49 protein-coding genes and 1 tRNA gene (2 of these 50 running past the window's edge) are annotated in these 57,671 nt (G+C 56.1%); 10 read left to right on the top strand and 40 right to left on the bottom strand.

Annotated features, from left to right (window positions below; translation table 11 throughout):
• The 5 genes from DOLE_RS11705 to DOLE_RS11685 form a co-directional block, all read right to left on the bottom strand.
• A protein-coding gene (locus DOLE_RS11705) for a hypothetical protein (RefSeq protein WP_012175693.1) crosses the window boundary here: on the bottom strand, positions 1-492 show its 5' portion. Its footprint begins 66 nt before the window's first position; 492 of the gene's 558 nt are visible here — the first part of the coding sequence; it begins with the start codon at positions 490-492; its stop codon lies beyond the left edge, outside the window.
• 245 nt (positions 493-737) lie between these two features.
• Entirely contained in the window at positions 738-3,068 is a 2,331-nt protein-coding gene (locus DOLE_RS11700) for an FAD-dependent oxidoreductase (RefSeq protein ID WP_012175692.1), read from the bottom strand.
• A 74-nt stretch (positions 3,069-3,142) separates the two neighbouring features.
• Positions 3,143-4,777 carry a glutamate synthase-related protein gene (locus DOLE_RS11695; protein ID WP_012175691.1) on the bottom strand — a complete coding sequence of 545 codons (1,635 nt, stop codon included), beginning with the start codon at positions 4,775-4,777 and terminating at the stop codon, positions 3,143-3,145.
• A complete protein-coding gene (locus DOLE_RS11690) occupies positions 4,741-5,871 on the bottom strand; it encodes a class II glutamine amidotransferase domain-containing protein (RefSeq protein ID WP_012175690.1) in 1,131 nt (376 codons plus the stop codon). Before DOLE_RS11690 ends, DOLE_RS11695 begins: the two co-directional genes overlap by 37 nt.
• A 594-nt stretch (positions 5,872-6,465) precedes the next feature.
• Positions 6,466-7,797, bottom strand: coding sequence for a glutamine synthetase family protein (locus DOLE_RS11685; RefSeq protein WP_012175689.1), 1,332 nt, complete (start codon positions 7,795-7,797; stop codon positions 6,466-6,468).
• Positions 7,798-8,258: 461 nt separating this feature from the next.
• On the opposite strand from DOLE_RS11685, the gene DOLE_RS11680 reads away from it, so the two are divergent.
• A complete protein-coding gene (locus tag DOLE_RS11680) occupies positions 8,259-10,430 on the top strand; it encodes a glutamine synthetase III family protein (protein ID WP_012175688.1) in 2,172 nt (723 codons plus the stop codon).
• A gap of 413 nt (positions 10,431-10,843) precedes the next feature.
• Here DOLE_RS11680 and DOLE_RS11670 read toward each other — a convergent pair whose 3' ends face one another.
• From DOLE_RS11670 to DOLE_RS11650, 5 genes are all read right to left on the bottom strand, one after another.
• Complete coding sequence (locus tag DOLE_RS11670) at positions 10,844-11,062, bottom strand: addiction module protein (RefSeq protein ID WP_041281118.1); 219 nt, start codon at positions 11,060-11,062, stop codon at positions 10,844-10,846.
• 269 nt (positions 11,063-11,331) lie between these two features.
• The gene (locus DOLE_RS11665) at positions 11,332-12,669 is read right to left on the bottom strand and encodes a sodium-dependent transporter (RefSeq protein WP_012175685.1); all 1,338 of its coding nucleotides are present in this window, start codon (positions 12,667-12,669) and stop codon (positions 11,332-11,334) included.
• A gap of 439 nt (positions 12,670-13,108) precedes the next feature.
• Positions 13,109-13,702 carry a hypothetical protein gene (locus DOLE_RS11660; protein WP_012175684.1) on the bottom strand — a complete coding sequence of 198 codons (594 nt, stop codon included), beginning with the start codon at positions 13,700-13,702 and terminating at the stop codon, positions 13,109-13,111.
• A gap of 33 nt (positions 13,703-13,735) precedes the next feature.
• Entirely contained in the window at positions 13,736-14,326 is a 591-nt protein-coding gene (locus DOLE_RS11655) for a hypothetical protein (protein WP_041280531.1), read from the bottom strand.
• 242 nt (positions 14,327-14,568) lie between these two features.
• Complete coding sequence (locus tag DOLE_RS11650; RefSeq protein ID WP_012175682.1) at positions 14,569-16,224, bottom strand: glutamate synthase-related protein; 1,656 nt, start codon at positions 16,222-16,224, stop codon at positions 14,569-14,571.
• A gap of 327 nt (positions 16,225-16,551) precedes the next feature.
• Between DOLE_RS11650 and DOLE_RS11645 the strand changes: the two genes are divergently transcribed.
• Positions 16,552-17,853, top strand: coding sequence for a helix-turn-helix domain-containing protein (locus DOLE_RS11645; protein ID WP_012175681.1), 1,302 nt, complete (start codon positions 16,552-16,554; stop codon positions 17,851-17,853).
• Positions 17,854-18,017: 164 nt separating this feature from the next.
• On the opposite strand, the gene DOLE_RS11640 is transcribed toward DOLE_RS11645, so the two are convergent.
• The 17 genes from DOLE_RS11640 to DOLE_RS11565 form a co-directional block, all read right to left on the bottom strand.
• Complete coding sequence (locus DOLE_RS11640) at positions 18,018-18,728, bottom strand: GAF and ANTAR domain-containing protein (RefSeq protein WP_012175680.1); 711 nt, start codon at positions 18,726-18,728, stop codon at positions 18,018-18,020.
• A gap of 121 nt (positions 18,729-18,849) precedes the next feature.
• The gene (locus DOLE_RS11635) at positions 18,850-19,212 is read right to left on the bottom strand and encodes a hypothetical protein (RefSeq protein ID WP_012175679.1); all 363 of its coding nucleotides are present in this window, start codon (positions 19,210-19,212) and stop codon (positions 18,850-18,852) included.
• A gap of 1 nt (position 19,213) precedes the next feature.
• Positions 19,214-20,326 (bottom strand): NAD(P)/FAD-dependent oxidoreductase, encoded by a 1,113-nt coding sequence (locus DOLE_RS11630; protein WP_012175678.1) that lies wholly within the window; start codon positions 20,324-20,326, stop codon positions 19,214-19,216.
• Positions 20,327-21,166 carry a rhodanese-like domain-containing protein gene (locus DOLE_RS11625; RefSeq protein WP_012175677.1) on the bottom strand — a complete coding sequence of 280 codons (840 nt, stop codon included), beginning with the start codon at positions 21,164-21,166 and terminating at the stop codon, positions 20,327-20,329.
• A 110-nt stretch (positions 21,167-21,276) separates the two neighbouring features.
• Positions 21,277-21,981, bottom strand: a complete 705-nt coding sequence (locus tag DOLE_RS11620) for a hydroxyacylglutathione hydrolase family protein (protein WP_012175676.1) — start codon at positions 21,979-21,981, stop codon at positions 21,277-21,279.
• Positions 21,982-22,035: 54 nt separating this feature from the next.
• Entirely contained in the window at positions 22,036-22,500 is a 465-nt protein-coding gene (locus DOLE_RS11615) for an RrF2 family transcriptional regulator (RefSeq protein WP_012175675.1), read from the bottom strand.
• A 358-nt stretch (positions 22,501-22,858) separates the two neighbouring features.
• Positions 22,859-24,445, bottom strand: a complete 1,587-nt coding sequence (locus DOLE_RS11610; RefSeq protein WP_012175674.1) for a hybrid sensor histidine kinase/response regulator — start codon at positions 24,443-24,445, stop codon at positions 22,859-22,861.
• On the bottom strand, positions 24,435-24,797 hold the full coding sequence (gene divK / locus DOLE_RS11605; protein WP_012175673.1) for a DVU0259 family response regulator domain-containing protein: 363 nt from the start codon (positions 24,795-24,797) through the stop codon (positions 24,435-24,437). The genes DOLE_RS11610 and divK overlap by 11 nt, the downstream gene beginning before the upstream one ends.
• 31 nt (positions 24,798-24,828) lie before the next feature.
• The gene (locus tag DOLE_RS11600) at positions 24,829-25,755 is read right to left on the bottom strand and encodes a universal stress protein (protein ID WP_012175672.1); all 927 of its coding nucleotides are present in this window, start codon (positions 25,753-25,755) and stop codon (positions 24,829-24,831) included.
• A gap of 78 nt (positions 25,756-25,833) precedes the next feature.
• A complete protein-coding gene (gene hmcF / locus DOLE_RS11595) occupies positions 25,834-27,216 on the bottom strand; it encodes a sulfate respiration complex iron-sulfur protein HmcF (protein WP_012175671.1) in 1,383 nt (460 codons plus the stop codon).
• Between the two features lie 55 nt (positions 27,217-27,271).
• On the bottom strand, positions 27,272-27,949 hold the full coding sequence (hmcE, locus tag DOLE_RS11590; RefSeq protein ID WP_012175670.1) for a sulfate respiration complex protein HmcE: 678 nt from the start codon (positions 27,947-27,949) through the stop codon (positions 27,272-27,274).
• 63 nt (positions 27,950-28,012) lie between these two features.
• Positions 28,013-28,147 (bottom strand): sulfate respiration complex protein HmcD, encoded by a 135-nt coding sequence (gene hmcD / locus DOLE_RS18685; RefSeq protein WP_012175669.1) that lies wholly within the window; start codon positions 28,145-28,147, stop codon positions 28,013-28,015.
• Positions 28,148-28,191: 44 nt separating this feature from the next.
• Complete coding sequence (gene hmcC / locus DOLE_RS11585) at positions 28,192-29,400, bottom strand: sulfate respiration complex protein HmcC (protein ID WP_012175668.1); 1,209 nt, start codon at positions 29,398-29,400, stop codon at positions 28,192-28,194.
• Positions 29,400-30,461, bottom strand: coding sequence for a sulfate respiration complex iron-sulfur protein HmcB (hmcB, locus tag DOLE_RS11580; protein ID WP_012175667.1), 1,062 nt, complete (start codon positions 30,459-30,461; stop codon positions 29,400-29,402). Before hmcB ends, hmcC begins: the two co-directional genes overlap by 1 nt.
• A 20-nt stretch (positions 30,462-30,481) precedes the next feature.
• Positions 30,482-32,098, bottom strand: a complete 1,617-nt coding sequence (gene hmcA / locus DOLE_RS11575) for a sulfate respiration complex hexadecaheme cytochrome HmcA (protein ID WP_012175666.1) — start codon at positions 32,096-32,098, stop codon at positions 30,482-30,484.
• Between the two features lie 590 nt (positions 32,099-32,688).
• Positions 32,689-33,777 carry a hypothetical protein gene (locus DOLE_RS11570; RefSeq protein ID WP_012175665.1) on the bottom strand — a complete coding sequence of 363 codons (1,089 nt, stop codon included), beginning with the start codon at positions 33,775-33,777 and terminating at the stop codon, positions 32,689-32,691.
• Positions 33,778-33,811: 34 nt separating this feature from the next.
• Complete coding sequence (locus DOLE_RS11565) at positions 33,812-34,636, bottom strand: enoyl-CoA hydratase-related protein (RefSeq protein WP_012175664.1); 825 nt, start codon at positions 34,634-34,636, stop codon at positions 33,812-33,814.
• Between the two features lie 280 nt (positions 34,637-34,916).
• On the opposite strand from DOLE_RS11565, the gene DOLE_RS11560 reads away from it, so the two are divergent.
• Positions 34,917-36,200, top strand: a complete 1,284-nt coding sequence (locus DOLE_RS11560; RefSeq protein WP_012175663.1) for a 4Fe-4S dicluster domain-containing protein — start codon at positions 34,917-34,919, stop codon at positions 36,198-36,200.
• A 103-nt stretch (positions 36,201-36,303) separates the two neighbouring features.
• Here DOLE_RS11560 and DOLE_RS17510 read toward each other — a convergent pair whose 3' ends face one another.
• The 12 genes from DOLE_RS17510 to DOLE_RS11500 form a co-directional block, all read right to left on the bottom strand.
• On the bottom strand, positions 36,304-38,598 hold the full coding sequence (locus DOLE_RS17510; protein ID WP_012175662.1) for a putative bifunctional diguanylate cyclase/phosphodiesterase: 2,295 nt from the start codon (positions 38,596-38,598) through the stop codon (positions 36,304-36,306).
• Positions 38,599-38,789: 191 nt separating this feature from the next.
• Positions 38,790-39,017 carry a hypothetical protein gene (locus DOLE_RS11550; RefSeq protein ID WP_041280530.1) on the bottom strand — a complete coding sequence of 76 codons (228 nt, stop codon included), beginning with the start codon at positions 39,015-39,017 and terminating at the stop codon, positions 38,790-38,792.
• A gap of 14 nt (positions 39,018-39,031) precedes the next feature.
• Entirely contained in the window at positions 39,032-40,297 is a 1,266-nt protein-coding gene (locus tag DOLE_RS11545; protein ID WP_012175661.1) for a CDP-alcohol phosphatidyltransferase family protein, read from the bottom strand.
• Positions 40,298-40,362: 65 nt separating this feature from the next.
• Positions 40,363-40,809 carry a DUF5661 family protein gene (locus DOLE_RS11540; RefSeq protein WP_012175660.1) on the bottom strand — a complete coding sequence of 149 codons (447 nt, stop codon included), beginning with the start codon at positions 40,807-40,809 and terminating at the stop codon, positions 40,363-40,365.
• 26 nt (positions 40,810-40,835) lie between these two features.
• Positions 40,836-41,978 (bottom strand): cysteine desulfurase family protein, encoded by a 1,143-nt coding sequence (locus DOLE_RS11535; protein WP_012175659.1) that lies wholly within the window; start codon positions 41,976-41,978, stop codon positions 40,836-40,838.
• 124 nt (positions 41,979-42,102) lie between these two features.
• Complete coding sequence (locus DOLE_RS11530) at positions 42,103-42,402, bottom strand: addiction module antidote protein (protein WP_012175658.1); 300 nt, start codon at positions 42,400-42,402, stop codon at positions 42,103-42,105.
• The gene (locus DOLE_RS17980; RefSeq protein WP_012175657.1) at positions 42,399-42,734 is read right to left on the bottom strand and encodes a type II toxin-antitoxin system RelE/ParE family toxin; all 336 of its coding nucleotides are present in this window, start codon (positions 42,732-42,734) and stop codon (positions 42,399-42,401) included. Before DOLE_RS17980 ends, DOLE_RS11530 begins: the two co-directional genes overlap by 4 nt.
• Before the next feature lie 99 nt (positions 42,735-42,833).
• A complete protein-coding gene (locus DOLE_RS11520; protein ID WP_012175656.1) occupies positions 42,834-43,358 on the bottom strand; it encodes a hypothetical protein in 525 nt (174 codons plus the stop codon).
• A gap of 89 nt (positions 43,359-43,447) precedes the next feature.
• Positions 43,448-46,588, bottom strand: coding sequence for a type I restriction endonuclease subunit R (locus DOLE_RS11515; RefSeq protein WP_012175655.1), 3,141 nt, complete (start codon positions 46,586-46,588; stop codon positions 43,448-43,450).
• Complete coding sequence (locus tag DOLE_RS11510) at positions 46,585-48,699, bottom strand: GmrSD restriction endonuclease domain-containing protein (protein WP_012175654.1); 2,115 nt, start codon at positions 48,697-48,699, stop codon at positions 46,585-46,587. Before DOLE_RS11510 ends, DOLE_RS11515 begins: the two co-directional genes overlap by 4 nt.
• Positions 48,696-49,934, bottom strand: coding sequence for a restriction endonuclease subunit S (locus DOLE_RS11505; RefSeq protein WP_012175653.1), 1,239 nt, complete (start codon positions 49,932-49,934; stop codon positions 48,696-48,698). The genes DOLE_RS11510 and DOLE_RS11505 overlap by 4 nt, the downstream gene beginning before the upstream one ends.
• The gene (locus DOLE_RS11500; RefSeq protein WP_012175652.1) at positions 49,934-51,520 is read right to left on the bottom strand and encodes a type I restriction-modification system subunit M; all 1,587 of its coding nucleotides are present in this window, start codon (positions 51,518-51,520) and stop codon (positions 49,934-49,936) included. The genes DOLE_RS11505 and DOLE_RS11500 overlap by 1 nt, the downstream gene beginning before the upstream one ends.
• 327 nt (positions 51,521-51,847) lie before the next feature.
• Here DOLE_RS11500 and DOLE_RS11495 point away from each other — a divergent pair, with 327 nt between their 5' ends.
• Entirely contained in the window at positions 51,848-52,204 is a 357-nt protein-coding gene (locus tag DOLE_RS11495) for a response regulator (protein ID WP_012175651.1), read from the top strand.
• A gap of 127 nt (positions 52,205-52,331) precedes the next feature.
• On the opposite strand, the gene DOLE_RS11490 is transcribed toward DOLE_RS11495, so the two are convergent.
• Positions 52,332-52,418 (bottom strand) — tRNA-Leu (locus tag DOLE_RS11490).
• Positions 52,419-52,553: 135 nt separating this feature from the next.
• On the opposite strand from DOLE_RS11490, the gene DOLE_RS11485 reads away from it, so the two are divergent.
• The 6 genes in view from DOLE_RS11485 to rpe are tightly spaced (at most 43 nt apart) and all read left to right on the top strand, a layout consistent with a single transcriptional unit that may run on beyond the window.
• Complete coding sequence (locus DOLE_RS11485) at positions 52,554-53,486, top strand: bifunctional riboflavin kinase/FAD synthetase (RefSeq protein ID WP_041280529.1); 933 nt, start codon at positions 52,554-52,556, stop codon at positions 53,484-53,486.
• Positions 53,487-53,529: 43 nt separating this feature from the next.
• Positions 53,530-54,051 carry a peptide deformylase gene (def, locus tag DOLE_RS11480; protein ID WP_012175649.1) on the top strand — a complete coding sequence of 174 codons (522 nt, stop codon included), beginning with the start codon at positions 53,530-53,532 and terminating at the stop codon, positions 54,049-54,051.
• Positions 54,036-54,977 (top strand): methionyl-tRNA formyltransferase, encoded by a 942-nt coding sequence (gene fmt, locus DOLE_RS11475; protein ID WP_012175648.1) that lies wholly within the window; start codon positions 54,036-54,038, stop codon positions 54,975-54,977. Before def ends, fmt begins: the two co-directional genes overlap by 16 nt.
• Positions 54,970-56,376, top strand: a complete 1,407-nt coding sequence (rsmB, locus tag DOLE_RS11470; RefSeq protein ID WP_012175647.1) for a 16S rRNA (cytosine(967)-C(5))-methyltransferase RsmB — start codon at positions 54,970-54,972, stop codon at positions 56,374-56,376. The genes fmt and rsmB overlap by 8 nt, the downstream gene beginning before the upstream one ends.
• Positions 56,369-57,340, top strand: coding sequence for a PASTA domain-containing protein (locus tag DOLE_RS11465; RefSeq protein ID WP_012175646.1), 972 nt, complete (start codon positions 56,369-56,371; stop codon positions 57,338-57,340). Before rsmB ends, DOLE_RS11465 begins: the two co-directional genes overlap by 8 nt.
• A 42-nt stretch (positions 57,341-57,382) precedes the next feature.
• Positions 57,383-57,671 carry the 5' portion of a ribulose-phosphate 3-epimerase gene (gene rpe, locus DOLE_RS11460; RefSeq protein ID WP_012175645.1) on the top strand. It continues 371 nt past the right edge of the window, so the window shows 289 of its 660 coding nt (coding positions 1-289); its start codon is at positions 57,383-57,385; its stop codon lies off the right edge, out of view.

The raw sequence follows: 57,671 nt of genomic DNA, 5'->3' as shown, positions 1-57,671 counted from the left end.
CTCGGTTTCCAGTTTCTTTATGCGGGTTTTGTATTCGGCGAGTTTTTCATTGAGAGTGTTGTTGAGGGTGATCTCTTTTTTCTTGAACTCCTGAATGAGCCGCTCCTTGAGCTGCTTGTTTTCTTCCAGTCTTGTCTCGGCATCCTTTTTCGCACTTTCCATGATCAGCTCGGCTTCCTTTATTCTCCTTTCTATTTCCCGGTTGCCTTTCAGCTTCAGGGCCATGCGCAGTCCCACCAGCAAAATCAGCATCACGATCAAAAAGACCAGGACAATAACAATGGCGTTCTGGTGGGCCACCAGAAAGGGAAGGACCTTGTCCAGAAAAAGGACAATGACCTTCAATATATCTTCAAAAACCATGGCGATGGACTGGGACAAAGTGGCTCTGGAAAAGTCTTCGGCATAATAGGTCTGATAGACAAAGTGTCCGATATGGGTCCCCAATACCCCTGCAAACAGCCAGAGAAACCTGTCAAAAAGATGGATCATGGCCGCTTCTCCTCCTGTGGGTTGATATTGTCCGGTCATATCAGAAAACAGGGAGAGAGGCAAGGCACGTGTGGATTTCCAGGCGGTTGGGAGACGCAACTGTTTTTCGGGACATGAGCATCGAAATCGGTATCGGACTCGACAGAACCTGAAATCAAAACAGGAACCGGGCACGGGGAACAGTCCCTGCCCGGTCCGGATCAAGTCTTATTTGTATGTCCCGCAAACAGAGATCGGGTCGATAATCAGGCGGACAGCTCGGTGTTGGGCACAAGTCCCCATACGCCGCAGGGACAGGCTCCGGCGCAGAATCCACAGCCGATGCACAGGGTTTCATCCACTTCGTAGGCAAAGCCGCTGTCTGGTTTTTCTGCTCGTGATATGGCGGACTGCGGGCAGGCCGTCACACAGATGCCGCAGTCCCGGCAGTTGCCGCAGGAAGCGCATTGTGCCCCACACTGGTCCATACCGTCAAACCCGGTCAGGCGGGGATCGAAATATTCCAGGCTTACCCGTTTTTTGTCGATAACGGTCCGCATGTCGGGCCGGTGCTCCTCTCCAGACAGCAGGTCGGTAATGGCTGCGGCGGCCTTGCGACCGGCGCCGATGGCGTCGGTGAGCAGGCCGGGCCGGACAATGTCGCCCACGGCAAAGACGGCCGGATCCGAGGTCTGAAAAAAATCGTTGACCTTGACAAATCCCCGCTCGGTTTCCACGGATGCCGGCAGAAAAGAGGTATCCGGCGCGTCACCGATGGAGATCACCACGGTGTCGGCGGGGAGGAGTTCGCCGCTGTCCAGCACCACACCCCGGTCCGTGATTTCCTGAGTAAAGGCGGGCCAGCGGAACAGGGCGCCTGCCGCTTCGGCCTCCTCCCGTTCCTTGCCGAAGGAGGCGGGCTTCTGCACGTCAATCAGGGTGATGGTCTCGGCACCCAGGCGGTGGGCCTCGGTGGCCACGTCGCACCCCACGTTGCCAGCGCCGATGATCACGATCCGTTTTCCGGGCACAATGCCCCCGGACTTTGCCCGGGCAAGAAAATCCAGGGCCGCTATCATGCGCTCCTTTCCCGGCACCGGCAGGGTCCGGGGCTTCCACGCGCCGGTGGCCACCACCACGGCATCGTATTCGGCTTTTACCTGTTCGGTTTTTTTCCGGTCCAGGGCCGTTTCAAGGCGCACGTGGGGAATGACCTTGCGAATCCGGTCCAGCTCGGCGGAGAGCACTTCGCGGGGAATACGGGTCTCTGGAATCACCGCCGCAATCTTGCCGCCCAGGGTGTCGGATGTGTCATATACAACGGCCTCATGGCCGTTTTGCAGCAGCTGCCAGGCAACCGAGATGCCGGCCGGTCCGCCGCCGATAACCGCCACTTTTTTTCCGTTTTTTTCCGGCAGCACCGGCGCTTTGGCATTGATGGAGGCCCTGCCCAGTTGCGTGACATCAATGGGGACCATGGCCTGATTGTTGCGCGTACACCCCTGCATGCAGATGTTGGGACAGAGATAGCCGCACACCGTGGCCGGAAACGGGGTGTACATCAGGGCCATGTCCACGGCTTCGTCCACCCTGCCGTCCCGAATCATGGCCCACCGCTGCTGAACCGGTATACCGGTGGGGCAGGCCCCTTCGCACGGGGCCTTGTACACCCGGTTTTCCCACACCGGCACGAACCGCCGCAGATCGCCTGTGGTCACCAGGGGGATCGGGGAACGGTCAATGGCGGTCAGGTCGCCGATCAGGCCGCCGGCGCCCAGCTCCCGGTCCCAGATATCGCTGTGAAAGGAGGCCATGGACCGTTTTTCCACGCGGCCCCGCTCCTGTGGGGTTCGGGCCGTGAGCAACTGCCAGTCGTTGCGTTCGGAGAGCCGTTCAAAGAGTCCGGGCCGGGCGACGCGGTCTAAAAAGGTTTTCAGGTTTTCCAGAAACCATTGCCACAGGTCGTCGGGAATGGGCACGGACTTGGCGTCGGCGGTGCTGTATCCCTTGTTCGGACCCCGGAACAGCACCTGGCCGCCCACCATGCCTACCAGGGGGTGATAGCCCAGCACGTTGTCCGGTGTCTGCGGATCAATGCCACAGACCACGGCAATACCGCCGGCCATGAATTCCCCAAAATAGTCGCCCACTGACCCCAGGACCCACACCTCGGGGGGCGCGAACCGGGGGTTGTGCTTGGTCATGGTCATGCCCCGGGCCCCGATGTTGCCGGCCACGTATATCTTGCCCTGGGCCATGGCATTGGCAAGGCCGTTGCCGGCATGACCACGAACGAGAATTTCGGCGCCGCCGTTGAGCCAGCCCACGTCGTCGGAGGCCGGGCCCATGATTTCGATCCGGGTGTTGGCCGATCCCATGGCCCCCACCCGCTGGCCCGGCTGGTTCACGATTCGCACATGCACAGCCTCGCTGCCGGCCTTCCAGAGCCGGCCCCCGATGCCGTGCTGGCCGAAGGCATCCACCTCAATATGGCGGCGGCCCTGCTCCACGGCCTGCTGGATCAACTCCTCCAGCACCCGGGACTCTAAGCGGGTGCCCTCGTTTTTCCCTGATATCCTGTAGTAGCGGTCACTCATCGATCATACCGTCCGGTGCTTGATTTAAACCCACCGGCTTGCAGCCGGTGGCTGTTTGTTTATGCCGGCCTGAATTATACCACGTACTTGATCCGCAGCCGTTCCGCGGCCGCGATATCGTCGATGCCCAGGGCATCGGCCATGCCGATGGGCAGGGACGTGGAGCGGCCCAGGGGCGCGACAATTTTTTTCAGTTCCGTATCAAAGCTTAAAAACATGTCCACGATCCGCTGGGCAACGTCTTCGGGGTCCAGCCGCCGGTAAAGCCTCGGATCCTGGGAGGTGATGCCTTTGGGACACTGGCCGATGTTGCAGATGTTGCACCGGTCTGTCTCCGACCCCAGGCACCCGGCCGCGGCCTGCATCACGTATTTGCCCGCCTGCACGCCGCTGGCGCCCAGCATGATCAGGGCCGCTGCATTGGCGGCCAGGTTGCCGGACTTGCCCACCCCGCCGCCGGCCAGCAGGGGAATCTCATTCTGCTTGCCCAGTTTGACCAGGTTGAGGTAGCAGTCCCGAATGTTACTGGCAATGGGGTGGCCCATGCTGTTCATGGATACGTTATAGGCCGCGCCGGTGCCGCCGTCTTCGCCGTCAATGGCCAGCCCGGCGGCATAGGGATTGCGGGACAGGTTGTTGAGCACGGCCAGGGCCGTGGAGGTGGCCGATATCTTGGGATAGACCGGTACGCGGAATCCCCAGGCCATGTACATGGACTGGATCATCTTGGCCACGGCCTCCTCAATGGAGTACTTGGTCTGGTGAGTGGGCGGGCTGGGCAGGCTGATACCCTCGGGAACCCCCCGAATGGCGGCGATTAATTTATTGACCTTATACCACATCAACAGGCCCCCGTCCCCCGGCTTGGCGCCCTGGCCGTACTTGATCTCAATGGCGCAGGGGTCCACCTTCATTTCCGGAATGGCGTGGACGATTTCGTCCCATCCAAAGTAGCCGCTGGCAATCTGCAAAATCACATATTGCAGGAAACGGCTGCGCAGGAGCCGGGGCGGGCAGCCGCCCTCACCAGTGCACATGCGTACCGGCATGTTTATCTCTTCGTTGAGGTAGGCCACGCCCATCTGGAGCCCCTCCCACATGTTGGGGGAGAGGGCGCCAAAGGACATGCCGCCGATGATCAGGGGATAGATCTCCCGCACCGGGGGAATCCATCCGTTTTCCCGCAGGTGGGCAAGGTTCTCCTCCGGCGGTAGCACCCGCCCCAGCAGGGTCCGCAGCTCGAATTCGTGACGGCCGGCATCCAGGGCCGGGTCGGTGAGCATGGAGATACGAATGAACTTGATCCGGTCTAAAATACCGCCCGGCGCGTTTCTGCGTCCGCCCCGCTGCCGGGGCGTGCCGCCCTGGTTGACGTGGAACATCAGCTTGTCGGCCTCGTCGCCGCGAACCGGCAGAATGGCGTCATTGGGGCAGACCAGGGTGCACATGGCGCATCCCACGCAGGCGTTGGCGGGCGCGGTCTGCTGCCGAATGCCGTAATACACCTCGAAGCTGCTGGAAGAGGCGTGGCTGATATGAATGTTGGGTTTGACCACCCGTTTTCTGAACACGCCCAGTTCAAGGGTGCGCACCGGGCATACCGACGTGCACCGGCCGCAGAGCGTGCATTTTTCTTTGTCCCACAGGATCTGCCAGGGCAGGTCCTTGAGGCTTAGTGTTGAAGGGCTAATGCTTCCGTTTGCTGACATACGACAACCTCCCCGCGGTCCGGACCCACCACCACGGTGTCCATGTACATGGGCTGAAAATCCTTTGACTTGTCCCGGTTGGGAATCACGGCGTCCAGGCCGCAGATTTCCGATGAAAAGGCATACATACCGGGCCGGCCGCCCACCACGCCGGGCCGGAGCTTCTTTCTGTCCTGCACCATGAAGAGCGAATGGTCTGGCAAGCAACCGATCACGCAGTTGGGGCCGTCGATGATCAGGCGGCGGCAGGTCTGCTTCAGGTGCTTGAGCAGCACATGGTCCGGGTGGGCCGCCAGCACATCGTCCTGAAGCGGAGTGATGATATGTTTGTAGGCGTCGATGCCCAGCCCCAGCTGCTTGAACAGGTAGTGCAGGATGAAAACAAACACCTGGGAGTCCGACTCGAACCCGCTGTATCCGGGAATGTTCCGGGACATGAGAAACTCCCGGATCGGCACAAAGGCGGTGTTTTCGCCGTTGGTCATGGTGGAAAATCCGCCCTGGAAAAAGGGGTGGCAGGCATACAGGTTGATGGCATAGTTAGTGTTCTGCCGGCCCTGGGCCATGATCACCCGTGCCTGGAGTTCTTCCCGGTCAAGCTGCAGATACCGGGCCACGGTCAACGGGTCGCCGATCTCTTTTAACATGATTACGTCCGGCCAGAAGGAGAACACGATCATGTCTTCTTTTTCCGCCCCCATCTCAACCAGTTCCAGCCGGATGCGGGTCAGTTCGGCGTAAATTTTTTCCTCGCTCCATCCTTCCCAGCTGTCCGGGTATTCATAGGCCCGGATCAGGTAGATATCCCTTTTAGGAACACCCGGGGGCTGTTCCTTGGGCACCTTGATGGTGACCTTGTGCTTGGTGAGAAATCCGTGCTCCATCATGTAATGGTCCAGGCGACGGATGCCCTGGTCGGTGAAGATGCCCGAGAGAATGGGAGAGTCCTTTATCTTTTCAAAGGGCCCGCCCAGGTCCCGCAGAAAGATGCCCACCCCGGATCCGTCATGGCCTTCGCGCATGACATCCAGGGCCTCCAGGGCCACCATCGGTGTCATGGGGGTTTCGCTGGTGATTGCGAATAAGCGGCACATAAGACTGCCTTTCTATATTCTTGTACGGTGCGCTGACTTCAGCGGGTTACTATTGACATATGGCGTCAATTGTCGTGTGGCATTATAACGATTTTGAAACCTCAGGCAAGATGTGAATTTTTTGAGCAATCGGGGTTTCAAAAATGTCATTATTTCTATAACCAATTTGTTTTGTTTTGTATTAATATATTTCTGGGCGTCCGGTGGCGGCGCGTAAAGCAAACGGCCTTTTACCAAAAAATGAGTTTTTTCGCCGCATTTATTAGTAATTCTAAATATTGAATAAGAAAGTTCAACTACAGTTAAATTCCAGACAAACCACACCCGTATTTAAGGCAAAACAACACTTCACTGTAAATTTTAAGCAGCCATAAACAGCCTAATGGATTGTATGCGATTTTTGTGCCAAACATCAGGCGGATTGGTATTTTCTCTGGCCGGGACCGGGCGCGATACGCGCGGCGGCGTTTCAATCCGGCTATTTCACGAGTTGATTCGGGCGCGGATGCAAGGCGCAGGATAATTATGCAGCAGAAGGCCTCACAGCCTTCCCGATCCAGCATACACGCCGAAGAATTTCATGAAATATTCGGGCTAGAGCTTTGGCAGGTAGTTCTCCAGCTCAAAAGTGCTGACATGGGTCCGGTAACGGTCCCACTCCACTTTTTTATTGTCGATAAACTCCTTGAAGATATGTTCTCCCAGCACCTTTTTTACCAGCCCGCTCTTTTCGGTTTCCAGAATGGCCGAGTAGAGGTTGCCCGGCAGCTCGGTAATGCCCTTGTTGTGCCGCTCCGCCGGCGTCATTTCAAAGATGTCCTCTTCAATGGGGTCGGGCAGCGGGTACTTGTTTTCGATGCCCTCCATGCCCGCGCCCAGCATCACGGCAAAGGCCAGGTAGGGGTTGCATGACGGGTCGGGTGCCCGGAACTCCATGCGGGTTGCCGCCTCTTTGCCCGGCTTGTACATGGGCACCCGCACCATGGCCGACCGGTTTCTGTTGGCCCAGGAGACGTAGACCGGGGCTTCATAACCGGGAACCAGCCGTTTGTAGGAGTTGACCCACTGGTTGGTAATGGAAACAATTTCCGGCGCATGCTTGAGAATGCCGGCGATATAGTGCTTGGCGATGTCAGAGAGGTTGAATTTGGCATCCTTGCTGTGAAATGCGTTTTTCCCGTCCTTGAAAAGGGACTGGTGGACATGCATGCCGCTGCCGTTTTCACCGAATATGGGCTTGGGCATGAAGGTGGCGTAGACCCCGTTTCTATGGGCGATCTCCTTGACCGTCATGCGGTAGGTCATGGTGATGTCGGCCATATTCAGGGCCTCGGCGTAGCGCAGGTCGATCTCATGCTGGCTGGGGGCCACTTCGTGGTGGCTGTACTCCACCTGGATACCCATGGCCTGAAGCGCGAAGATGGTCTGCCGCCGCAGGTCTCCGCCCATGTCCATGGGCCGGGCGTCAAAGTAACCGGCCTTGTCGAGGATTCCGGTCCCCTGGTCGTTCTTGAAATAAAAATACTCCAGTTCCGGGCCCACGTAAAAGGTGTAGCCCTTTTCCGCCACCTGCCCGAGCAGCCGCTTGAGCACATAACGGGGGTCGCCCTCGTAGGGGGTGCCGTCCGGCTGAAGAATATCACAGAACATGCGGGCCACGGGCCGGTCTCCCTCGCCCCGCCAGGGAACAAACTGGAAGGTGGTGGGGTCGGGCTTTGCGATCATGTCGCTTTCATGAATCCGGCAGAATCCCTGGATGGACGAACCGTCAAACCCCATACCCTCCTCAATCCCCTCTTCCAGTTCATCCGGGGTGATGGCAAAGCTTTTTAACGCGCCCAGCACGTCGGTGAACCAGAACTGGATAAAGCTGACATTTTTTTCCTTGACGATTTTTCTCACATCGTCCGCGGTCTTACAGATCATGATGCATTCCTCCTGCAATGGGTTTTATTCGGGTTTATCACGGGCCCCTGCCGGGCGGGTGTATATCAGGAAATTGACCGTGTGGGGCAGGGCGCAGCGTGCAAAGCAGCAGCTTATACAAATATCTATCAATTACCCGGCGCAAAACGCAACCTTTAATTTTTAGCCGTGAGCGCCGGTACATTTTCAAATCAGTATTGGCGCCGGCTTTTTGTCAGGCCGCCAATTCCCCCGTTTCGTGATAACTTACGATTTTGTATTTTTTCATTAAACACGACTGCAAATTTGTAAGTACTGTGGTTTTCCATTTTAATGGGGAAAAGGGAAAAATATTGACGTTTCAAGTATATATAGTCTTTTTTAGCGCATTGGCATGACAGTTGCTGAATACAAGAGCAAGGTTCGTGGTTTTTATTATCAACCACATTTTAACGGGAAACTAAAATTCTCAGGAGAAAGCAATGAGCGGACGATCAAAGCTGTTAGCGGCAATCAACGGAAACGGCGCGCCCAGGGCCACATTGGATTATAAAGAAAAAAATTCCATTGATCTGTTTGGCGAGAACGTGTTCAGCATGGCTGTCATGAAGAAGCGGCTGCCCAAGGATATCTATAAATCATTGGCCAGGACCGTTGAAAATTTTTGCCTGATGGACGCCTCCATTGCGGATGTTGTGGCAAACGCCATGAAAGACTGGGCCATTCAGAAAGGGGCCAGCCATTACGCCCATGTTTTTTTCCCCCTTACAGGGGCCACGGCCGAAAAACACGACAGCTTTCTGGCGCCGGACCTGGCCGGAAACGCGATAGCCGAATTTTCAGGAAAAACCCTGATCCAGGGCGAACCGGACGCGTCAAGCTTTCCCAGCGGCGGGCTTCGCCAGACATTTGAAGCAAGGGGATATACCGCCTGGGATGTAACAAGCCCCGCTTACATCATGGAAAGCCCCAACGGCGCGACCCTCTGCATCCCAACGGCGTTTGTGTCGTGGACCGGCGAGGCCCTGGACAAAAAGACGCCCATCCTGCGGTCCATGCAGGCCTTGAACAAGCAGGCCCAGAGGATTTTAAGGCTGTTCGGGGACCATTCAGACAAGATCGTCTCCGCGACATGCGGGCCGGAGCAGGAGTATTTTTTGATTGATAAACATTTTCATTCCGCACGGCCGGATATTCAGGCAACGGGCAGGACGCTTTTCGGGGCGCCTTCTCCCAAGGGGCAGCAGTTTGATGATCATTACTTCGGGGCTATTCAGGATCGTGTGCTGGCCTTTATGTTTGAGGTGGAACGGGAGCTCTATAAGCTGGGAATCCCCGTCAAGACAAGACACAATGAAGTCGCTCCCGGACAGTACGAGGTCGCCCCGGTATTTGAAACGGCGAACCTGGCAACAGACCATCAGCAACTCATCATGGTGATGCTCAAGAAAATCGCCAAAAAACACGGCATGGAGTGCCTGCTTCATGAGAAACCCTTTGCCGGGGTTAACGGTTCGGGCAAGCACTGCAACTATTCATTTGGGAACGCAAGCCAGGGCAACCTTCTTGACCCGGGCAAGACCCCCCATGAGAATGCGCAGTTTCTCGTCTTTTGTGCCGCGATCATCAGGGGCGTTCATAAATATGCAAAAGTGTTAAGAGCGGTTGTCGCCTCGGCCGCCAACGACCACCGCCTCGGCGCCAATGAAGCGCCGCCGGCCATTCTTTCGATTTTCCTGGGCGATCAGCTCACCGATGTTTTCGAGCAGATCAAGAAAGGCGGCGCCACCTCGTCAAAAGAACCCGGTACCATGAAAATCGGGGTTGACGCACTGCCGGATCTCCCGAAGGATGCCGGGGACCGCAACAGAACCAGCCCGTTCGCGTTCACGGGCAACCGTTTCGAATTTCGGGCCGTGGGTTCGGACCAGTCCATTTCCGGGCCGATTGTCGCGATGAACACCATATTCGCGGAGTCTATTGATTACATCGCAACTGAACTTGAAAAAGAAACCGGTGGCGATCCGTCAAAGCTGAACGCCGCGGTTCAAAAGGTCCTGAAAAAGATTATCGACAAGCACGGCGCCATTATTTTTAACGGTGACAATTATACGGATGCCTGGCAGAAAGAGGCGGCCAAAAGGGGGCTTCCCAACATGAAGACCACCCCGGAAGCGCTGCCGGTTCTCATTGAAGATGATGTGATCGCGCTTTTCAGTAAGTACGGCGTTCTTTCGGAAAAGGAAATGAAAAGCCGCTATGAGACGTATCTGGAACAGTATAATCTCAAAATAGAGGTCGAAGCGAAAACAGCCATTGAAATGGCCCGTACAATTGTTTATCCCGCCGCGGTTCGGTATCAGACGGAGCTTGCCGAAAGCTGCCTCAAGATGAAAGGGCTGAACATGACCGGGGAGACATCGGTACTCAAGACGGTCACCGGTCTTATAAAGGAATTAAAGGCCGGTGTTGAGGCCCTTGAAGCACTTATCGGGCACAAAAAGAGCGACAACCTTGCCGAGGCAAAGGTGTACTGCAAGAAAGTGCTGCCGGCCATGGCCACCGTCCGGCAGGTGGTGGATAAGCTCGAAGGCGTGGTCGCGGACGACCTCTGGTCCCTTCCCACCTATCAGGAGATGCTGTTTATCCGTTAACCGGAGGCACGGTATCCGTCATAATAGTTTGTAACGCAAAAAGGCCTTCCCGTTTGGGAAGGCCTTTTTTGTTCCGGGGTATTTTAGAAGTTTATTGATGAAAGATATCTGAATATTGCTCATTTATTATTCGAGCCGGTCCGATATCCACTTTGGATCTCGGCGGCAGTCGAGTACGGCTCGGACGCGCGCAACACCATCCTCAATGCGGTAGTACATTGCATAGGGGAACCGCTTAGAAATGAGGCGATGATATCCGTAGTGGATGGCATGAATGCCCCCAGAGATTCTCAATGATTGAATATCAGACCACAATGAATCAAGGAAATAGTCGCCAAGACCGTTGGCCTGTCGTTGATAGAAACGAAACCCGTCTGCCAAATCGGCAGCTGCCTCATCAAGTACTTGAACCCTCATTTAAGAAGATCCCTCACGGCTTTCTTAGCTTCGGTTATATCCAGAAAGCTGGATGCCCCTTCGGAGATGCGTTTTTCCCGGGCGCGTAATACATCTGCGTGCCAGGATGGGGAGGGGATATTCTCTGGTGTGCTGGCAAGGTCGGCCCAAATTACTTCGATCGCTTGCAGCTTATCTTCGATGCTCATTTTTTCCAATGGAATGATAAAGTGCATGAACATTCTCCAATTCTATCTATGCAATATACGATTTGATACAACCACCTTAATTAATAATGCCTTATCCCATAAGTTGCAAATAGTTTTCTGATCCACTCGATTTTTCATGATAAATTCGGCCTGCGTTTGCATGATCTTTTCGGCTACGGCCCGGCAGCTCAGGTGAAGGCGCCCGGTGCGGTCCCTGCCGGCCCTCAACCTGACTACCGTCCAAGGACAAATCGGCTGCCTGACGGGAGGCGGTCAAGCGCTGGCACCCCCACCCCTTATCCGCCCGTACCACGGGCCTGGTTCACAGCGAAGATAAGAACCGCCCACAGCAGCACCAGCACGGGCAGGTATCGGCCAACCAGATAGATTCGCCACTCCCACCAGCGATTTGCGGTGCCCAGAACAGTGCGAATTCGTTTCGGAGGAATAAACCAGCACAACAGCGCCGCACCCGTCAGCCCGGAAAAGATGATTACATCGCCGCCAGCGACACGATCTATCATATCCAACACCGGCTCGCCGGCGATGCGCCACTCCAGTGGTGTGAAGCTGAGCGCTGAGGCTGTACCCAGCACAAGCATTACGCCGGTCACGACGGTGACCGCCGTGGTGTTACGTAACTGAAACTCTTCGGCTACCGCAGCAGTCACCACTTTGAGACCCGCAAGCGAAGACGTAAAGGCAGCGGCGAAGAACAGCCCGAAAAACAGGACCGCCAGCCAGCCGCCGCCCGGCATCTGCGCAAATACGCGCGGTAACGTCTCGAAGGCAAGAGCCGACCCCTGTCCCGGCTCCATACCGAAACTGAACACAAAGGGAAAGATCATCCACCCTGCCAGAAGCGCAATGCTGGTTTCAACCCCGGCTACAGCCAGGCAGGCGCGGGGCAGATGTGTTTTCCGCGGAATGAAACTGCCATAGGTGACCAGATAGCCCTGGCCGATGGCCAGTGTGTAAAACGCCTGGCCGAAAGCAAACCCCCAGAGCTTGCCGCTCCACAACCGCGACCAGTCCACCTGAAAGAAAAAATCTTTCGCCTCTTCCCAACCGGATGTCTGCGAGGCCCGATACACAAGAAACAGCACCACTGCGACCAGGGCCGGCATCAAGAGTTTGGACAGCTTCTCGATAGCAGTCACATCACGCGCCAGCACCACCGCAGCCAGCAGGGTGGTGGCTATAAAGAACCAGAGAGAGTTGAACCCACTGCTGAACTCTTCAAAGACGCGCACCTGACCACGTATCGCGTCCACCGAATAACCCAGAGTCCAACCCGTGATCACCAGGTAATAGCTGGTGATTGCAACAGTCACCAGAACCACGAACCAGCCGTAGATCGTGCCAAATGGGCCCACCTCCCGATAGGTTCCCACCGTACTGCCCTTGGAAAGTCGTCCTGCGGCGACTTCCAGGATCATGATAGGCATCACGACCACCAGCAATGCAATCAGATAGGCGACGACAAAAACGCCGCCACCGTTTTCGCCCATAATGTAGGGAAAGCGCCAGAGGTTGCCCAGCCCCACCGCCGCGGCAGCCATGGAAGCAATAAATGCCGGCTCGGAACTCCAGTGTTTACGGGAACTTTCAACAAATTTATGACGGTGAAACATACATTCACGCTCAATTTTACGCGGCACTGTCGGCCATGAGAAAGCCCTTCCTATATGCTCTTTCTGAGCTCTCGTAGAAAAACGAGCATCCCCCTTTCTTCTCAGCTAACCGAACAGTCCATGAAATTTTTCGACATTTGTAAGTTTTCATTTAAGATACAGCATGTTCGCGGCCAGATCAACTCGTGAAATATCCGGGCCAACAGGCTGGTCATCTGCCGGAGTGGCGCAGCAGCGGAACACCGGTCAGAGTGAAGCAGAGTGGTGTACGCCCGGCATGGGCGTGAGCTGTCAAGGACCTGTGGGTGAACGTGCGCTTCACTCGCCGGGCGCGAAGAAGCAATAAAGTATTAAACACCCGATAAAACCGCTTGCCATATAGGTCTGTAAGTAGCCGTTGGCTAGCCCGGTCGGCTGTGAAAGCGATTGTTATGCTATTTTATTCGGTTAATACGCTATCTACTTTAGTGCCCAAGACTTTGAAATTAATTTTTGGTACGTTTTTGATCTCATGCTTTATTAAACTGGATACCTTTTCAGACAAATTTGCCTTTTTTGCTTTCTTTAATAATTTCGTTACAACGTTATCAGTCGTTTCTGCATCAATAAAATCCTTAAACTCCTCCCGTCGTGATTGCAAATAAAGGCCCGAAGCCCAAGATAGGTGTGAAAAAAGACCATATTTAACTGCTTCATCATTACGGCCTTCCCTCTGTAGAAATAAACGCATTTTATCGTAAATAGTTGAACGATCCATTGGAAGCAATTGAGGATATTTATTGGGTTGTTGATTTGGGTATCCTTTTGTTAACAAATTTTCAAACTCATTCCATGCTTCCTCTGTTCTATTTGCCTCTTGCAGGTATAAAGGGAGTCTAAGAAATGTATCCACACCAGAATTCATATCACTCTTAGCTATAGCCTTATAGGCTTTTCTTAATAAGGAAATAGCCTCATCCATGTTGCCGGATTTTTTAGCAGAAGTATCTTGTTTCAACAGTTTTGATGGATCTTTTTTGAATAGTCCAAACATTGTTAATCCTCACTTATTAAGACCAGATATTTTTCATTCATAGATTTCGGATATAGCTTTTTCAAAACTATCCTGTATATCAACACATGTTTTTAAAGAGTGAAAATATCCCTCAGAGTCAAAAACTGAATTCTCTATATCTTGTACCAAATGAATTATACTTATCGCAAATTCATATTCTGCTGTTAATGCCCAGTTTGATGATACTGATATATCAACTTTTTCTTTAAGTTTGGTCAATTTCAGATGGGATATCTTATTGTCATGCCAATATCGCCAAGTAACTTTTTTGCCTTTATATTCAATTATAGCTTTGGGTTGAGCAAGATGTATAATTTTATGCCTGAAAATTTCCATTAGCATTTCACATTGTTCGTTTGTATAGCTCATAAAGCGTTTCATATAGCGCTTTGATTGCTCGGTAGTTCTGGCTTTTTTTGAAGCATCACCGGCATATAAAGCGCCAAGCATATCTATGGTTGAGAAACATAGTAATATTGATGGAAAGGGTGCATAGGGTTCTTTCAAACAATGTTGTGTGTCTTTTGATAGCGCGTTTAGACGATCTTCTATAAAGTTTCGAGCAAACTGAATTAACTCTTTTTGTTCTTTGAATTTACGCATTACTGGAGCTTTTCCTTAATTCGGGGGCCAGCATAACAAGTTATTGTGTGGTTCTGTATATCCCCGTATTTTTTATAGGTTGGCGCTGGGATTAAAGTCAAGGTTATTTTTCTGGCTGGAGAATGTAACTGCTTTAATATTATGGTTGATCTCACCGTGGCCGTTGGGGACATCAAACAAAAAGGCCTTCCTGAACCAGGAAGGCCTTTTGTTGTGGTGTTGTCTGGGGATCGCCCCCGGGGTTATGCGTTGAGAATCTTTCTGGCGATTTCGTCGTTGTAATCGGACACATGGGGAATGCCGGTTTCCGCGGCGGTTTCCCGGTTGCCGGCAAACAGGTCGTCCCGGCGGATCTGATCCAGGGAGAATCGTCTGGCGCCGGCCATCAGCTGCTGCAGTCCGCAGGAGAGCTTGTCGGCCAGGGTGCAGAAGGCGATGGCGCCGTAGGGAATGTTTTTCATCTCCTTTTTGCCCACCCGTTTTTCCACATCAAAGTAGGCGGCAAATATCTCCTCGGCCTTGTCGCCGATGGAAGAAACGGTCTTGGGCAGCTGGTCCCAGTTGCCCCAGATGGCTTCCCGTTTTTCAGGATGAAGGGCACCCTCGATGTTGGCGCCCAGGAACCCCGGGATCATGATGGCCCGGCCCATGCATACCAGCTTGGTGTAGGGAGCGCCCAGGGCGACGGCCTTGAAGATGTGGTCTTCCAGGGCAAAGCCGCCGGCAAAGGAGAGGTCCACCACGTCGGCACCCCGGGCCGCCAGCATGGCGGCGTATTCGTGGGCCTTGGCGTGAAGGTTGATGGAGGGGACGCCCCAGCTTTGCATCATGTTCCACGGGCTCATGCCGGTGCCGCCGCCGGAGCCGTCAATGGTGAGCAGGTCAAGCTTTGCGTCGGTGGCGAACTTGATGGCCATGGCCAGCTCCTGCATGCCGTAAGAACCGGTTTTCAGGGTCACCCGCTTGAACCCGATGGAGCGCAGGTAGTCCACGCTGCTCATGAAGTCTTCCCGCACCTGGTCCACGTTGCTCATGTTGGTGCCGCCCAGACGGCTGTGCCGGGCAAAGGAGCGAATGGCGCCGTTTTTAAATGCCTTCTGCACTTCCGGAATGGTGGGATCCGGGTCCACCACGTAACCGCGGTCCTTGAGGAAAAGGGCGTATTCCAGGCTGGTTACCTGGATCTCGCCGCCGATGTCCTTGGCGCCCTGGCCCCATTTGAGCTCGATGATGCACTGGTCGCCGTATTTGTCGGCCACGAACTCGGCCACGCCGTTGCGGGTGTCTTCCACGTTAAGCTGAACAATAATGGCGCCGTAGGACTTGTCTTTGTAACGCAGGTAGCCGTCGATGCGGCGCTCCAGTTCCGGCGCTTTTTTGATTTTTCCTTTTTTCGCCTTGCCCTTGCCGATTTCAGACTGCAGGTCCACGCCCACCACGTTTTCACCGATGACCACCGGAATGCCGCACAGGGCGCCGCCAATGGCAAAGGAGTCCCAGTAACGGGCCGCCACGAAGGTGGAGCCCAGGGCGCCGGTCATCAGGGGCATGCGCACTTTTGTTTTAACGGCCTTGCCGAATTCCGACTCAATGCTCACGTTGGGGAAGATGCAGTCGTCCGGGTCGTTGGTCAGGCCCTTGGAAAGGCCGTGGGCGCCGTAGGCGTATCCCTGAATACGCAGGGAGTTATAGGAAACGCCCACATGGGTGGTGTTGTTGCCGCCGGCGGTGACCACGCCGAAGTCCCGGGGATAGAGCAGCTTGCGGCCCACCAGGCTGGAGAGCCATGTTTCACATTTGCCCTGGCAGTCGGCCCGGCAGAGGGTACAGAGGCCGGATTCGGCCGGGTTGCCACGGTTGGCGGTTCCAAGAACATCGTTGCTTTTTGCAAATCTCATGTGTGCCTCCTAAAATGCATAGTGTTGATACAAAAAAAAAGACGCCTCTTCCGAATTCAGGAAGAAAGACGTCTTTGTCGTTTCCTTGGTATAATAAAGGCACGCCGTTGTGCCATGCCCGTTAAGCCATGCTTAACAAAGCAACTGTCACTATAAGATCAGCTTACAGGCGTTGTCAAGAAAAAAGTTTTTCTGTTTTTGCCGGCACGTGGTTTTACACTGGTTTTTCAGGCCGGCTCTCTGCTATGATAAACAGCGGCAAAGGTTCGGCCCATGGATGACACGGCCGGACCTCAGGATTCAACACTTTTCAGGGACATGACGCACATGACACAAGCTTCCGTGACATCCGGCATCCCCGACCTGGACCGGCTTTTGGAGGGGGGGGTATTTATCGGCGACAACGTGGTGTGGTATGACGATGCCGGCATGCTGGCCGGCGTGTTTTGCCTAAATCTGTTAAAGGCCTCCATTGAGGCGAAAAAATCTCTCATTTATGTAAGTTTTGACCGAAGCCCCAAAAATTTGCTGGAACGGTTCGGCGCCCTTGCCAACAGTCGCTATCTCACCATTCTGGACTGTTTTACCTACGGCAAAGGAGAAGCCTCCAGCGTGTTTCTGGAATTTTACCGCCGGAAGCGCAGCAGCACCGGATGCCGCATTGTCTGTGTGGACCAGCCCCAGCAGCCTGAAGTGGTGGCCGGCGCCTTTTACGACCTTCACGGCGCCATGCGGGGGGATGTCCGGTTTGTCTTTGAGAGTCTCACCGGTATGCAGGAAATGTGGGGCGGGGAAGAGAGCGTGATGAAGTTTTATGCCCATGCCTGTCCCCGGCTCTATGAGCTCAACACCATTGCTTACTGGATCGTGGAAAAGGAGGTGCACTCCCGGCGGCTCAAGGCCCTGCTCAACCAGGTGACCCAGGTGGCCGTGGACCTTTCCCTGAAGCGGGGCAAGACCTACCTGTCGGTGCTCAAAGCGGAAAAGAGGGCCATTGACATTCTCAACCAGCCCACGGTCTACTGGAACAGGGGGCTTTCTGTCACCCTGGACCCCGGAAAGATGCGCAGCGGCTCACTGGACCTGGGCCTGCGGATCAAGGAGCTTCGCACTAAAAAAGGCATGTCCCAGGTAGCGCTTGCCAGGGGAATCGGTGTGACGCCCAGCACCATCTCCCAGGTGGAAAACAACCAGATTTTTCCCTCCGTGCCCGCGCTGATCAAGATGTCGGAGATTCTGTCGGTGGATGTGGGCTATTTTTTCCAGACCGGTGCCGGATCCGCGCCGCGGGTGGTGTTTTCGGAATTCGAGGCCATGCCGTCGCCGGTGCCGGGCATGGCCCGGCGCCTGATATCGTGCCGGCGGCTGATGCCCGAAGACATGGAGGCGCAGTGTGTTCCTTATATTATAGAAATTCAGCCGGGCGCGGTGCTGGACGGCCATTTTTTCTCATTAAAGGGAGAGGAGACGGGGTTTCTCATGGAGGGGGAACTGCACATGACCCTTGGCCATGGGGCCCAGCCCCTTCAGACAGGGGACCTGGTTTACCTGGCGGCGGAGGTGCCGAGCCAGTGGGAGAACCGGGGCAAGTTGCCGGCGCGGCTGCTGTGGATCACCGCCACACCTTGACGGCTTCGTAAAAAGCCCAATTTCTGCGTTGCGCTGCATTCCTCGTCACTGCGGCGTACGCTAAGTACGCCTCATTCCTCGGAATTTGCGCGCCTTGAACTTGAACTTTTTACGAAGCCGTCTGGATTTTGACTTTTTACGAGTCCATCACGCCTTAGACGTCTTTATAACTCCTCGGAGAGCAGCACGGCCTCGGCCACGTCCCGCATGGATTTGCGGGTGTCCATGCTGCGCTTGCGAATCCAGCGGTAAGCCTCCTCCATGTTCATTTTTCCCCTGCGCACAATCACCTCCTTGGCCCGCTCGATCAGCTTCCGGCTCTCCAGCTCCTCGCGGATAATCTGGGCATCCACCATCAGCTTGGTGTTGTGGATGGCAACGGCCGCCTGGTTGGCCACGGCGGTGATCAGGTTGACCTCGGTTTCGGGAAAATCATGGGGCGCGGCGGTGAAGCAGTTGAGCACGCCGGTCACCTCTTCGTCGCGGACCTGCATGGGGATGCCCACCATGGAGACCAGGCCCAGCTGCCGGGCCATCTCCTTTTCCTTGAAACGGGGCTCCTGCAGGACATTGGGAATGATGATGGGAACCCTGTGGGTGGCCACGTATCCCACCACCCCCTCGTTCATGCGCAGGCTGCGGTTTTTAAGGTAGACCTGGTCAATGGCCTGGGTGGCCTTGAGCCGGATCACTTTCTCCCCCTCTTCCTCCTCAATAATCCACAGAGAGCAGATCTCAACGCCCGTGACTTTTGCCGTGACCATGACGATGAGTTTGAGAATGTCCTCCAGGTACTGCTCAGAGGTGATGGCCCGGCTGATCTGGGCCAGTGCCTTGATATACTTGTCCGCGTCCTGGATATCTGAATAGGGCATGTGCGTTCTCCGGTCTGGTTGCAGTGCCGCCGGTAACGGGGTGTCTGTCAGAACGGACCATAGTGCACCCCCGCCACGTTGTCAAATGCGAAGCAGGCGGGCCGGCGGTTTTAAACTTTTTTTACTCTGTCGCTTCACCGGCTTTCATGGCCGCCAGTGTGACGGTCAGCCGGTCCCGCATGAACGAAGCCTCGATTTTGGCCTGTTCCAGTTCCATGGTCAGGTCGGTATGCCGCCGGAGCAGGTCCTGGTAGTCGGTGTCGGCGTCCAGGGCCAGCGTGAATATTCGGGTGCGGTCTTCAAGGGTATTGCCCAGCAGCTTTTCGTTTTTGACCTGCTTGATCAGCGCCCTTTCGATTCCGGCCTTTTTGACCTTCAGGCGGTATTCGGTTTCCGTCAGGTTTTTGGAAAGCGTGGCCGCCTGAAGGCGTGCCGCCTTCAGTTTCCCGGTTAGTTCCATGGCGGTTTCGTATAACGGCTGCATGCTATTCCTCCAGTCGTTGGAATTTTGTCATGAATCGCCTGTCAATATAGTCCTTCAGAAGAAAGGGGAGCCGCCCTTCCATGATCAGGCCCCGCTTTTTCAGCACACCGGTGCGGTGGCCCAGGTTGAAAATCAGCAGGTAGTCGCCGCCCGGATCAAAGGGCAAAAGCGGTTTGCCCTCCAGCGATGCCAGCAGATTGGCGTAGAGTACCGGGTTCTGGCGCACCGCGTAGACCCCCACCTTGTCCAGGGGATGTGGTTCGAAATAGATACAGTCGCCGCCGCCGAAAATCTCCGGATGGTCCGGGGACTGGAGAAAGGCGTTGACCCGCAGTCCCCTGTCCGGGCCCACGGACAGGCCGGATGTTTCAAACACCGGTGACGGAATAACCCCCAGGGCCAGAAAAACCAGGTCTGCCTCGATGGTCCTGCCCGATTCCAGGATGACGGCACCGGTTTGAACCGTTTGGACAAAGGCGGTTTCATCGATCACAATGCCCCGGCCGGCCAGGGACCGGCGCACCCGGCGGCGCACCTTTTCAGGGAAACGGGCCATGAATGCCGTGCCCGCGCACATGTGAATGGTGGGCATTTGCTGGCCTGAACCGGCGGCCAGGTAATGAATGTTGCCCACCACTTCCGCCGCCGCCGGCCCGCCGCCGGCCACGACAATGGCCGCCTTTTTCCGGGAGATGATTTCCAGGACGCGCTGTCGGGCCTCCAGGAGTTTTTCAATGGGCTTTACCGTGTAGATGCCGCCGCTGTCTTCGGCAACCAGACTTCGGGGCACATGGCTGCCCAGGTTGCAGGAGAGCACGTCGTAAGACACTTTATCCCCGGAGGCCAGGTGAACGCTACGCCGGTCCGGGTCGATGCGTTCGACCCGGTCACACATAAAGGTACCGCCGTTTTTTTCAGTCACCCCACGGGTGTCGAACCGGATATCCTCAGGCGAATAGGTGCCGCCCAGCATACCCGGGCCCATGCCAGAGTAGTAGTGGTGGGGGGAAGGGCCGATCACGGTGACGCGGTGGCCCCGGTTTACCAGTTCGCCAATCCGGCTTAAGGCCACCATGTGGGCATGACCACCGCCGGCAAGTACCAGGTTGCCCATTTATTTCTCCTGTATCGTGTCCATCAGTTTGCCCAGTTCGTTGATGTGACTGCGCTCTTCATCGGCCAGCCTGGCCAGCGCCTTTTTGCCTTCAGTAGCGTCGACCTTTTCCGATGCCCGGAAATAGAGGTCCAGGGCCTGGGCCTCGATGGAGATGGCCAGGCTGATGATATCCGTGGCCGACTCCATGTCCGGGGAAAACATGGCCATATAATCCTCGGTGCTCATGCCGCCTTCAATCGCATTTCCCACCCGTTCGGTGACAAACCGTTCCCTGGACACCGGCGAGTCGGTGATGGCCGTGTAGGCCCGGTAGATAAGATCCTGGTGCTTGACCTCGATGGCGGCCAGTTTTTCAAACAGGGAGGCGGCCTGGATGTTTTTGACCTGCCGGCCCATTGAAAGGTAGAAGTCCCGCAGGCCGTCCTCAATGGAATAGGCCACGGCCAGCACCTGGTCGATGGGCTCGCTGCCGGAGAAAAGTTCCAGCCCCAGGGACTGGGGGCCCACGGCCGCCTCACCGTTCCATGCCTTGAAACCGCCGGCCATGTTGATGACATTGAAAAATCCTTTTCCGGCCATCATCTGGGCCGCCACCCGGCTGCGGCCCCCGACGGCGCAGTAGACCAGGGCGGGTTTGTTCCTGTCAATTTCGGAAAGACGGGTGTCCAGCTCTCCCATGGGTATCAGCCGGGCCCCGGGAATATGGCCCTTTTCATACTCACCGGGCTGGCGCACATCAATGATCGATATGTCATTCCGGTGCGTGTCGGCAATCAGTTGCCGGGCCTGGTCGGTGTCCATGGATTTAACAGGGGTGAAAAACTGTCTCCACTTCATCTGCCGTCTCTCCTTTCAGTCGTTTCTAAAAGAAAGAAAATCGCTGTGTGGCCGATGGTAACCCGGAGCCCCATTTTTTCAAACACGGATCGTTAAAACAACACAAATCGTTATTTGTGAATCAGTGAGAGAACCGAGATCCATCGCTCCTGCTCGGTGGCATGAGCAAGGCCCCTGGCTTTGAGCAGGTCGATGACAACAGGGTCGTTGAGTCGAAGGGCGGGATTGAGCCTGCGTTCACGGGCCAGAAAGGAGACCACGTGACCGGGGTCGTAAGCGGCCAGGCACCGGGCAATTTCAGGATTGTTCGGTTCGATGGCCGCAAGGTCGGACACGTATTCGTGAACATAATCGTGGCCCGGATAAACGCGGGTGTTGTCCGGCAGGGTAAGGATCCATTGAATGGTTTTTAAAAATGATGCCGGATCTCCGGTAAAACACCGGCCCGGCTTGCCGATAAAAAGGGTGTCGCCGGCGATCAGCACATCATCAAAATGAAACACCACGGAATCTGCTGAATGGCCGGGGGTGTGGTGCACCTCAATGGTGGCGCCTTCCAGCTCCAGGCGGCCCGTCTGAAGCAGTTGGGGAATCTCCACCAGGGCCGCGCCGGTGGCCTGGACCAGGGCGCTGTTGCCCGAGGTGTGGTCCGGATGGGTGTGGGTATTGGTGACAGCGGTAAGTGTGAGCCCGTGGGTGTCAAGAAAGGCCAGCATCTCCTGAACAGCGCCGCCGTCAATGGCAATGGCGTGGCGCGTGCCGGCAATCAGGTATCCCAGGTTATCGTCGCTGTATCGGAATTGGCAAAGGTTCATGGCGGCTCCTTGGACGGAGAGGGTCATGGGTGTCAGGGCTTTGGACGAATCGTTTCAGACGGGCGGTGACGGTGTTGGGCTGTCTTTGCTGCTTTTCAGGATCGTAGTGGAGTTTTCAATCAGATCGCCGATGCGAAATTCGTCCAGGGCGTTGAACATGGCCTTGCTGGTCTCCACCCAGATGTGGCGGGAGAGGCACTCTCCGGCCCGGTTGCACACGCCGCAGACACTCTCCCGTTCAGAACAGTCGGTGATGGATGTGCCGCCCTCCATGACCCGGACGATGTCGCCCACGGAGATATCCTCCGGGGCCTTTGCCAGCTTGTAGCCACCATAGGGGCCCCGGCTGCTCTCCACCAGGCCGGCCCTGCGCATGCGGCGGATCAGCTTTTCAAGGTACTTCAGGGAGATCCCCTGTCTTTTAGAGACTTCGGAGAGCCGGACCGGTTCCTCTTTTCCATAAAGGGCCAGATCCAGGATCAAACGGGTGCCGTAGCGGCTCTTGGTGGTCAGTCGCATAATGATCTTCTTGCTGCTGTTTTTTGATTCTGTTGTCACGTCAGGCAAAGGATGACCATTAGTCGCTTATGGCACGTTTGTCAAGGCAAGTTGGAAGCAAACACGCTTTACACAAAAAACGATTTTGTGATCAGTACGGCAATGAATCCTGTCAACAGCTTGTTTTGTTTTCATCCATAAATGGCCTTTTTCCGCAATCTCTGCGTCAAACTGCGGGCTTCCTTGTGCGGCGTACAGCAGTACGCCTCCGCGTCAACCCTTGTTTTCCTTGACCTTACGAAAAAATTCTCATTTCTGGATTGAAAACCTTTTTCGTGTCCCCATAGCCGATGGATGGACACTTGTTTTATTTTTTGTTCTATTCTGTATGGGAGGCATGGTCCGGTTCGCCGGTATCCGCATCGGCCGGCTGGCGAATCTCCTGGGGCAGGATCCTGGGCAGGCGCACCGTAAAGGTCGACCCGCTGCCGGGTTCCGAGTCCACATCAATGCTGCCGCCGTGCTGGCCGATGATCTGGTCGGCCACGAACATGCCCAGGCCGGTGCCCCGGCTTCCCTTGGAGGAGAAAAAGAGGGTAAACATCTTTTCCCGGGTCTCCTGGTCCATGCCCACGCCGTTATCCTGGATTTCATACACGACATGGTCGTCCCGGTCCGTCACCTTCAGGGTCACCTCATGCTTCCTGTCGTTGCCGCTTTTGTCATCCACACAGGCGTCGATGCAGTTTTCAAGAATGTTGATCAGGGCCGAGCGCAGGGCGCCGGGGTCCACCTCAAAGGCCCCCAGGCCGCTGCTCAGGTTGTGCGTAAAGGTCACGCCGGCGGCCTCCGCCTTGGGCCCGATGATGGAGACCACGTCCCGGGTAAAGTCCCGTACATTGATGCGTGCCCAGTTCAGCTGGCGCTCCTTGGTGTAGTAAAGCACATTGAGCACCATCTTGCGAATCTGGGCCACCATCTCCTTGACCCGGTCGGCGCCGTCGCGCACCCTGTCCATGTCCTGCTTTTCAAGGCCTGAATCCAGCCGGTAGATGGCGCCGTCCAGGGCTGTGAGAAGCCCCTTGATGCTGTGGGAGATTGAGCTCATCAGCAGGCCGATGGATGTCAGCCGGCTCTGCAGTTTGCGAATCTGGGTGATGTCGGTGGCCATCTCCATCACCTGGGTGATCTGGCCCGCGGCGTCATGAATGGGCGCGGTCCAGGTCAGCACATTGATCTTTTCGCCGGATTTGCTGGTGACCACCTCTTCGGTCTGCCGGGGCTGGCCGTCCTCAAAGGTGCCCATCACCGGGCAGTCCCGGCACGGCTCGCTGCGGTGTTTATAGACCTCGTAGCAGATGGAACCGATGGTGTCGCCGAAATCCTCCTTGAAACGTCGGTTGGCGCCGGTGAGACGAAAATGCTTGTCCTGAATCGAGATATAACAGGGGACTTCATCAAACAGCTGTTGAAAGAGCACCTTGGTCTGGTGCAGGGCCTCCAGCTGCTCCACGTAGTGCTGAATCTTGACGCGCGTGGTCCGCCAGTGAGCGGCCCGCGTCAGGGCCACTTCCAGGTGCTCGCTTTCCACCGGAATGTGAATATAGTCGGTGGCCTTGAGCCGAAGGGCGGCCAGGGCGGATTTCCGGTCCGCGGGGTCTCCCATGATGATCACGGCGGTGTTCGGGGAGACCGCCTGGCTCAGGCGAAGCAGGTCGATGCCGCTCATGTCCGGCAGCCTGGCGTTGGCCAGCAGAAAAGAGGGTCCTTGCTCCTTGAGAAGGTTCAGGGCCGCCTGCCCGTTGCCCGCCTTGTGTACATGCAGGCCCAGTCGGGTGAGGTGTATCTCAAGGGCGTCCCGCAGGTCGGCCTCGGGCTCGGCCAGTACCAGCGAACCCACGATGCCGCCGATGGTGCCGTTTATATCAACCGCGGCAACAGACCCGGATGCTGCGTCATTTTGCATCACCAATGGCGTCCCTGACGATTTTGATCAGTTCATCCCGGTCAAAGGGTTTGCTGATACTGGCCACGGCCTTTTGAATGGCATACTGATTGCCGGACAGGCCGCTGATCACAATGACCGGCGTGTTCTTGATCTCCGGGTCCTGGGACATCCTGCGGTAGAAACGGGGCCCCCATTCATCGGGCATTTCCAGGTCCAGGGTGATCAGATCGGGTTTTTCCTTTTTGGCCACATCCAGGGCCTCCCGGCCGTCCGAGGCCGCACAGGTGGCATAACCATTGTCTGCAAAAAACTCGGTCAGGTAACTGGTGATGTTGGGATCATCGTCGACGATCAGAATTTTTTTCGCCATGTGACACCTCTCTTTTCAAGATTTTTACTGCCTATGCGTCCTGTGACACCTTGTCCGGGTGGTTGACACTGATTACCGGGCAGGTGGCGCGCAGCACAACCTGCTCCATGGTGCTGCCCAGTGCGCTGTTTTCCGCGTCCCGTGAGCCGGTGTGATGGGCCATCACGATCAGGTCGGCGAATTTTTCACGGGCGTACTTGACAATTTCCACGTAGGGAACGCCTTCCCACGCGTCGATTTCATAGTTTTTAAAGTCTTTCATCTGGGATACGTACTTGCGCCGGATGGTGTTCAGGCTGTCGCGGAGTCGGTCTTCAATCTCATCCTGTTCCAGCACCTTGCCGGCATGCATGCCGCTGATGTCCAGGGCGTGAAAGAGGTGAAGCCGGCAGTCAAGCTGTCTGGCCGCCGACAGGGCGAAACGGAAGGCGTGTTCCGCCGCCTTTGAAAAATCGGTGCCCAGAACGATGTTGGAGAATCCGCCCCAGAAGGAGGCCGCCGGCCGGGAGACCACCAGTACCGGGCACCGGGCGCTGCGGGCCACGGACTGCAACGTGCTGCCGGCCATGTTTCGGTATGTGTAGCCCTCGTTTTCCCGGTCTTTTGTGTGGCCCCCCAGAATGAGCAGATCGGCGTCGGTTTTACGGGCAAACCGCAGAATCTCGGTATGGGGAATGCCGGCCACCGCTTCCATGGTGCATTCAGGACACTGTTTCAGCTGTTCGGCATAGGTGGTTTTCATCTCCTCCTTCACCCATGCGATATAGTCCTCGTCGGGCACCAGCTGCTCACCGGTCCGCACATCCGTCACATACTGGCCGAATCCCCTGGAGGGAACGCCCAGCACATGCAGCACGGTCAGGTCCGACGGGTACCGGCCGGCCATGTCAAAGGCTACCCGGGCCGCGTGGTCGCATGCCGGGGAAGCGGTTGTCGCAAACAAGATTTTTTTAAACATGAATGTCACCCCTGTATCAAACCGTTTTCTGTGTTGCACTGCCGGTCTGCCGCCTTCCGGTCCGAAGGCTGTCCTGCATTACTCCTCGGCCCGCAGGTGCTCCGGCACGATCACCATGTCCAGCAGCAGTGGCTTTAAAAAACTCCAGCGGATGCCGATCCGGTAGACCTCTTCCATATCCCGGATGGCGTCCCAGCAGTTGTGGCACGGCGAGATCACCAGCTTGGCGCCGGTGGCCAGAATCTGATCCCGCTTGACCTTCAGGCCGATATTGCGCTGCTCCCGGTAGCGGCCCAGGCCGTTCATGCCACCGCCGCCGCCGCAGCAGAAGTTGTGCTCCTTGCAGGGCTTCATCTCCCGGAAATCCTCGGCGATGTAGCTCATGATCTCTCTGGGGATATCGCGCAGGCCCGCGTTTCGGATATAGTTGCAGGAGTCCTGGTAGGTTACCGGTTCCTTGATTTTTTTGGCCGGGTCGATCTTGAGTTTGCCGGTACGCAGGGCCTCGGCCACCCACTCCACGTAGTGAAGGCTTTCCACCGGGGTCTTGCCCGAGGCAAGGCCGGCCCAGTAGGGACCTTCAATTACCGTGGCCCGATAGGCATGGCCGCACTCGGTGACCACCATGCGCTTGGGCTTGAGCCGGTCCATGGCCGCGTACACCGACTCCACCTGCATCTTGCAGGCCTCCCAGTCGCCGGCGAACATGGCCAGGCTGGTCTCTTCCCATCCTCGGCTGGGCACGGTCCAGTTTTCACCGGCAATGTGAAAGAGCATGGCCGCCTCGGCGATGTCCTGGGGGTAGTGCTTGGGCTCCCGGGCGTTGACCGTGTACATGATGTCGGCCCCCTCCTTGTCGATGGGGATTTCCAGGCCCGGGTACTCTTCCTCGCTCTCTTCGGCCATCCATTCGCAGGTTTCGACCCAGTCTTCGGACGTGACATCCATCTGTGCCTGGTAGATGCGGTGCATGCCGGAACCGATCTTGAGTTCCCAGGGAACAAAGCCCTGAGAGAAGAGCAGGCCCCGCAGGTAGCTGAACATGACCCCCATGTCGATGCCGAAGGGGCAGTAAGAGCCGCACCGGTTGCAACAGGTGCATTTGCCCCAGGCCGTGTCCATGCAGTACTGCATGAAGGCGTTGTCCGCCTTGTGAGGGGCCTTGACCAGCCGGCCCAGGGTGGACTGAATCTTGTAGGAGGGGACCTGCTCCGGATCCTTTTTGTTGGCCAGGTAGAAAAAACAGCTGTCGGCGCACATACCGCAGTGGGCGCAGATTTCAAGCCATGTTTTCGTGCGGGATTTAAGGGTCTTGGACAGGGTATCGACCAGCTTCTTGTGGTCCACATCCAGTTCGTTCAGTTCCGCGTAGTACTGCTTGCCCTGCTTGTCCGCCAGGAGCGCGGAGAGAAACTCCTTCTCGTTGACCATTTTGCGGTTGCACAGTGTTCCTTCAGGCATAATCGTCTATCCTTATTGCTCAAACAGTTGCTCTGTTTCGTGTCCAGGGAAGCGCCTACCAGGCGAACCCTTTGCCTTTCATTCCGCCGCGCTTAATGCCGAAATCCATGCCAAGCTGTGCCCGGGACAGGAAAAAGAGCAGGAAGTGGGAAAGCTTGGTAAAGGGAACGGCTATCAGCATGATCTCGCCGCTTAATATATGGGCGATGATCCAGAAATCGTAGTTGCCCGCCTCGTGGTAGGCCAGAAAACCGGTGACAAAGGGAGCCGCCGTGATCCCCAGCAGCACGATGTCTTTCCAGTCGGTGAGAATGCGGACCTCGGGCAGCGCAAGCCGGCGCAGCAGGATAAAGGCCACAGCCGTTATCACGCCGATGGTCAGGAGATCGGCCACCCCGTCCGGAATGGTGGGCAGGGAGAAACCGAACGCATCGTACAGCATGTAATTGTGGGCCTTCAGAAAGACCGGCGTCACCAGCAGGCCGACATGCATGATGAAAAAAAGAACCGTCATCACCGGGTTGGTCCGCCAGCCAAAGGTTTTGTAGGGGATCAGCCAGGAAATGATCGAGCGCAGCGCCCCCTTTATCCCGTATGACGTGTTGACCCGGTAGGTGACGCGGTCCGCCTTCCAGTCAAGTCCGCGGATATAGACCACCAGCCGGACAAGAAGGCCGACGACAAAGATGATGAAGGTGAGCCAGAGCAGGGGGCCTGTGACAAAATCGTACATTACCATATACTCCTTGAATGAGGTTGCGTGCCAATATCGACGCCGCGTTTGACAACGGTTGCGTTACTCCCCGTCGTCCCGTTCCGTTAAAAACCGCCAGAACAGGGTGATGCCGATCAGTCCGAAAACAATAAGAATGTAGGTGATGCTCTCGGTTTTCAGCATGAACTCATGCAGGGTGTGAATCGTGCCTTCCATATGCTTTCCTCTGTTTTAACGGCGTTTTGCCGCCGGTTTCGTTTTTAATGGTGGTGCCCCGTCGCCTTCTGGGCTTCCGGCGCCTCGTGTTCGGCATATTCCGGGTGTTCGTACAGAATCGGCATGTGGCTGGCGATGAACCGGTAGGCCAGCACACCCAGGGTCACGAGAAAGAGAGATACCCCGATCTCGCTCAAGGAGGGGAAGTACCGCTGGTCCGCCGGCAGGTGCCAGTTAAAGGCGATCAGGCTGACATTGAAACGGTTCAGGATAATCCCCAGTACGGCCAAAACCGAGGTCCACCGGATCAGGCGGATGTTTTTCTCACGCGCGCCGATGGCGTACAAAAGAGAGGGCAGGGCCACAAAGCCCAGCATCTCCACCAGGAACCATGCCCCGTAACCGGTGGCCAGGTAGTGCCAGAGATCGCCGCTGGCCACCCCGATGACTTTGATGATAAAATAACCGAACAACACCAGGGAGGCTGCCCTGCCGAAGCCCAGCACCACGCCGTCGGCCTCTTTCAGGTGGGTTTCGTCCATCTTGTGATGAAGATACCGGTGGGACAGCGAACTTTCAAAAATCACCATGGAAAGGCCGGCAATAATACTGGATATGAAAAAGTAGGTGGGCAGGTAGGGCGTGTACCACAGGGGGTGGAGCTTGGACGGCGCGATCAGAAACAGTGCCCCCAGGGAGGACTGGTGAAGGGTGGAAAGCACCACGCCGAAGATGGTCAGCAGCATGGTGAGCTTGACCGCCAGGTTGCGGGCACGGCGAAGGCCCAGCCACTCCAGGGCCGCCGGGGAGAACTCCAGAAACAGGACGGTGAGGTAAAGGGCCACACAGGCGCCCACCTCGAAGAGCAGCGACGTGGTGCCCGGTGAGATGGCAAAAGGGTAGGGCAGGCGCCAGGGCCGGCCCACGTCGTAGTGCAGAGCCACCACCACCAGGGCGTATCCCAGAAAACCGGTGAGTACCGCCGGCCGCACCGCGGAATGGTATTTCTTCATACCGAAGACATAGACGGCGGCGGAGGTGACATAGCCGCCGGCGGCCAGGGCCACACCCACCAGCAGGTCAAAGCCGATCCAGATGCCCCACGGGTTGTTGTGGGAAAGATTGGTCATGGCGCTCAACCCGCCGGTAAACCGGACGATGGTCAGAACCACGCCGATCAGCAGAATGATGCCGGAAATCATGTTGAACGGGGTGAGCAACCGGCCGCGCGCAGCCGAAATATCGTGTGACATCAGGACTCCTCCGTATCTTGACTTTTTTCTTCTGCCGCCGCTTCTTCCAGGGCCTTTTTCACGGCCTGGTCAATGGCGGTCTGTTTCTGTTTTTCAGCGGCTTCCCTGGCCTTGGCCAGCTTGGCCTCGGCCTCGGCCTGGGTTTGGGCCACGGCAGTGGCCACCGCCTCGGCCTGTTCCTCCCGGGCGATCTTGTTCTTGCGCTGGGTGATGGCATAGATGCCCACCAGCAGTACCGGCCACAGACCGGTCACCATGGGAACCACGGACAGGGCGCCCTTGGTGAGCTGGGGCGCCGGCGTGGTGCCCAGGTCCTCGCGCATGCCGATCTGGCCAAAGGGAACCCCGGACAGGTGGAGCCAGCTGGTGCCGCCCATCTCACGCTCGCCGTAGACATGGTCTACGTATCGCCCGGGATAGGCGCGAATGCGTTCGTGGGCGATTTTCAACAGGTCTTCCCGCTTGCCGAAGGTAAGGGCCTCCATGGGGCAGGCCGACACGCAGCCGGGCAGCAGCCCCTGTTTGAGCCGGGGCGCGCACAGGGTACACTTGGTGACCCGGGGCGTAAGGACTTTATCATATTCGTAACACGGGATTTCAAAGGGACAGGCGATCATGCAATAGCGGCATCCCACGCAGACTGAAGCGTCGTAAGTGACCGGCCCCTGGGGAGTCTTTTTGAAGGCCTTGACAAAACAGGCCGATGCGCAGGCCGGTTCCAGGCAGTGGTTGCACTGAATCTTTCGGAACACGGGCCTGGCGGCCCCCGGCGGGGTGTAACGATTGACCACGGTAAACGATTCCGCATCGGTGCGGCGTTTTTCGTCAAGTACGGACAGGTCGTCAAACGGTTTTTCCGGGGCCGGTAACTGGTTGACCTTGTTGCAGGCCGCTTCGCAGGACCGGCACCCCACGCACCGGGTGGCGTCAAAAAGAACACCCACCGAATTCGCGTATCCCTTGAACTCCTTGGGACCGGCGGCGACCGCCTGCCCAACGCCGGTCAGGCCGACGCCGGCGGTTCCCATCCAGGCCAGAAACTTTCTTCGTGACACAGACATATGCATTCCCTCAAATGGTGTTACTTTTTTGCATGACAGTCGGTGCAACCGACCTTTTCAATATTCATTACCTGGTGACACCCGATGCACTGCTGGTGATAGGCGCCCCTCAGGCCGGGCATCAGCGGGCTGGCGGCACGATCCGGCCGGCTGTGGCAGCTGGCGCATTTCGGCGGTTTGGTGCCGGCCGGGCTGTTGTGGTGGCATCCCTGACACAGGGTGGTCTCGTTGCCGTGGAAAAATGCGGCCAGGTTGTTGTCGGTCACGCCCTTTTTCAGTGCCGCATAGATTTTGCGGTGCGGCAGCTTGGCCTCTTTGTACTGGTCGAGTGCCAGGTCCGGGTCCGTCATGGCCGGCACCGTGGCCATGGTGTCAATGGTGACGGTTTCCGGAATGTCTTCTGTGGCCACCTTCTTTATATTGTCAGGCCTTGCCTTGAGCATGGCCTCGGCCATGGCGCGTCTTGCCTTGGCATCCATCTTTGCCAGGTCCATGCCGGCATCCGGTGGTGCGGTGTGGCAGGCGGCGCATTCGGCCTCATCTTTTTTGGCCGTCCGGGGCATGGCGGCATGGCAGCCGATGCAGGCCGTTTCTTCTGCCAGGGTCTTGTGGCAGCCGATACAGCTCTGATCGGCGTCTTCCTTGTGCATGGCGAGCATGAGATTGACATCATCGCCCTTTTCCGGGTCGCCTTTCATCGTGTGGCAGGTGACACAGGCGGTCATCTCCGCGTGGTGGCAGACCCGGCAGGTGTCGTTGGCCGACTCGTGGGCCAGGTGGTTGAAGGCCACCGGCTGCATGAGGTTCTTGTCGTCAACCGGCTTGTCCGGCGAAAAGGGCAGGATCAGGGCCGCGTCCGGCTGGCCCCGTTCATAACGGGGGATATTCTCCACCTTGGCGATCAGGGCCTGCTGCTCGGGATCATGGCACCCGCCACAGTCGATGGGGCCGCTGTTCTTCTTTTTCGTCTTTTCAGCCTGGTGGCAGGTGATACACGCCTGATGGGCCGCGGCCTGCATGGGAATGCGGTTTTCCACCTTCACGTCGCCGTGACAGTAACGGCAGGACCCCTCTTTGCCCTTGACGTATACGAGCTTCTCGGTTTCCTTGTTGTACTCGTGGTGGCACTGTTCGCACTTGTTGTCCCGGGCCTTGGCATGCCGGTAGTGAAGCGAATGGTCAAACCCCATGGGGGCCTGGCCGGGGGTGTATTTCGGGTCTTTCGTGTGGCAGGCGTTGCAGGAAACCGGGCCGCTCTTGTCTCCTCTGGCCAGGGTCTGCTCATGGCAGTCGATGCACTGGCCGTGGTAGATGTTGCGCACGGTGTCGGCATCGCTGTTTTCCAGCCGCTTGAACAGGTAGACCAGTTCATTGTTCGTTGATTCGGGTTTTGCCTCGTGGCAGACCGAACAGTCCTGGCCCTTCTGGGTCACGGCCTTCTGGTGAGCGTCGTGGGCAAAGGGCACCGGTCTTCTTTTAATGGGGCCGAACACCTTCATGCTGTCGATCATCAGCAGGTCGGGCCGTTGTGCCGAATCGCCTCCGGCGGAGGCGAGCGTGTCCCGGGCATGGAGTGTGATGTTGATGGCCAACACCAGGGTGATGAAAATACCGATCGATAAAAGCACCTTTTTCATAAACGATCCCTTGACCTTGCGAAAAAATTCTCATTTCTGGATTGGAAACACCACATGGTGTCATCCATGTTAAATGGATGGACACTTGTTATTGCTTGACGGACAACAAAAAGCCGGCCGGCGCGTTCATGCGCGGCCCTGCATCGGCATCGGCGGGTTTTGAGTGGATGCTGCACGAAGTGCATCAGGTTGTATCCCCCCAAATCGGTTTGGTAATACTGCTACTTTCAAGGTATGGTATTATCCTACCAAAATAGTAGGAAGCATGTGAACAGATTTAATGATCCTTGAGCATGATGTCAAGCATTTTTTTTCCGATTTTCAAATGATTTTTATAAAATTTTGATTTTTAACATAAAAAATAGATAAAAATCGGGAGAAAAGGGGCTTTTGCAAGGGCGGAGAACCGACAAAACGGTCTTGTGGGTATTGTGGTGAACGGGGTTTGGCATATCAAGCCGTGTGCGTCACCACTTTTTTCCAATCCATGAGGTTTGAAGGAGCGAACTCGGATATGTCACGAGTTGATTTGGCCCCGGATGCAAGGCGCGGGACAAAATATTACAGGGGCAGCCCACTGTGCTTGCCCATCAAGGGGCAAACACAGGGTTAGCCCCTACCGTATCCGCGAATGTCCAGCAAAGCGTACCGATAAAACAACCGCCGCCTGAACCGCCGGCAGGGGGCAGAGGACTGTCCTTGCCGTCATCGTCCGTATCGGGAACCGTATCCGTATCGGTATTGTCATCGTCTCCCGCATCATCATCGGCCGTATCATCATCGTCGTCATCCGCCGGCGGGTCCGGGTCCCATCCTGCCAGTGCGGCCCACAGCCACCATGCCGCGTAGGCTTTCTGATTGGCGTTCAGGGCCTGGCTGTGCGCTGAACTGCAGTCATACCAGTCCATACCTTCCGTATGCGTGTTCTGCCACTCGATGGCCCAGTTGCCCTGACGGGTTCCGTCGGGAGCGGTATCGTAATAGTCACAATTGTCGTGAACATACTCGAAATAGGTGCCGTCCGGGTTGTACCGCTCGATATCGGCAAAGTCATAGAGGATTTTATCGTTGTCCATGCAGAAGTCCCGGATCATCCGGTTGGCGGCCTTGTTGTCGGCATCGTCCCAGATATCAACGTGTCCGGTCATGTAGACAAAATTTACATCCGGGTATGCGGCCTCCAGTGCGGCCATGGGCGCCAGGTACTCGCTGTTCAGAGTGCCGGCCCTGTATTTATCGTCCACCTGGCCGCACCACGACCAGATAATGACATTAACGTCAGCATTGCCGGGATTGTCAAGGTAGGCCCGGGTGTTGTCTACCCAGTCGGGATGGTAGCCCACATCCCCACCCATTGCGTAGTCGTGCAGGTCCAGTGCGCCGCCGGCGCCGCCGTTGTTCCACGCAAAGACATTGTCCGGCAGTGTCAGCCCGAGACCGCCGGTGTTGGCAAAAGCAACCAGCCCGGTCATACCGCTGGTCAGCTGGCTGCCGTGGGAGGTGTGGCCGTAGGCGATGTGCAGCGTGCTTTTTGCCTGGTTGATGGCGGATTCCGGTATGGCGGTGATGTCGGTGCAGTTGTGATCAATAATGACCGGAGTGGCATGGGCGGTGGCAAAACAAAGAAGCACCCAGGCAAGCGATAAAACAAAACCGGCCCGCAAAAAGGTTTTTTGCATTGATAAATCCTCCGGTTGTCAGTTTTTCATGCGTTCAGGGCAGGGGATCGCCCAGCAGGTCGGGCAGGTCTTTACTGGCCGACATCTTCCAGTCCGGCGCCCGTTTTTCCAGAAAGGAGATCACCCCTTCCGCGGCATCGGGCTGGCAGCAGACCCACTGGAACAGGGTAAATTCAGAGTCATCCATTTCCGGAATGGAGGCGGTGAGGCCCTGCCACAGCAGGTGCTTGGTAATGGCCACCGACACCGGGGCCGCGTTTTTATAGTCTCTGGCCCGCTCCAGGGTGGCCGGCAGCACGTCCGCGGCCGGCAGGGCCTCTGACGCCAGCCCCAGCCGGGCCATCTCCCTGCCGTTGATTATGCGGCCGGAGAGCATCAGGTCCGCGGCCACGGAGAGGCCCGCGATGCGGGGCACGATCACGTGGGAGGCCAGCTCCGGGGTCAGGCCCCGCCGCACAAAGGCAAACTGGATCTTGGCATCCTCGGCCACGATGCGAATGTCACAGGTCATGGAAAAGGTGATGCCCACGCCGATGGCATGGCCATTGATGGCGGCCAGCACCGGTTTTCGAATCTGGTAGGGCATGACCGCGGGAAAGGCCAGGGCAGCCCTTACGTCTTCCCTGTTTTCCGCGTCAAAGGCCTCGGCCGCGCCGGAAAGGTCGGCGCCGGCGCAGAAAGCCCGTCCCGCGCCGGTGATCACCACGGCCCGCACGGTATCGTCCTTGTCCAGGGCCGCCAGGGCATGGCCCAGGTCCCGGGACATGGCCGGGTTCCATGCGTTCATGGCCTCGGGACGGTTTAAGGTGATGGTGGCGACACTATCGTTAATATCCAGCAGAATGGTCTTGTAAGACATGAAATCTCCTTTGCGTGTTGACATGCCGGGACTATAGCGGTCGGGCAGGGCGACTGTCAAGTTTGATGGCTTCGTAAAAAGTCCAATATCTGCGTTGTGCTGCACCCCTCATCACTGCGGCGTACGCCAAGTACGCCTCATTCTTCGGGCTTTGTGACGCCTTGATCTTGAACTTTTTACTTTGCCATCCCAAATAGACTTTTTACGAGTTCCCCCAGTTTGACAGCCGCCCCTGAACAGGGCACACTGGACAAATTATCCATACACAGGGAGAAAGTTAATGTCCCCAAACGGCAAAATTTTGAAAAATACGGAAGACGTGGAGAAAATACCGAAGTTTTCCAACCGTTTTATTCGAGTTAATGCCGGTATCATCGGCCCCTGCGAACCGAAACCCAAAACAGTGGTGTACAGGAACGTCGGCGCTTACCCGTCCACGCCCAGGGCCTATCTGGACGTGGCAAAACATTACAGCAGTCCCCTGGTCATCGGCCCGCCGGTATGCGATGAGCTGGTCGCCCTGGTCCAGCATATGTTCACCGAGGATGAGGCCCGGCTGGTGCGCCATCTCAAGCCTTATCCCTTTGGCAGGACCGCGGAAAAGGTGGCCAAAAAAGAGAACCGGCCCGAATCCGAGGTGCGTGCCGTTTTAAACCAGCTGGCCGTGGAAAAGCGACTGATCGTGGCCCACGGTCCGGAAGACAAAAAGCTGTATGACATTTTGCCCATCTTACCCGGCACCTTTGAAATGGCCCTGATGCGACCCGCCACGGACACGCTGACCGACTGGCACAAACAGTTTGCCGTGCTTTTCGAGGCGCTGTGGGAGACCGGGTTTTTGACCGATTTTTTAAAGTTCCCCAGCCCGGCGGTGCGCTATCTGCCCGTGATGCGGACTTTGAGCGCCCTGCCCGTGGCCTGGCCTTCGGACCGGCTGGAGGCGGTGCTGGACCGGTATGATATTTTTGCCGTGGGCCTGTGCCAGTGCCGGCTGACGGAAAAGATGGTGGACCGGGAGTGCGGCCGGCCCATGGAGAACTGTTCGGTGTTCGGCAACGCGGCTCGTGTCGTGATCAACGCCGGCATGATGCGGCAGGTGGAAAAGCAGGAGCTTCTCGATATCAAGGCAAAGGCCGAGGCCAGCGGCCTGGTGAGCTGGATGTTCAACGAGGATTCCGGGAAAGGCCCGGCCTGCTCCTGTTCCTGCTGCGGCTGCTGCTGCCACATGATGCGCACGGTCAGTGAGTTCAACATGCCGGGCATGATTGCGCCGGCCCATTTTATTCCGGAATTTGACGTTGCTGCCTGTGATCACTGCGGCAAGTGCGCCAGGGCCTGCCCCATGGGCGCCATCACCGTGGATGTGAAAGGAAAAACCCTTGTTCATCAGGTTCAGCGGTGCGTGGGGTGCGGGCTGTGCGCCCTGGCCTGCGACAGGAAAAAGGCCGTTAAAATGGCCGAAGTGCCGGACTATAAAAAACCGCCGGCCGGCTGGGCCTCGCTGCTGGTAGGTCTGGCCCCCAACCTTGTTCGAAATGCCTGGAACGCCTGGCGGGCCAGATAGCTGCATTGTCCCCTGGCATCTGGGCACAATAGCGGATCGACCTCATATATTTTGTGCATCAAGCGCGCCCAGGGTTTTCTGACGGCCCGCAGGCCGGTATTGATCATGTTGACGATGGTGTCGTATGCTTACTCAACAGATCGGCAAACTGATCAGGCGCAACCGGCTTACTGAAATAAAACCCCTGCATCTCATCGCAGATATGTTCTCGCAGATAGGTGTCCTGAGCCAGCGTCTCCACGCCTTCGGCAATAACATTAAGACTCAGCGCCCTGCCCATGGCGATGACCGCTTCGATAATCTCTCTGTCGTCCGGGTTTTGCTGAAGGTTGCGAATGAACGATCGGTCCACTTTGAGGGTGTCGACTGGAAGGTGTTTTATCTGGGCGAGGGAAGAGTAGCCGGTGCCGAAATCGTCAAGCGCAATCCGTACACCCAGGCTTTTTATCCTGGCCAGCAATTCAATCAGGGGCGCGGGCTTATGCATTACAATGCTCTCAGTGATTTCCAGCTCCAGAAGGTTGGGCGCCATGCCGGAAGCTTCCAACGCGGTCCTGATATCTTCTATGAGTTTATCGTCCATGAGTTGACGAAGCGATAAGTTGACTGCCACGGTGACCGGTGGCAGCCCCTGACGCTGCCAGGCGACATTCTGGGCGCAGGCGGTCTTCATTACCCATCTGCCGATGGGTACGATCAATCCGGTTTCTTCGGCTACCGGAAGGAATTGCGTTGGTGCCACTAAACCCAGTCCGGGGTTCCGCCAGCGCAGCAGGGCTTCAGAACCCGTGATGGCGCCGGTTTTGAAATCCAATTTGGCCTGATAGTCTAAATACAGTTCATTGCGCTCCAGCGCATGACGCAATTCCGCTTCGACGAAAAAACGTTCAAATGCCGGTGAATGTGTGTTTTGAGAATAAAACTGGAAGTTATTCTTGCCTTCTTCTTTGGCAAAGTACATGGCCATGTCCGCTTTTTTCATCAGGGTGCGTTCGTCCTCTCCATCATCCGGGTATACGCTGATGCCGATGCTGGCTGTTACCCGACACTCTTCCCCCAGAAGAACCATCGGTTTAATGGCGGTGTTCAGTATTTTTTGGGCGACGGTTGCCACCTGGCTCAGGTTCGTCACTTCCTCGATCAGTACAACAAATTCGTCTCCCCCCAGACGGCCGACAACACTGTCTTTTTCGTTTAGCCGACCAACAACATCAACTGCCCGCAGCGATTGTCTAAACCTGCTGGCGATCTCTTTCAACAGCTGGTCACCGGCATCGTGCCCCATGGTATCATTAATAATCTTGAATCGGTCCAGATCGATGAATAAAACGGCAAACTGCCGCTGATAACGCTGAGCAAACTTGATTGCCCGACCTAACATCTGACCGAACAGGGTGCGGTTGGGGAGTTCCGTCAGGTTGTCGTGCGTGGCCAGGTATCGAATCTTTTCTTCGGCGAGCCTGCGTTCGGTAATATCCCGGCTTACCCCCAGAATACCAACCGTTTGTTTGTTTTTATCCCGGACAAAGGAAAATTTTGTTTCCGTCCACACGGTAGTCCCGTCTTTTTTCTTGATTTCCAACTGGAGCGTCCGGGATTTGTTGTATTCTGTACCGCCTGATTTTCCCAGCGCCACGGCTTCGGATAGCGTCCTCATGGCCAAATCCAGGGAGGAAGGGGCAAAGGAATCGGACAGCGCCTGTTTCATCACCGCTTCCGGTTCGTATCCCCTCAGAATTTTAACAGAAGGACTGACATAGGTATAATTCAGATCCAAATCCACAACGAAAACGATATCTTCGATGTTGTTCGTCAGCAGCTCAATGGTTGTAAAGGCCCTGGAAATGCTGGCCCTGAGGTTGGTGATGTATCCGCCGACCACGGAAAACCATGGAAGAATAAACGCCAGGACCACAATGTTGAATATGTCCACTCTAACATTGATGTATCCGGGCTGTAATTTATAAAGTACAAAAATAACCGCGGAAAAATTAACCAGGGCAAAAATCGACAGAAAAAGAAATTGCCGGATTCTCAACCTGAAAAGTCCGAACACAAGCACAACCATATAAACAAGAAGGACCGCGCTTCTGGCCTCATAGGCGTAATACACAACCACCATGATCCAGAAGGTGGCTATCACCATCTGGATAAGGGTCAGGCTCTTGTCTTGGAACTTTTTATTTAATCCGGTTCTGAAGATTAAATATAATAGAATATTTACGATAAAGCTGCCTGCAACACCGGCAGACAGGATGTACAACGGCACCTTGGTTAATCCTAAAAAATAACCAACGTAGCAGATAGCGCTCCATATAACATATGCGCCAAAGGCCATGAGAAAGCGTTTGATTCTTAAAGTCTGGTCGTGATCGTCTTTAGGAAAGATGCTGAACATGGATGATATCCTTAACGTATTGCCGAAATTTCCGGGCTGATAGCCGCTCCTGTTTTAGTTAAGACCCTTCGTTTTTTTTGCACACGATTTGGACGCCGACCCCTGTTCTTATAAAGAATATAGAATATTTGAGGCATAATATATATTGACCGGGGAGGTGTCAAAGGTAATTGATCAAAGGATTTTATACCTCACCGCCGCCACGCAAAACGCCAGCCCACTTTTTTCAGGTGTTTTCTGATTTTTCTGATACCGGTAAACGAAAAGGCAATGGGCTGGGCCTTGATGACGCCCACAACATCATAGGCCGGCATGGTTAAGAGGCGGTTTAAAATCATCGTGCTGCCGAGGTGACCGGCGGAGTAAAGCACGATTACCCGCAGGGGGTCCTGGCTGTCGGCTTTGTTTATATCGTTCAAGGTCCGGGCGTCCCTTATTCCGATGCGGCACTTTTGGTCATGACCTGTTTTATCCGTCTGTACGATGGGGCAAATCCGTAAGCCAGGGCGATCACCAGCAGGAGGGCGACGGAAACACGGATTCCCCATACAAAGGCCCCCAGAATCAGGGCCATGGCATAGAGCGGAAGCCCAAGAATATATTGTTTCTGACCGCTGAAGAAGGCCCGGCCAACATGGCGGTAATAAGCATCAAACGATACCATCTGTACGCATGCGATACCCACGGACAGGCCGAGCAGGACAGGTGCTGATTGAAAAAGGATCAACGAACAGATGACGATCAGTCCGCCGATGGGGCTGGGAACACCGGAAAAGAAGTCCGGGTCCGCCGCTTCCTTGTTGAGTGTGAAATAGACAAGCCGCGAAATCGTGAAAAACCCGTAAATAAAACCGGTGACAAACCCCTCCCATCCCCCGATGATGAAAAACAGGGCAACCCCCGGGGCAATCCCGTAGTTCACGCCGTCGGCAATGTCGTCCGAATAGACACCCCAGCGTGTGCCGCCGAATTTCCGGGCCGCGGCGCCGTCAAACCCGTCAAACAGCTCCCCCATCAGCAGGAACAGCAGGCTGATTTCAATCCTGCCGTAATACGCGAAATACATGCTGAACAGGCCGCACAGCAGGTTGGCCCCGGACAGCACATCCGCAACAAACCGCAGCTGGAACATCCGGACGTTGTACAACCCGATGATGGCGGCGAAGGCGATGTTGACCAGCAGCAGCGCGTTGACGAATTCCGCGTTTATATAGCCGCCCGCCCATCCCTGGCTGAGAAACAGCAGGGACACCAGAACCGTATAAGAAATGGTCGAACGGATCCAGTTTTCCGTGGAATGCGGATTAAGAAAGAACTGAACCAGCAGGATGCAGTCCAGTGATAACTTGGCGATGATCAAGGCGGAGGGCACAATCCCCATGCAAGCCAGGGCCACCATGAACAACAGGGGGTAGTCGGTAATACGGTTGTAAATACGGTCAAATGCCGAATCCGGGCAGCGGGCCCGCGTAACGCTTGCAGCCAGGTAATCCAGCGCCCAGAAACACAGAAACAGGAAAAACACCCATGCCGAAGCGTTGGGGAACCAGCCGACCTGTTTAAAAGAAAGGTACAAAGCCGGCGTAATAATGAACAGCTTGACTGAAGAAAGGAGCGCGGGCGGGTAGGGCACCCGCCCCGCGATACGATCTTCCAGGTGCTTGATCCAATCCGGTTTTAATGAGGGGCGTTGATGCATGACCCTGATCCTTTCCCGATGCCGGCAATTGTCGCGCGCTTTTTTATGCGGTTGTCACGCCGGGGCTAGTCGCCTCTTTTTAATTGTTCGGCAACCGATTGATTCAGTGCTTTCTGAGCCTCTATGAGCTTTTTGTATTTCGAGCCGATTTTGTCGATATTTTTCGACAACACCGCTTTTAATAAATCGCCTTCTATTTCCGCGACCTCGATTCTTTCATAATAATCCATGGTCTCTTTGAGATGCGCGAGCACGATTTTTCCCGTCAAAACCGGGTGATTGTTCGTTACATTCGCATCCTCAAACCTTGTCCCATGTTCAAGCTCCACCTCCAGCCCCTTTCGAAAGGCCTCCAGAGGGATATCCATTCCCTGGACATTCACTATCTTAAGGATCGTGGACGCTTCCGCCTCCGAAACAGACGGGTCAGTGATTTCGGACCAGTCCCGCAAACCGATTTCATTGCAGACCCGTTTTACCTCATCAACGGTTATATACTCCGGCAGTTTCATGATGTTCTCCTTTTGTGATGGTTTCGTTATGATTTACGCAGCCGGGCCACCGCTTCGGCCACCACCTCCACGGTCCGGTCGATCTCTTCGGCAGTGGTCATGCGGCCCGTTGAAAACCGCAGGGTGCCCTTGGCCCATTCCACAGGCACGCCCATGGCCTCCAGCACATGGGAAAGGGTGACCGTGTCGCTGTGACAGGCGGCCCCGGCCGAGGCCGCCACCTCCAGACAGATCTCCTCCAGCAGGCGGTTTGCTTCCAGCTCTTTAAAGGCCATGCTTAACGTGTTGGGCAGCCGGTTTTCAGGGTGGCCGTTTAACCGCATATCCGCCACCCGCTCGCTGATCCCGCTGTGCAGCCGGTCGCGCATATCCTTCATGTGTACCCGGTTCACTTCCAGATCCCTGGTCGCAATTTCACAGGCTTTGCCCAGACCGACAATGCCGGTCACGTTTTCGGTTCCGGCCCGCCGGCCGGTTTCCTGGCCAGCGCCGTGGCAGAACTTTTCCAGGGCCAGCCCTTTTTTTATATAAAGGGCGCCGATGCCCTTGGGCGCGTAAATCTTGTGCCCGGCAACAGACAGCAGGTCCACGCCCAGGGTTGAAACATTCACCGGGATTTTGCCCAGGGACTGGGCCGCGTCCGTGTGCATGGTAATGCCGCGTGCTCTTACCCGTTCGGAAATTTCGGCAATGGGCTGCACCGTGCCCACTTCGTTGTTGGCATGCATGATGGTCACCAGAATGGTGTCAGGCCGAATGGCCTGTTCCGCGGCTGCCGGGTCCACCATGCCCAACTCATTCACCGCAACTCGCGTGGTTTCAAAGCCTTCTTTTTCCAGGTATTGGCACACCTCCAGCACCGCCGGGTGCTCAATGGTGCTGGTGACAATGTGGCGGCCCTTATGCCTCAGGGCCCGGGCCATGCCCAGTATGGCGTGGTTGTTGGATTCCGTACCGCCGGAGGTGAAAAGGACCTCTTCGGCAAGGCAGCCGAGCAAACCCGCCACCTGGCGCCGGGCCGCTTCCACGGCCTGCCTGGGCCGAATACCGTACCAGTGGGCACTGGACGGGTTGCCGAATTCCGTTTCCCAGAAGGGCCGCATGGCCTCAAGCACTTCCGGATCAAGGGGCGTGGTGCCGTTGTAATCAAGATAAATGGGTCGGGTCATGGGATTGCCTGATCAACAGAAAGTTATATTCAGTCGGATCGCCCCGGGTTTTTTAAGGCAAACGCCTAAGATCAGCCGCCAAGTTCAGGGGGACGGCCAAGTTGATATGTTTGCAGAATAGTTTTTAAGCTCGATTTTCTACTTCAACAGACAGTTTCAAGCCGACACTATGAAGCACAGAACTTAGGCTTTTAAATTTTGGATTGCCTTGTGTTGAAAGAATTCGATAAAGATTTTCACGGTTGAGTTTTGTTTCTCGTGCAATTTCAGAAATACCCTTTGCATTTGCAACGTCTTTTAAGGCCATTAAGAACACCTCATGGGAACCATCCGCCAGTGCGGCATTTAAATATTCTGCGGCCTCAACAGGATCGAGAAGATCTGCTTTGAGATTATTTTCGTATTTCTCTGTTACTTTTTTCATTTCGTTCTCCTTTGGAAATCAGCCCAATATGCTTGTGCCAACTGAATATCTTTTGACTGAGATTTTTTAGAACCTCCGCACAGTAAAATCACGATGGTCATCTCCGATTTCCCATAATAAACCCGATATCCTGGGCCATAATCCACCCGTAACTCATTCACACCTTTTCCAACAGGTTTGCAATCACCAAAGTTTCCAAGCCTTACACGATTCAATCGAACGCGAATTCGCGCACGTGCGAATCGGTCTTTCAGTGAATTAAGCCATTTATGGAAGGGGTTGTCTCCGTCTTCGGTTAAATATTCGCGGAGTTCTATTCTGGAATCATCCATGGTTGTATTGTAGCTTTAAAGCAACAGGTGTCAAGCATTTTATTGCGGAGAACGGTTGCACAATGTCACCTGGCTTTTTGTGTCCGCACCAGTGAATGGTTAGTTGCTATGATGCCAACACTCGAAGAAGTGCCCATCGTCATCTACCCCGACCGGGAATATTAAGCGATCTAACCACAGCCGGGTTTGATGCTCTTCCAACGCCTCTGTTTGCAAGGCTGCCTGGAACTGCTCTTCAGCCCCTCTTGAAAAGTACTGTTCCATCTCGGATAGATCCGGCGTTAAAAACTCATCGAGAAACTCCTCGGGAACTTCAAGTAGAGTAATTTGTGAATGGCGATCGCTCTGGTGGTGCCCAATAACTTTGAAGATGCTACCTGTTTGCCAAACACATAAACCCCATTCAGGATGCTCAGAGAGTTCGTCAATGCAGTGAGCGTTGGCGGAAATGATGAGATAACGATCTGCTGCAGCAAATCCACCGAATTTGTAAGTTGCGTCGCAAAATGTCAACTCGCGGAACAGTGTGCCTGTCTTATAAAGCGATAAAATCGTCGTGGGCAGCACCGTATCACGGTAAAAGGCGCCACATTCCGCAAATGCCGCTTGAGCTTCCGGGGACATAAATTTTCTCCTGTTGCTAATGCCGGATTATTATTTTTACAGAGTAGGCGGATCAACAACCTGTTGCAGCACATTATTCGGATGGTTTTTTATGCCGCCGCGTAAATACTTTGTCCCGCACCACAGTAAGCCTCATAGACATGCTGGAAAACAGCCGCTGTTTTTTGCTCAAACAGTTCCGGTGTGTAGGCCCTTGGCAGCCCCTTATCAAGCACCTTTTCAATGGGGACTCGGACTTCAGCCCGCGCCTGTTGCCGCTTGCGCCAGTCCAGCACCAGTTTGCCAGTTTTGAGTGTGGCCAGCAGTTCCCGGGCAGTGACTTTCACCTTGTTGCGATCCGCCTCGCTCATTTCAATCCGTGGTTTGGTTAAAAGGTCAAACAGTACCAGCTCTTCCTCATTTAATTGTTCACTTACGCCGCGTTTTTCTTCTTCATTCAGGCTCCCGGCAAAAGCCATCAGTTGTTCAAAGAACGCCTCGGCATTGAGGCTGCCGGCGTTGTAGGCGTCGATCATCGCCTGGAACTTTTCCAGATAATCCATGCGAGTGCGGTTGAGCCGCACCATGATCATGAGTTTCCTCGCCACAGCCCCTTTGAGCTTTTCATTGATGGTGCGCTTGCGGCCGGTCTTAAATTTCTCAGCCAGCTTTTCAAAGTCAATATCACTCAAGTCAATCTGGTGCTCGTGGCCAAAAGGCGGAACAATCTCGCGAAAGACGTAACCCTCAGTGGCAATGGAGCGGTCAAGCAGTTCCTCCACCTGTTGCATGACCTGGGAGATGTCGGCCGGCGGTGCCAAAACGCGGATTTTATCCGCAATCACCTTGACGGGCGTCACCTCGGCGACAAACGCATGCGCGGCCGGGTCGGGCAGCACAGCCTTATACAGCCGCTGCACGGCATTGGCCAGGTCAAGATAACGGCGCTTGATCTCTTCTGAAACAACCAGCGCCTCCACGGCATCATCAAGCAGGCCCACGCGGGCAAACCCATCAGCAGATCGAATGGCCGCAAGACCCACCCCCTGTTCCTGACACAAGGCCCCGGTTTCTTCCAATACCTGCCGCAGCGCCGCCACCAGCGCGGCCTTATCTTCAATCGGCTTGTCGCCGCCCTCGCCGGCGCCATAAATGGCCAGCGCCTTTTCAAGGTTTCGGAACACCCCGGCATAATCCACGATCAGGCCGCTGACCTTGCCGGGATAGACCCGGTTGGCTCGGGCAATGGTCTGCATCAGCGTGTGATTGCGCATGGGCTTGTCAAGATAGAGGGTGGAACAGCTTGGCACGTCAAAGCCGGTCATCCACATGGCGCAGACAAATACCAGCCGGAACGGATCGTCCGGTTTTTTGAACTTGGTATCCAGGTCTTCTTCGACCACGCGCTTGCGGTGCGGGCGGATGTCCAGCCCCTTGTTCGCCATTTCGGCGATTTCGTTCTGCCCCTGCGAAACCACCACTGCCATATCGGTCTCTTTCATCCAGGCAAGGCGATCTTCGGTTTCAGGCAGGGCTTCAATCGGCGCCGTATCCTTTTCCGCCTCCAGGGTGGCGATCTTTGCCGCCCAGTGTTTTTTCACTTTATCGTACATGCGGATGGCCGTGGCCTTGTCAATGCAGATCACCATACCCTTGCCGGAAAAGCCCCGACCGGTGAAATGCGCGACAATGTCCTTGGCCACAGCCTCCAGCCGGTCATCGCGGGTGATCAGGTGGTACTCCCGGGAAAATTCCCGTTCCAGTTTTTTCTCCTGGGCCTCATCCAGTTCCGCCTCTTCCAGCAGGCGCGCCATCTCCTCGTTGAGGTTGTCGTTGACCAGTTGCAGTTCAGGAATGCGGTTTTCGTAATAGAGGGGCACTGTGGCGCCGTCAATCACCGACTGACGGAAATCATAAACACTGATGTAATCACCGAATACCTGCCGCGTCTTCTCCTCGCCTACGATCAGCGGCGTGCCGGTAAAGGCCAGAAAAGCCGCGTTCGGCAAAGCCGTGCGCATGTTCAGCGCCAGAGTATCATACTGGCTGCGGTGGGCTTCGTCAGTGATGACGATGATGTCGTCGCGGGTGGAGATCATCTCCGGCGCACGGAATTTGTGGATCAGGGTAAAAATATAGCGGTGATCCTCACCCAGCAACTGCCGCAGGTGCTTGCTGCTTTCGGCCTGGGCGCGGCCTTCGGTGACAACCCCGGCCGAAGCGAAATTTTTGTAAATCTGTCCGTCCAGTTCCTGGCGGTCGGTGACAATCACAAAGGTCCAGTTGCCCGGCTGCTTGCGCATCACCTTCTGGGCAAAAAAGATCATGGAAACGCTCTTGCCGCTGCCCTGGGTATGCCAGAACACGCCCAGTTTGCCTTCCCGTTGCCGAATGTCGGTCAGGGCGGCCAGCGCGTTGTTGACCCCAAGGTACTGATGATTCTTGGCCGTCAGCTTGATCAGCCCGCCGGGCGCTTCCTGAAACAGGGTGAAGTTCTCTACCAGGTCCAGCAGCCTGGCCGGTTCGCACACGCCGCGCAGCATGGTCTCCAGCGAGATTTTGCCCGCCTCATCCTCGCTGCCGATTTTCTTCCACTCGGAAAAGTGTTCCCATCCGGCGGTGATACTGCCCACCCGGCTCTGGCTGCCGTTGGAAAGTATGACCAGGCCATTCGGCCAGAACATCTGAGGAATGGTATCTTTATAATCGTTCAGGTTGCCGGTAAAGGCGGTTTCCAGGCGGCGGTGTGTTGCTTTAAGTTCGATAAACAGCAAGGGCAGGCCGTTGACAAAACCCACCAGGTCGGCCCGGCGGGTATACATCTCGCCGGTCACCCAGAACTGCGAGCAGAGCAGAAAGTCGTTTTTGCCCGGGTTCTCCCAGTCGATGATTCGCACCACTTCTACCGTTTCACCGTCGCCTTCGGGGTCGGGCACGGGAACGCGCACGCCGTGTTTAAGCAGATGATAGACCTCCCGGTTGGCGGCCGCCGGGCTCATGCGCGAACGGTCCCGGGTCAGGTCTTCAATGGTCTGGTCAATGGCCTCGGTCGGCGCGTCCGGGTTAAGGCGCAGCAGGGCACTCCGCAGCCGGAGAGCAAGGATGACCTCGCCTTTTGTCTCCCGGCCCAGCGTGCTCCCGCCCTGTTCAAACTCGTGATAGGCATTGACCGTTTCCCATCCCAGTTCTTTAAACAGGGCGATGGCCGGCTGTTCGATCAGGGCGTCTTCGGTGTATCCGGCAGGGGTCATTGCACGTTTCCATTATCCATTTGTCGTTCGAAGGACTGGCGAACCAGCCCCATGAGATAAGGCAGTTCTTCCATCGAGCTGAACCCTACTTCCACATCGCCATTTCCCCAGCGGCCAAGGCCGGAAACGTCCTTGCATATGCCGCGCGGGTCGGTAATATCGGCAAACGGCATATTCAGCGATAGCCGGAGCCGCTTTGCCTGCGGAACCACATCGACAAAGTTGGTCTCGGCTTTATAGGCCACATAAAGTTTCAGAAATTCTTCGCTGACTACGGGATTGAGCGCCATCACTTCTTTTCGAAACGCCTCAAAGAGCTCTCGCCCCACACCATTGTGCAGATGCGGGTGATCCTCTATCGAATAGGCCGAGGCCGATTCCGCGTTCGGCCGGTAGGCATCCAGCACATCAGCGGCCAGGTGCGGAGTGCACCAGACACTCACCGCAATTTCGCTCAGACGTTGGGCACGGTCCTTGATCGTGTCTTCATTCCACTGCTCAAGCTGGCCCAGCCCCTGATTCAGTTTGAGCGGGATTTCCTTAAAGCCGCCCTGCATATCACGTTTTTCGATAAAGGATTTGTCGCTGTATTCCGAGTTATAACCGGTCAGGGTCAAGTTTCCCAGGGTATGGAGCCATGTTTCCCTGATACGCTCCCACTCGGATCCCAGCGCTTCCTTCCATGCTGTGGAGAGGTTCTCGTTTTGCGGCAGAATATGCTCAATGGTATATTCGGCCACATCCACACGTTCCTTACGCCCCTGGTTTTCCAGCCGTCTCAACCAGTAGCTGCGGCTTCGGAAGTTGTAAAGATCACGCACCTGCAACTCCCGTTTGAACTCATCGTCATTCGGGAAGCGTCGATAGGAGGGCAGCGTCAGCAGATGGGCCTGAATGCTTTCCAGGTAGCGATCTTTTTTCAGCGCTTTTGTAAAGGTTGCAAAAGTCTTGTTAAGCGAGTTGGTGGGGATATTGCAGATGGCCCGGCGAAAAACATACGCCTCTATCAAACGTACCGCCGTCACAAAATCCTGTTTTGATAAAACCCCCTCGGCATAATCGTGATACAGCTCCAACAGGAAAGGGTAGGAGACATCCACTTTTAACTCGCGCAGGTCGTGAAAGGCGCGCTTCAGCTCTCCATCAGGCTCGGCCCCCAGTGCCATGGCGCAAAAATAGTGTGAAAAGATTCGAATGTCGGACACCAGCGACTCAACTCCTGCCTCTGCCATCTTGGGGGAACGGGCGTGGGCCTTGAAGGCGTCGTACACGGCGTCCAGTTTTGGAATATCGCCGGTTTTAACCGTCAAATAATGGCGCATGAAGCCATCAAAATGGGTGCCGTATGCCTCCTGCCCAAAATCCAGTTCCATCGGCCGCCAGTAGTGCTCATAGAGACGGGTTTGAAGTTCCGGCTCCAGCCCCATTAAGATGAAATTGCGGATCAGGTCGGCCTGGGTCAGTTCCCGACCGGTGGAGTTCATGCTCTCAAAGATCAACTGCGGGTTGTCCTGGTCCCGATTCAGCGCAATGTCCACCACCATCAGTTTGGCGATACCTTTGCACAGAGGGGCCAGATCACCTTTAAAGCCCTTGATCCAGGAGGCAAAAAGGGCATAGTTCTCCGTGACGCGCCGCGAAAATTCTTTGGGCTGTTCTTTTTCTGAAACAATGGCAATAAGCGAATCGCGGTCGGTCTGGGAGAGGATGAGTTTGTAATGCCGCGCGTCTTCTTCTTCCGGGTTGATAAGGTAGTAATTGCGCAGCTTGCGCGGGGAAAACCCGTCCACGGGTTCCCGCGCTTCCTCGGGCTGGCTCTCCAGCGCCTTGACCAGTGCGGCAATCAGCAGCGCCATTGTGGTCAGGCGTTGCTGCCCGTCAATGACCAGCAGCGGCGACTGGCTCATCACCTGATACAACCCCTTTTCGATATATACGATGGAGCCGACAAAATGGGCTGACACATCATCGTTACTTCCGGTTCGCAGGATATCGTCCCAGAGTTGCCGGCACTCCCGCTCCGTCCATGAGTAGGTCCGCTGGTAGATGGGGATGACAAACTGCGGAGACTTTTTTATAAAATCCAAAAACTTTGCTTCAGTGGCTTTCATGCAGCCTCCTCAGGAATAGCGATGTCCAGTTCCGACACATCCACCTCGCCGGATATGAGTTTGGGGAGAAGCAGGTCGCGGGTGCGGCGCAGGGTTTCGTTTCGAGCTGCCAGATTAAGGACCAATTTTCGAAGCGAAGTTACCTTTTCTGAAAACTGCTTCCGCATTTTAACCGGTGGTAAAACGATTTCGGTTTCACCAATCCTATCACGACGAAGCTCGGTTTGACCGGTGGCACCCGCTCCGAGCGACTCAAAATGAGGCTCTAAATCAATCAAGGCGAGGCCCAAGAAATCAATGCCATCTCCGTTTGAAGGGCGAACAATCGACACATGCGTATCAACTGTCACATCGTTCAAATCTTCATACACCTGGGCCACACGACCTAAAGTTCCAACACCAGTGGAATTGATCAAAATATCGCCAAACACAACGTATTTGTCATCCATCACGCGACTTTTATGCTGTCTCGCAAGGCTCAAGTTAAGTTTGCGATCACGAATACATTTTTGATTTACAACAAGACTCGATGCAGAGGCGTCATATTTAGGAGTTACGCCACGGTTAATGTATGAGGTGACTTTGTTGATTGTTGTCACCTCCCACTCCTCCGGAATCTTCCCCAGCGGCGAATCCACAAAGCGGGCTTTCTCCCAGCCGGGGAAGCGGAACTTGACGAACCACTCGCGGTAGAGGTTCTGCGCCATCTCCTCCAGAATCTTGATCCGCCTCAGGTTGTTCTCGATCAGGTCGTCATAGGCCGAAAGTATGGCGGCGATTTTGCGCTGGGTGGGAAGGGGGGGAAGCGGTGGTAGGGGAAGCGACCTCACATCCTTCATGTTTAAATGAGGTACGGTGACTCCATTCGTCATGGCATGGATAATATTCTGGATTTGGTCGCCAATCAGCAAATACGCGAGGTAGCGTGGGAAAACCTTTGACCTCATTGGTCGTATCAGCAAGGTCCTTTGTCCAAGGCAGGGGCGAAGACCCGCAGGGACCATAGCAACATTCCCAACCGGAGCCTCTCGGGCCATTATTAAGTCGCCAGGTTTTGGTTCGGCTCGTCTTGTCCATGACCGGTAAGTTTCTTCTGAAACACGATTCACTCCGTCCAAAAGAAAATATCCTCGACCAATGTTTGGGGTTCTAATAGAGGGGTAGCCTTCTGCTTGGGTTGGTGCGGTCTTATGCTCACAATCAACAATCAGATCACACACTTCATGAAGGTCCATCACTCCCCCTCCAGCAACTTCGCCACATTCTCGGCAATCCGTTCTTCCAACTCCCGGGCCTCGGCATTGAGGATTTCCAGTTCTTCGTTCATCTCCTCCAGCCGTTCCTTGAAGTCAAAATCATCTTCGGTCCTTGCCGCCACGCCCACATAACGTCCGGGGTTGAGGCTCCAGCCCTGGGCCTCGATCTCGGCAATGGTGGCCACCTTGCACAGACCGGGAACATCAACATATTTGGACTTCTTGCCGAAGTGCTCGGCCAGCAGGTCGGCGCTGTCGTGAAGGTTTTCGGTCTGCTCGCCCCGGTAGAGCCGGGCGATGTTGGCCAGAAACTCGATCTGGGCCGGGGTCCAGTCCCGGTGAGCCCGGTCGATCTGACGGTAAAGATGGCGGGCGTCGATGAAAAGAACGGTGTCCGCGCGGGAAATGCCGCACTGGGGTGCGGCGCTCCCAGGAACGGCATTCCTCTTGCCCTTATCGAAAAACCAGAGGGTGCAGGGCAGGGTCACGGTGTAAAAAAAATTGGAGCCCACGGCCACCATCACATCCACGGCTTGGGCTTCGATGAGCTGCCGGCGGATGTCCAGTTCTGAGCCGCGGGCGTCGGAGGCCGAGTTGGCCATGACAAATCCGGACCGGCCGGTTTTGTTCAGGGCGCTGTAAAATATTTGAATCCAGAGATAATTGGCGTTATCCGTGCGGGGCAGGCCAAAGGGAAAGCGGGGGTCGTCCTTGAGCCGGTCCTTGTCCACCCGGTCCACGTTAAAGGGCGGATTGGCCATGACAAAGTCAAATTTGTTGACGGCGCGGTGCAGATCCTCATAATAGGCGTTGCCTTCGCGGATATCGCCGGAAAGGCCGTGCACGGCCAGGTTCATTTTGCCCAGGCGCACGGTTTCTGCCACCTTTTCCTGTCCGTAAACACTCAGTTCGGCGCCGGGGTTCTTTTTGTGTTCGGCCACAAACCGGGCGCTCTGCACAAACATGCCGCCGGAGCCGCAGGCCGGGTCATAGATGCGGCCGTGGAACGGTTCGATGATGCCGACGATGAGCCGGACAATGGCGGTGGGCGTAAAAAACTCGCCGCCCTTCTGGCCTTCGGCGCGGGCGAAGTTCCCCAGAAAATACTCGTAAATCCTGCCAAAGGCGTCCCCCTCAATGTCCATGGGGACGGAGTTCATGGTCTTGAGCAGTTCTTTTAGCAGGGTGTTCTCAAAGCGGTTGTAGGTCTTGGGCAGCACGTCCTTGAGATCGGGGTTCTCGGCCTCAATGGCCCGCATGGCATTGTTGATGGCCGTGCCGATGTTGGCCCCTTCAGGCATCTGGATCAGGGCCGAAAAACGCGCAGCCTTGGGCAGATAGAGCACGCCTTTGGCCTGATAATCGGCCGGGCCGGTTTTACGCCGCCCGCCGCCTTTGCCCTCCAGCTCTTTTGCCGCTGCCTGGAATTTGTGGTCTGCATAGCGCAGAAAGACCAGACCCAGCACCGGTACGGAATATTCTGAAGACTTCAGCTTGGAGTTTGCCCGCAGTTGATCCGCCGCGTCCCATAGACGGGCTTCAGTATTGTTTCCGTTGTGATTCATAGGCTCTCTGTGTCAGTGGCGTCTGTTTTTGGCTTTTGCTGTGGTGGTCTCAAAGTCGGTTTCCTCGTTAAGCAGGGCGGTGCCCCAAGGGCTTGTGTTGAAAAGATTTTTCGTCAACATACCACAAGGCCATATATGATCGCAATTTGTATTTACCCCCCCTGCAAACGATTCTCTTGAAAAGACTTTCCGCTTGACAAGGATGACGTTGAATGCTAAAAACAGTGTTCACGCCTGTAAAATCTATTCAAGTCAGATGGTTATTTCCTTTGCCGCAGTTTCTACAGGTGTGTTGCCGGGCCCTTCGAACTGTACGACAGGTGACCGATGGCGTCGATTCTGATCATAGATGACGAGAAAAGCGTTCTGGAGATGATCCGGCATAACCTGTCACGGTTCGGCCATACTATTCATATTGCTGAAAGTGCCCGGGAAGGCCTTGCGACGTTTAAGGAAGAAAGCATTGATCTTGTTATAGCCGATATCCTGCTGCCCGAGCTGGATGGCATGCACGTGGTGCGGCATATTCGAAATCTTGCAGGAACGGCGCTTCCGATCATCGGCATCTCCTCCACCCCCTGGCTGCCGGACAGGGAGCACTTTGACGCCGTTCTGTCCAAACCCTTCCCCGTGGAAAATCTGGTCGATTGCGTGCGGGAATATACGCGGAAGCGGACAGCGTAAGGGCACGCACGAAGTATCCCCACAGTGACACCCCCGTGACGGACAGCATGGACTGCCGCCTGCGGCGATTCCATCACGGCAGGTATGCCGCCTGTTTTCAGAAAAAGGAAAATTCAGAAAAAAAAGATGGTGCCGAAGGGGAGACTTGAACTCCCACGAGGAAACCCCCACTAGACCCTGAACCTAGCGCGTCTACCAATTCCGCCACTTCGGCACGTATCAGAGAAAAACAGACGCAGTGTTACCGGATAATAATCATTGCGTCTGCCGGAAAAAGTTTTTATATATATAAGCTTTGGAACAGTGTCAAGCAAAAACATGATCAAAAATGAAAGGCGGCGGTTTTAAAATGCGGGTTGTCGAAGGTCTGGACAGTCTGGAAGGGCCCTTTGAGCGGGCCGTGGTCACCATCGGCAACTTTGACGGTGTGCACAAGGGCCACCAGGCCCTCTTTGCCAGGGTAAAAGAAAAGGCCCGGGAGATCGGCGGCACAGCGGTTGCCGTTACCTTTGAGCCCCATCCCGCCAAGGTGCTGCACCCGAATACACCGGCGCCCCCCCGGATCACCCTCTATGAGCAGAAGGCGGAACTGATCGCGGCAAACGGAATAGACGCCCTTGTCTGCATCCCTTTTTCCATGGTGTTTGCCGCGCTGGGCGCCATGGCGTTTCTGAAAGATATACTGATCCACCGAATCGGCATGAAGGCAATCGTGGTGGGCCGTGATTATACCTTTGGCAAACACAGGGAAGGAAACGTCGATTTTCTGGAAAAGCACGCTCAGGAATTGGGTTTTGAGGTGATATGCGAACCCTGGGTAGACACGGTGCCGGGCCATGGGCGCATCAGCAGCACCACGGTACGGAAAACCGTGATGGCCGGGGATGTGGCGGTTGCTTTTGACCTGCTGGGCCGTTACTACCAGGTGCGGGGTACCGTTGTGTCGGGCCGGGGCCGGGGCGGCAGCGCCCTGGGGTTTCCCACGGCCAACATCGCCCTCACCGACGAGCTGTGCCCGGCCAACGGCGTCTACGCGGTAACCGTGGAATACGGAGGACGGCGACTGAAGGGCGTGGCCAACATCGGCTACAGCCCCACTTTTGAAGATCACCTGTTTACCGTGGAGGTCCATATTTTTGATTTTGCCGAACAGATCACCGGCCAGCGGATAAGAGTCAATTTTATTGAACGCCTGCGGGATGAGAAAAAGTTTTCCGGCATTGATGAGCTTAAACGGCAGATAGCGGTGGATGCGGCCGAGGCCCGGCGGATTCTGGCCTGATAGAGGCCCGGCGGCATGCAGGGTATGAACAAGGATATGTGATATGACAGTTCTGGATATCGTGACCTATCCGGCGGATGTTTTAAAAGACGGGGCCCTGCCGGTGGCAAACATCGACGGCAAGCTGCAACAGCTCATTGACGATATGGCCCAGACCATGTATGCCCACCAGGGCGTTGGCCTGGCCGCGGTCCAGGTGGACAGCGGTCTGCGGCTGGTGATTTACGATGTGTCGGATCAGCGGGAAAAACAGCAGTTCCGGGTGGTGATCAATCCCGAGGTCGTGGCCGTCGACGGCGAGTGTGTCTCCGAACAGGAGGGGTGCCTCAGCGTGCCCGAGCTGCGTACCGATGTGAAACGGGCCGCCACGGTCCGGGTGGAGGGCGTGGACCGGGAAGGCCGGCCCCTGGTCATTGATGCCGAAGGGCTTGAGGCCATTGTGCTTCAGCACGAAATTGATCACCTCAACGGTACCCTGATTCTGGACAGGGCCAGCCGCCTGAAGCGGGAGCTTTACAAACGCAAAGTGCAGAAAAGAATAAAGCAGGCATGGCAAGAGACCTGAGAATCGTTTTCATGGGAACCCCGGATTACGCGGTGCCCTGCCTGAAAGCCCTTGCGGACAATGGGTATGATGTGCCCCTGGTGGTGACCCAGCCGGACAAGCCCAAGGGCCGGGGCCGCAAGATGGCGCCGCCGCCGGTGAAGGTGGCGGCCGAAGCACTGGGCCTGGCCGTTGCCCAGCCGGCATCGGTCCGCACCGACGACTTTATCCGCACCCTTAAAAACATCGCCCCGGACCTGCTCGTGGTGGTGGCTTATGGAAAAATTCTGCCCCGGGCGGTTCTTGAGCTGCCGGCGCTGGGCGCGGTGAACATTCATCCATCCCTGCTGCCCCGTTACCGGGGGCCGTCGCCCATTCAGTGGGCCATTGCCGGCATGGAAGCAGAGACCGGGGTCACCAGCATCTTCATGGACGAGGGCATGGACTCCGGAGACATGATTCTTTCTGCCAGAGCCCCGATATCGGACGAGGACACGGCCGCCGACCTTCATGACCGGCTGGCTGTTCTGGGCGCCGACGTCTTGATCGATACCCTGGCCCGGATCGAAAGCGGCACCGCAACCCCGGTGCCCCAGGACCCGGAGGCGGTAACATTCGCGCCGCTTTTAAAAAAAACCCATGGCCGGATTGACTGGAACCAGCCTTCGGCCCGGCTTCGGCGGTTTATCAACGCCATGACGCCCTGGCCCGGCGCCTTTACCGAGACCGGCACCCGGCGATACAAAATTCTGGCAGCCCGGCCGGTGACCCTGGAAAAGAAGGCGTCGCCCGGCACCGTGGTGACCCGCTTTCCGGATGAGCTGGTGGTGGCCACGGCCGACGGCGGCCTTGTTGTCACCCGCATTCAGGGCGAGGCGGGAAAACCCATGGATGTGGCCGATTTTTTGCGGGGGCATGCCATTGCCGAAGGAACGCGGTTTGCGTAAATTCCATCGACCCGCTGACAACAGGCGGCCGACAGCGGCCAGGAAATCCGACCCCCGGGCTGTTGCCCTTCGCATACTCACTGCCCTTGAAAAGGGCCACCGCACCCTGGACCAGGTGGCCGATGAGGCGCTGGCCAGGGTGTCGTTTCCGGAAAAGCGGGACCGGGCCCTTGTCACTACCCTGGTGTACGGTGTTTTGCGGTGGCGCAACACCCTGGATTACACCATCGTCCATTTTTCCAGGACCCCGCTGCAGCGCATGGATCCGGCGGTGCTGAATATTCTGCGGCTCGGTCTGTTTCAGCTGCGGTTTCTGGACAGAATTCCCGATTTTGCCGCCATCAACAGTTCAGTAGATCTGTCGAAACAGGCCGGGCTTGGCCGGCTGTCCGGATTTGTAAACGGCCTGCTGCGAAGCTCGACCCGGCATCCCGGTGAGCCGGATCCGCCCGATATGGACAAAGACCCGGTGCAGGCCCTTTGCGTGACAAAATCGTTTCCCGAATGGATGATCCGGCGATGGATCGCCCGCTTCGGTATCGAAGAGACGGTGCAACTATGTGATTTTTTGAATACGGTGCCGCCCATCACGGTGCGGGTCAACGGACTGCGGGCAGCCCCGGAACAGGTGGCCGCCTCCCTTGCCCAGGAGGCGGCGGGCGTGACACCGGGCCGGCACGCGCCCGAGGCCGTGAGTTTTTCCTCTCCAAAAGTGCCGGTGCATGAGATGACGGCCTTTGGCGCGGGATGGTTCCAGGTACAGGACGAGGCGGCCCAGCTGATCGGCCTTTTGACCGATCCCCGGCCCGGTCAGCGGGTGCTGGACGCCTGCGCCGGCCTGGGCGGAAAGACCGGCCATCTGGCCCGGCTCATGGAAAACCAGGGCCGGATCGTGGCGGCGGACCGGGACACGGCAAAGCTGGAGCGGCTTGCCGGTGAGATGACGCGGCTGGGCATCACCAATGTGCGGCCCATGACCCTGGATATGCTGGTCCCGGAACAGTTGAAGGACGCAGGCGGGTTTGACCGCGTGCTGGCCGACTGTCCCTGTTCCGGCACCGGGGTAATTCGCCGCAATCCGGACACCAAGTGGCGTCTTTCCGAACAGGACCTGGCGCGGCTGCAGAACGACCAGATCGCCATGCTGACCAACCTGGCCGATCATGTGCGTGACGGCGGGCTTTTGGTCTATGCCGTCTGCAGCATGGAGCCCGAGGAAAACGACGCCGTGGTGCAGTCCTTTTTGAAGAGGCGGCCCGATTTTGCTATAGATACAGGCGTGGCGGCCGATGTTCCGGCGGTGGCCGGGTTTACAGACGACCCGGGCTTTTTCCGGACATTTCCCTGGCGCCACGGCATGGACGGATTTTTTGGTGTGCGCCTGAAAAAAAATGGTTAAGCAACTCTTAAAGCTGTCGGTTCTTTTTGTGGTCATGGCCCTGGGCGCCGGTGCCAGCGTCTACCTGACCTTTGTGTTTCTGGTGGCATCGGAGGAGACGGTTGTGGTACCTGACATCACCGGCCGAAACGTGGCTTACGGCCTTGAGATGCTCACCGGGCTGGGGCTGAGCAGCCGGGTCAAGGCGTCGGACTACAGCGCCACCGTGCCCAAGTACCACGTGATCTGGCAGGACCCTGAACCCGGTGCCCGAATCAAGCAGGGCCGCAGCGTCAGCATCATTATTTCCAGGGGTAACAAAGAGGTGCTCATGCCGGATCTTCGGGGCATGGGCCTGGACCATGTTCGCATCGTGATAGAGGAAAATGGACTGGCCCGGGGGGTTTTGTCCGAGGCCCACGCTGCCGGGGTCGAGGCCCGGGCCGTTATTGCCCAGTATCCCGGTGCCGGGGTCACGATCAACAGAGGGACGCCGGTAGACCTGCTGGTCAGTCTCGGCAAACGGCCTGTTGCCTACGTGATGCCCGACATAACGGGGGACTCCCTGGCTGAAGCCATCGACAGTCTGGATCTGCTGGGGCTGCTGCCCGGAGAGATTCGTTTCGAGGTGCGGGATACGGCTCCCAGGAACGCTGTTGTCGGCCAGGTCCCCGAGCCGGGGGCACGTGTTCTCGAAGGCAGCCGGGTCGATCTGGTGATCAATCGGGTGAATGCGGAGGAGGGGAGCCGGTTGCTTCAGGGTGGGGGAGGGATACGGGTTTCCCGGTACAGGCTTGCAAACGGTTTTCTAAACAGGCATATTAATGTGAAACTCAACTGTATGGGCACCTCTTTTGACCTGATTGACGAGTTCCGGGAACCGGGTTCCGAGGTGTGGGCCTTTATTCCGGCCCACCAGGAGGCCACGGTGCTGGTGTATGAAGACGGAAAGCTGGTGAAAACAGAGGTGTTTGAAAGCTGGTAAGGCCCAGCGGGCCGTGAAAATGGAAATTAAGGAGATCAACTGATGAAACTGATTGCGCCGTCGATACTGTCGGCTGATTTTGCCCGGCTGGGCGATGAGGTGATGGCGGTTGAGGCGGCCGGCGCCGACTGGATTCACGTGGATGTGATGGACGGCCGGTATGTGCCCAACATCACCATCGGCCCGCTGGTGGTCAAGGCGGTCCGGAGTGTCACCAGCCTGCCGGTGGATGCCCACCTGATGATCATGGAGCCGGAACGCTACGTGGCGGAATTCGTTCAGGCCGGGGCCGACCTGGTGGCCGTTCACGCCGAGGCCAGTGTCCACCTGA

Origin of the sequence: Desulfosudis oleivorans Hxd3, from assembly GCF_000018405.1 — a bacterium.
Taxonomy (GTDB): domain Bacteria; phylum Desulfobacterota; class Desulfobacteria; order Desulfobacterales; family Desulfosudaceae; genus Desulfosudis; species Desulfosudis oleivorans.
Note: the sequence above shows the minus strand (reverse complement) of the source record. Positions and strands in the feature narration are given on the sequence as shown.

What these genes read in the sequence shown, in the direction of transcription:
- DOLE_RS11520 (WP_012175656.1), bottom strand. Translation starts at nt 43,358, where the DNA reads ATGTCCCCGGAAGCTCAAGCGGCATTTGCGGAATGTGGCGCCTTTTAC.
- DOLE_RS11610 (WP_012175674.1), bottom strand. Translation starts at nt 24,445, where the DNA reads ATGCAAAATGACGCAGCATCCGGGTCTGTTGCCGCGGTTGATATAAAC.
- DOLE_RS11650 (WP_012175682.1), bottom strand. Translation starts at nt 16,224, where the DNA reads ATGAGATTTGCAAAAAGCAACGATGTTCTTGGAACCGCCAACCGTGGC.
- DOLE_RS11560 (WP_012175663.1), top strand. Translation starts at nt 34,917, where the DNA reads ATGTCCCCAAACGGCAAAATTTTGAAAAATACGGAAGACGTGGAGAAA.
- DOLE_RS11655 (WP_041280531.1), bottom strand. Translation starts at nt 14,326, where the DNA reads ATGCGTAAATTCAAAGAACAAAAAGAGTTAATTCAGTTTGCTCGAAAC.
- DOLE_RS11700 (WP_012175692.1), bottom strand. Translation starts at nt 3,068, where the DNA reads ATGAGTGACCGCTACTACAGGATATCAGGGAAAAACGAGGGCACCCGC.
- DOLE_RS11530 (WP_012175658.1), bottom strand. Translation starts at nt 42,402, where the DNA reads ATGAAAAAAGTAACAGAGAAATACGAAAATAATCTCAAAGCAGATCTT.
- DOLE_RS11615 (WP_012175675.1), bottom strand. Translation starts at nt 22,500, where the DNA reads ATGCGACTGACCACCAAGAGCCGCTACGGCACCCGTTTGATCCTGGAT.
- DOLE_RS11645 (WP_012175681.1), top strand. Translation starts at nt 16,552, where the DNA reads ATGACACAAGCTTCCGTGACATCCGGCATCCCCGACCTGGACCGGCTT.
- DOLE_RS11600 (WP_012175672.1), bottom strand. Translation starts at nt 25,755, where the DNA reads ATGTTTAAAAAAATCTTGTTTGCGACAACCGCTTCCCCGGCATGCGAC.
- DOLE_RS11565 (WP_012175664.1), bottom strand. Translation starts at nt 34,636, where the DNA reads ATGTCTTACAAGACCATTCTGCTGGATATTAACGATAGTGTCGCCACC.
- hmcA (WP_012175666.1), bottom strand. Translation starts at nt 32,098, where the DNA reads ATGAAAAAGGTGCTTTTATCGATCGGTATTTTCATCACCCTGGTGTTG.
- DOLE_RS11690 (WP_012175690.1), bottom strand. Translation starts at nt 5,871, where the DNA reads ATGTGCCGCTTATTCGCAATCACCAGCGAAACCCCCATGACACCGATG.
- DOLE_RS11545 (WP_012175661.1), bottom strand. Translation starts at nt 40,297, where the DNA reads ATGCATCAACGCCCCTCATTAAAACCGGATTGGATCAAGCACCTGGAA.
- hmcE (WP_012175670.1), bottom strand. Translation starts at nt 27,949, where the DNA reads ATGTACGATTTTGTCACAGGCCCCCTGCTCTGGCTCACCTTCATCATC.
- fmt (WP_012175648.1), top strand. Translation starts at nt 54,036, where the DNA reads ATGGCAAGAGACCTGAGAATCGTTTTCATGGGAACCCCGGATTACGCG.
- DOLE_RS11685 (WP_012175689.1), bottom strand. Translation starts at nt 7,797, where the DNA reads ATGATCTGTAAGACCGCGGACGATGTGAGAAAAATCGTCAAGGAAAAA.
- DOLE_RS11510 (WP_012175654.1), bottom strand. Translation starts at nt 48,699, where the DNA reads ATGAAAGCCACTGAAGCAAAGTTTTTGGATTTTATAAAAAAGTCTCCG.
- DOLE_RS11540 (WP_012175660.1), bottom strand. Translation starts at nt 40,809, where the DNA reads ATGAAACTGCCGGAGTATATAACCGTTGATGAGGTAAAACGGGTCTGC.
- DOLE_RS11665 (WP_012175685.1), bottom strand. Translation starts at nt 12,669, where the DNA reads ATGTTTCACCGTCATAAATTTGTTGAAAGTTCCCGTAAACACTGGAGT.
- DOLE_RS11620 (WP_012175676.1), bottom strand. Translation starts at nt 21,981, where the DNA reads ATGAACCTTTGCCAATTCCGATACAGCGACGATAACCTGGGATACCTG.
- DOLE_RS11495 (WP_012175651.1), top strand. Translation starts at nt 51,848, where the DNA reads ATGGCGTCGATTCTGATCATAGATGACGAGAAAAGCGTTCTGGAGATG.
- DOLE_RS17980 (WP_012175657.1), bottom strand. Translation starts at nt 42,734, where the DNA reads ATGGATGATTCCAGAATAGAACTCCGCGAATATTTAACCGAAGACGGA.
- DOLE_RS11570 (WP_012175665.1), bottom strand. Translation starts at nt 33,777, where the DNA reads ATGCAAAAAACCTTTTTGCGGGCCGGTTTTGTTTTATCGCTTGCCTGG.
- DOLE_RS11500 (WP_012175652.1), bottom strand. Translation starts at nt 51,520, where the DNA reads ATGAATCACAACGGAAACAATACTGAAGCCCGTCTATGGGACGCGGCG.
- hmcD (WP_012175669.1), bottom strand. Translation starts at nt 28,147, where the DNA reads ATGGAAGGCACGATTCACACCCTGCATGAGTTCATGCTGAAAACCGAG.
- DOLE_RS11640 (WP_012175680.1), bottom strand. Translation starts at nt 18,728, where the DNA reads ATGCCCTATTCAGATATCCAGGACGCGGACAAGTATATCAAGGCACTG.
- def (WP_012175649.1), top strand. Translation starts at nt 53,530, where the DNA reads ATGACAGTTCTGGATATCGTGACCTATCCGGCGGATGTTTTAAAAGAC.
- DOLE_RS11505 (WP_012175653.1), bottom strand. Translation starts at nt 49,934, where the DNA reads ATGGACCTTCATGAAGTGTGTGATCTGATTGTTGATTGTGAGCATAAG.
- DOLE_RS11625 (WP_012175677.1), bottom strand. Translation starts at nt 21,166, where the DNA reads ATGAAGTGGAGACAGTTTTTCACCCCTGTTAAATCCATGGACACCGAC.
- DOLE_RS11680 (WP_012175688.1), top strand. Translation starts at nt 8,259, where the DNA reads ATGAGCGGACGATCAAAGCTGTTAGCGGCAATCAACGGAAACGGCGCG.
- DOLE_RS11660 (WP_012175684.1), bottom strand. Translation starts at nt 13,702, where the DNA reads ATGTTTGGACTATTCAAAAAAGATCCATCAAAACTGTTGAAACAAGAT.
- DOLE_RS11695 (WP_012175691.1), bottom strand. Translation starts at nt 4,777, where the DNA reads ATGTCAGCAAACGGAAGCATTAGCCCTTCAACACTAAGCCTCAAGGAC.
- DOLE_RS11635 (WP_012175679.1), bottom strand. Translation starts at nt 19,212, where the DNA reads ATGCAGCCGTTATACGAAACCGCCATGGAACTAACCGGGAAACTGAAG.
- DOLE_RS11670 (WP_041281118.1), bottom strand. Translation starts at nt 11,062, where the DNA reads ATGCACTTTATCATTCCATTGGAAAAAATGAGCATCGAAGATAAGCTG.
- hmcF (WP_012175671.1), bottom strand. Translation starts at nt 27,216, where the DNA reads ATGCCTGAAGGAACACTGTGCAACCGCAAAATGGTCAACGAGAAGGAG.
- DOLE_RS11630 (WP_012175678.1), bottom strand. Translation starts at nt 20,326, where the DNA reads ATGGGCAACCTGGTACTTGCCGGCGGTGGTCATGCCCACATGGTGGCC.
- DOLE_RS11465 (WP_012175646.1), top strand. Translation starts at nt 56,369, where the DNA reads ATGGTTAAGCAACTCTTAAAGCTGTCGGTTCTTTTTGTGGTCATGGCC.
- hmcC (WP_012175668.1), bottom strand. Translation starts at nt 29,400, where the DNA reads ATGTCACACGATATTTCGGCTGCGCGCGGCCGGTTGCTCACCCCGTTC.
- DOLE_RS11535 (WP_012175659.1), bottom strand. Translation starts at nt 41,978, where the DNA reads ATGACCCGACCCATTTATCTTGATTACAACGGCACCACGCCCCTTGAT.
- DOLE_RS17510 (WP_012175662.1), bottom strand. Translation starts at nt 38,598, where the DNA reads ATGTTCAGCATCTTTCCTAAAGACGATCACGACCAGACTTTAAGAATC.
- DOLE_RS11515 (WP_012175655.1), bottom strand. Translation starts at nt 46,588, where the DNA reads ATGACCCCTGCCGGATACACCGAAGACGCCCTGATCGAACAGCCGGCC.
- divK (WP_012175673.1), bottom strand. Translation starts at nt 24,797, where the DNA reads ATGGCGAAAAAAATTCTGATCGTCGACGATGATCCCAACATCACCAGT.
- hmcB (WP_012175667.1), bottom strand. Translation starts at nt 30,461, where the DNA reads ATGTCTGTGTCACGAAGAAAGTTTCTGGCCTGGATGGGAACCGCCGGC.
- DOLE_RS11485 (WP_041280529.1), top strand. Translation starts at nt 52,554, where the DNA reads ATGCGGGTTGTCGAAGGTCTGGACAGTCTGGAAGGGCCCTTTGAGCGG.